The sequence below is a fragment of the Rhodococcus sp. 14C212 genome (assembly GCF_011058195.1).
Lineage (GTDB): Bacteria > Actinomycetota > Actinomycetes > Mycobacteriales > Mycobacteriaceae > Rhodococcus > Rhodococcus aetherivorans.
In genome coordinates this window covers 1-57,289 of record NZ_JAALEH010000004.1, presented here as the reverse complement: position 1 = coordinate 57,289, position 57,289 = coordinate 1, and the positions used below count along the sequence as shown (strand labels likewise).

Here is a 57,289-nt window from a genome sequence, read left to right as displayed (position 1 = left end):
CCAACGGCATGTTCGAAATCGTCCAGCGCGTCGCGACCCGCGCCCCCTCGATCATCCCGCGGCTCAACGCGTTCGCCGCCCGGACGCTGTCGCCGCGGGAGTTCGTCGACCGCAGCTATCGCGTCTTCGCCTCCCCGCGCCGGGTCCGGTTCCGGGAGATGGAGTACGCCGTACCCGTCGACTCCGTGACCGACGTGCTCACCGAGATCGATGCGTGGCTCTCCCGCAACAACTTCCGTGTCGCCTTTCCCGTGGAGGTACGCTTCGCCGCCGCCGACGACGTGTGGCTGTCGACGGCACACGGCCGCGACAGCGCGTACCTCGCCGTGCACCAGTACCACCGGCGCGAGCATCAGGCGTACTTCGATGCGGTCGAGGCGATCGCCCGCGCCGTGGACGGGCGGCCGCACTGGGGCAAGATGCACGGCCGCACCGCGGCCGACCTGCGCCCGACGTACCCGCGCTTCGACGACTTCCTCGCCGTCCGCGACCGCGTCGACCCCCAGCGCACCTTCGCCAACCCGTACCTGGACCGCGTGCTCGGCCCGTAGGCCGCGGGCTAGCCGAACGACGCCGCGATCGAATTGCGCGCCAACGTCTCCCGCTGCTCGGAGGTGAGCCCGAGCCGATCGCGCAGTGCCGCGAACGTGTCGTCGACGTACCCGCCGAAGTACGCCGGATCGTCGGAGTTGACGGTCACCAGCAGACCCGCCTCGAGCATGCGCGGCAGCGGATGCCGTTCGAGCGAATCCACCACGCGCAAACGGACGTTGGACAGCGGACAGACCGTGAGCGGAATCTGCTCGTCCACGAGGCGCGTGACCAGGAGGGGGTCCTCGAGGGAGCGGATGCCGTGGTCGATGCGCTCGGCCCCGAGCAGATCCAGTGCCTGCCACACGTATTCGGGCGGGCCCTCCTCGCCCGCATGGGCGACCGCGTGCAGGCCCTCGGCGCGGGCGCGGGCGAACACGTCCTCGAACAGCGACGGCGGATAGCCCACCTCCGCAGAGTCCAGGCCCAGCCCGATGATCGGAGCCGACAGGCGCAGCAGTTCCCCGAACACCTCCTCGGCCTCGTGCACGGGCCGGTCCCGCACGACGGAGGCGATCATCGCCGCATCGACGCCGAATTCTCGCCGGCCCGCCGCGACGGCGTCCGCGAGGCCCTCGACCACCTCTGTCAGCGGCACACCGCGGCTCGTGTGCGCCTGCGGGTCGAAGAAGAACTCGGCCCGCGTCACGCCGGCCCGCGCCGCCCGGCGCAGGTACGCCCGCGCGAGATCGGCGAAGTCCTCGGCCGTCTGCAGCACCCGCATGTTCGCGTAGTACAGGTCGAGGAAGGACTGCAGATCGGTGAACTCGTACCGGCTGCGCAGTTCGGCGAGGTCGGCGTACGGGAGCACGACGCGGTTGCGCTCTGCGAGAGCGAAGATCAGTTCCGGTTCGAGGGTGCCCTCGATGTGGACGTGCAGTTCGGCGAGCACGATCCTCCTTCGTCGACGCGTCCCTTCCGCGGCCGTGCGGAAGGGACGCGGGTCGTCAGCGTCCCTTCCAGACCGGGGAACGCTTCTCCGCGAACGCCGTCGCGCCCTCGCGGGCGTCCTCCGACACGAACACCGGGCCGACGATCTCGCGCTGCCTGTCGAAGGCCTCGTCCGCCGGCCAGTCGGCGGCCTTTGCGATGACCTCCTTGGTGGTCGCCACGGCGAGCGGGCCGTTGGCCGTGATCCGTTCGGCGAGGGCCAGGGCGCCCTCCAGCGCGCTGCCCGGCTCGGTGAGCACGTTGACGAAGCCGTAGCCGTGGGCCTCCTCGGCGGTGAACGCGTCGCCGGTGAGCGCCAGTTCCATCGCCTTCTGGTACGGAATCCGGGTGGGCAGGCGCAGCAGGCCGCCGCCCGCGGCGACGAGTCCGCGCTTGACCTCCGGGATGCCGAACCTGGCGTCCGCGGCGGCGACCACGAGATCCGTGGCGAGGACGAGTTCGGTGCCGCCGGCCAGCGCGAAGCCCTCGACGGCGGCGATGATCGGCTTGCGCGGCGGCGCCTCGGTGAAGCCGAGACCCTTGCCCGGCACCGCGACGTTCTCCCCGGCGACGAACGCCTTGAGGTCCATGCCGGCACAGAAGTTGCCACCCGCACCGGTGAGCACGCCCACGGACAGGTCGGGATCGGCGTCGAGTTCGTCGACGGCGGCGGCGAGACCGTGGCTGACGGCCGCGTTGACGGCATTGCGGGCCGCGGGCCGGTTGATGGTGATCACCAGGATTCGACCACGACGCTCGAGCAGGACCTCGTCGGACATGCGCGCACACCTTTCACAGGATTCGGTTGCCGACCGCGCGTACCGCGGTTCATTCGCTTATACCGCAACCGAACCCGGCGGCGGACCGGCCGTACCGCCGTGTCACGACACCCGGACGGCGACGGGCGTGACGAAGCCGTCCCCGTCGATGTGCACCTGGTCGCCGGTGTGGAACCAGCCGTCGTCGAAGGTCTCGGCGGTCGAATCCGGGTCGTTCCAGTAGCGGCGCGCGACGCTGGGACCGCGGCACAGCAGTTCGCCGACGCCTTGATCGGCGGCCGGACCGAGGAGGGCGACCTCCATGCCGCCGAACGGAACTCCGACGCTGCGCGGGTGCGCGGCCCGCTGGTCGGTGGGCAGCAGCAGCCCGATGCCACCAGTCTCGGCCACCCCCCACCCGCGTACGCACCGCGCCGCGGGGAACGACGCGCGCAGGTGCCGCCACGGCACCCGCACCCCCCGGGCCCCGGCGGCGACGACGGTGCCGCCGGCCGCCAGAGTGGGCAACAGTTGCACGGCGCTGCCCGCCGCCGTGGACAGCGGTGCGGTGAGCACCGTGCGCGCCCCCTCCGCGGTCAGGTCCATCGCGTGCACCACGGCCTCGATCGTGGAGAGGACGTTCTCGTTGGTCAGCTCCACCCCGTGCAGTCCTCCGCCGCGTTTGCGCACGTAGTACAGCACCGCGAGCTCGTCCGGCGCGGCGCCCTCGTCCAGGAACGCCACCCCGTCGGGCAGGTCTCCGTCGAGGGTCAGTACGGCGCCGCTGTCCTCGGCGATCCACCCGAGTTCCGGATCGCTGCAGGTCGGATCCGGCAGCACCGGCACCCCACCGGCGAGGACCACCCCGAGAAACGCGTACAGCCAGCGGAACCCGTTCGGATAGTGGACGACCACCCGGTCGGCCGGGCCCACGCCCTGATCGAGCAGGCCACCGGCCACGCGGGCCGCCGACGACCACATCTGCCCGTAGGTGAGTGCGTTGCCGGCCCGGTCGACGGCCGCGATGCGGGCCGAGTGCCGCAGCGCGCTGCGGTCGAGCAGCTCGGCCAGGCACGGCTCGAGGTCCTCGTACCGCAGAACACCGTCCAGTCGGCGACTGACACGCTCGTCACGGAACCACCCGGCTGCGCACGAAACCCGGACCACCGCCACCGACATCGTCACCTCCGCCTCGTCGTGTGCCTGCACTATATGGCGCGGGTCACAGTTGGGGGCGGGATCGGCTCACCTTCCGGTGTACGACGCCTTCCCCGGGCCGACGGTGAGGAAGCTGCGCACGGCACCCTTCAGGTCGTCGGTGTCGAACAACGCGCCGGAGACCTCCGGGGTCTCCGAGTCCGCGTGCGCGACGCCACCGGACCGCCACGCGCCGATGATCTGCTTGGTGGCGTCGTGGGCGCGGGTGGGGCCGTCGGCGAGCCGGTCCGCCAGGGCGCGCGCGGCGGAGTCCACGTCGTCGTGGACCGCGTTGACCACGCCCCACGACCGCAGCGTCTCGGCATCGTAGAGGTCGCCGGTCATCACCAGTTCGCGAGCGCGGCCGGAACCGGCACGCTCGGCCAGCCGCTGTGGCCCGCCCATCGAGGGAGTCAGGCCGACGACGGTCTCCACCAGTCCGAACTTCGCGCCCGGCGCCGCGAGGACGATGTCGCAGGCGAGGGAGATCTCGAACGCCGCGGTGAGGGTGAGCCCGTGCGCAGCGAAGACCACGGGGCACGGCAGGGCCTCGAGCGGATGAATGATCTGCGCGAACAGGTCCTGCCACAGCTGCGCGCCCTGCCCGGCGTCGAGGCCGTCGAACAGGTGGACGTCCACTCCGCCGGAGACGACCTTGCCCTCCGCGCGGATCAGTACCGCGCGCGGAGGCGCCGCCACCAGCGCGGCGGTGTCGGCGATCACGGCGTCGAACAGGGCCTGGTCGAACAGGTTCAGCTTGCCGTGCGCGACGGTCAGCACGGCGACCTCGGCACCGGCCGCGGTGGTGTGGCGCTCGAGGCGGGTGGGATGTGTGGTCTGCGTCATGCGCGCCACACTAGGCGAGCGTGCGGCGCTCCTCGAGGGGTGGCCTCGGCGCCGGCTCGATGCGCGCGGGCTGCACGAAGAACAGCGCCGCGGCGAAGCCGACGAGCAGGACCGCGGCGGGCAGCAGCGTCGACTCGGCCATGGCGGTGGCGAACGGCGCGCGCACCGGCTCGGGCAGGGCCGTCGTCCCACCACCCTCGTTCGCACCGCCTCCGGACAACCCCTGCACCGCGAGGCGGGACGTGATGAGCGCACCCACGGCGGCGCTGCCCAGGACGGCACCGACCTGCCGGGTGGTGTTGTAGACCCCCGACCCGGCCCCCACCTGATGCGGCGGCAGGCCGTGCGTCGCGGTGGCCGCCAGCGGCGACCAGATGCCGGCCATCGCGGCGCCCATGAGGGCGATCGGCAGCAGTAGCTGCCACACCGGCGAGTCGGGCGTCATCACCGCGGCCAGCCACGTCAGCGACACGGCGAGCAGCGCGAATCCGGTGCCGGCGATGTAGCGCGGATGGGTCCGGTCCACGAGCCGCCCGATCATCGGTGCGAGCAGGCCGGTGAGGACCGCCATCGGGGCCATCAGCAACGCCGACTCCGTGGGTGTCCAGCCGCGCACACCCTGGGCGTAGAACATCAGCGGCAGCACCATCGCGGTGACCGAGAAGCCCATCGTGGCGATGCCGATGTTGGCCAGCGAGAAGTTGCGGTCGCGGAACAGGCCGAGCGGAACGAGCGGCTCCCCGCGTCCCCGGGACTGGTACCACACGAACACCGCCAGCAGCGCCACCCCGGCGGCGATCAGCACCCACACGGGAGTGGACCAGTCGTAGGAGTTGCCCTCCTGGATCCCGAACACGAGACAGAACATGCCCGCGCCGCTGAGCAGCACTCCGAGGAGGTCGAACCGGTGCGGGTGGGTGGGCAGCGCCGGGACCAGCCGCGCGGCGAGGACGAAACCCACGATCCCGACCGGCACGTTCACGAAGAAGATCCATTCCCAGCCGAGGCTGTCGACGAGGAGACCGCCGGCCAGCGGGCCCACGAGGGTCGCGACACCCGCCACCGCGCCCCACAGGCCCATCGCGGTGCCTCGCCGGTCGGGCGGGAAGGTGCGGGTGATGATCGCCATCGTCTGCGGGGTCATCAGCGCCGCGCCGAGGCCCTGGAACACCCGGGCGACGACGAGGGCGGCGACGGTGCCGGACAACCCGCACCACAGCGACGCCGCAGTGAACAGCACCAGCCCCGCCAGGTAGACGCGCTTCGGGCCGAACCGGTCGCCGAGGCGGCCGGTGACCAGCAGCGGCACCGCGTACGCCAGCAGGTAGGCGCTGGTGACCCACACGACGTTGTTGATGTCGGTATCCAGCGCCCGCATGATTGCCGGGTTGGCGACCGCCACGATGGTGCTGTCCACCAGGATCATGAAGAACCCGAGGCACAGCGCCCACAACGCCGGCCACGGATTTGTCTCGGTCTCCACCCGCACGTCCTCCGCTCGTAGGCGTCTACGGTAGCGCCGTGGACGGACATCTCCTGGACATCGTGCGGCTGGCCTGGTGCCGCGAACTCGGGCTCGACGACGGAGCGCTCGCCGCCCCGGGGCGGGTGACACGGGTGGACGACGCGTCCGCGCTGGTCCGGGTGTTGCGCCTCGGTGAGACCACCGCGGTGGTGGGTCCGGGCTGGGCGGTCGAGGCCGTCGCGGCGGTGCCCGATGCGGAGCTGGACGCGTCGGCGTTGCTCGACCTGACGCGCGGCCGCGCGGTGCGCAGCCACGCGCTGAACTACTGCCCCGACTGGGTCGACGCGACGCGGGTCCGCGATCCGCTGATCTCCCACGAGGTCGACGATCTGGCGGAGCTGTTGCGGCGCTGCCCGCCCGACGACGCGACCGAGGCGGGACTCGAGAACGTGAACGGGGAGGCCTCGTCGTTCGTGCTGCTCGACGACGACCACCGGCCGCTGTCGGGGGCTGTGTACAGGGAGGTGCAGTCGATCCTGGCGGACGTGACCGCGCTGACCGTTCCGGAGCACCGCCGGATCGGTCTGGCGGCGACCGTCGCGACGCTCGCGACGCACGACGCGCTCGACGCCGGGCTGATCCCGCAGTGGCGGGCCCGGCGCGACAACACCGCGGGCCGCGGCTTGGCCGCGGTGCTGGGATACGCCGAACTGGGAACCCATACCTCGGTGGCCGTACCGGCTAGCGTCTGAACGGGCCGCACCGAGCGAAGGGAGCCCTGTGAACGAGCACTCCGGAGGCGACGCGGACGGGTACGTCACGCCCGGCGCCGAGTACAGCCGCGACACGCACTACATCACCACGCGCATCACCGCCGACGGGCGCGACGGCTATCCGGTGGAGGCGGGCCGGTACCGGCTGATCGCCGCCCGCGCCTGCCCGTGGGCGAACCGCACGCTCATCGTGCGCCGGCTGCTGGGGCTCGAGGACGCGCTGTCGCTGGGGTTGTGCGGGCCCACGCACGACGAGCGCAGCTGGACCTTCGATCTCGACCCGGGCGGGGTGGATCCGGTGCTGCGAATCCCGCGGTTGCAGGACGCGTACTTCGCCCGGGACCCCGAGTACCCGCGGGGCATCACGGTCCCGGCCGTCGTGGAGGTGCCCACCGGCCGGGTGGTCACCAACGATTACGCCCAGATCACCCTGGACTTCTCCACGGAGTGGACGGCGCTGCACCGCGACGGCGCCCCCGACCTCTACCCGGAGCCGTTGCGCGACGAGATCGACGAGGTGGCCCAGCTCGTCTACCAGGACGTCAACAACGGCGTGTACCGGTGCGGGTTCGCCGGGTCGCAGCGCGCGTACGACCGCGCCTTCGACCGGCTGTTCGCGCGGCTGGACTGGCTCGAGGAACGGCTGAGCACCCGCCGGTACCTGGTGGGCGAGACGATCACCGAGACGGACGTGCGGCTGTTCACCACGCTGGCCCGCTTCGACGCCGTCTACCACGGGCACTTCAAGTGCAACCGGGGTCTGCTGTCGTCGATGCCGGCGCTGTGGGGGTACGCCCGGGACCTGTTCCAGACGCCCGGCTTCGGCGACACGATCGACTTCGCGCAGATCAAGGACCACTACTACATCGTGCACACCGACATCAATCCGACGCAGATCGTGCCGAAGGGCCCCGACCTGAGCGGATGGCTGACACCGCACGGCCGGGAAGAGCTGGGCGGCAAGCCGTTCGGCGACGGCACGCCACCGCCCCCGCCGCGGGCGCAGGAGGCGGTGCCGGCCGGTCACGGCGCGTGACTCACGCGCCCGGATAGGTTCCGAAGCTCCAGTACACCCCCTGCGGGTCCCGGCAGGTGAAGTCGTGCGAGCCGTAGTCGGTGTCGTGCAGGCCGACGACGACCGTGGCGCCCTCGACCACGGCGCGTTCGTGCAGCGCGTCGACGGCGGCGGCATCGGGGGCGACGAGATAGATGCAGCCGGTGCCGGCGGGCGTCTCGATCGGGCCGCCCCGACCGGCCGAGCCGAGCATGACGCCGCCGCCGTGCGGCCATCTCAGCTCGGCGTGGTCGACGCGCTCGCCGTCGCCGTAGACGGCGTTCTCGGTGAAGCCGAACGCGTCGACGAGGAAGCGGATCGCCGCCCGGGCATCGGTGTAGGAGAGGCAGGGCCACACGGTTGTGGTGAGTGCTGTCGTGGTCATGTCTGCCAGTGTTCGTCGACGGCCGGGTCCCCGTCTTGGACGATTGGGAACTGCTCGTCGCGCAGCCAGCGTGACGGCGGAACTCCGGCAATCGCGCGCCATTCCCGCGCGAGGTGGGCCTGATCGTAGAACCCGGACCGGGCGGCCACGTCGGCGAGCACGTGGGGTCCGGGGCGGCGCAGCAGCCGGCGGGACCGGTCGAACCGGACCACCCGCGCCGCCTCCTTGGGCCCGACCCCGAACTCGGCGGTGAATCGCGCGTTCAGATGCCTTCGGCTCCAACCGATCTCATCCGCCAGATCGGTGACCCGCAGACCGGGGGCACAGGGGTCCTGCAGCCTGCGCCACGCGTGGCGCAGGTGCGGATCGATCTCGCCGCGCTCGGTGGCGAGCCGTCGGCCGAGCACCTCGTCGAGGACCCGGAACCGGCTCTCCCACCCCTCGGTGGCGGCGATCCGTTCCCCGAGTTCGCGGGCGGCGGCACCGAGCACGTCCTCGAGGTCGACGACCCAGGCGCCGAGCGCACCGGCGGGCACGCCCAGCAGCACGCGGGCTCCCGCCGGGGTGAGCGCGAGCTGAATGCCGTGCTGGTTGCCGTCGTGGGCGATGGTGACGGCGGTGGTGGCCAGCCCGCTCGCGAGCGCACCGAACCGGCCGGGACCCTGGCCCGGCGCGGCGGCCCGCGCGAGTTCGAGGGGGGCGCCGATCGTGAGCACGACGGTCAGGTCCGGCGACGGCAGGCCGAGGTGGGTGCCGGGTGCGAATCCCGTCAGCCGGTACCCGTCGTAACCGCGCACGTAGGGACGCAGCGACGGCGCGGGCCGCCGCCGGGCACCGTCCGAGATGCCGCTCACGGTCCCAGGGTAAACACGGATAGACGACACGCCCACGGGGTACACAGGGTGAGCGGCCGTGGAACGCACGGCGGTGCATGCAGGCCCGGGAGGGCCGGGAGGATCGAGGACGGAACGATGACCGACAGGGTGGGACGCGTGGAGAAGTATCTCGTCACGCTCCTGGACAACGGCAGCAGGCTGCAGGCGCCCGCGGTGGCGCGCTACGTCGAACTGACGCGGCGCGCGCATCCCGGCGAGACCCCGGAGCAGATCATCGGGCGCCTGGAGAAGATCTTCCTCAACGGAGTGACCGGCAGCGGCACGGCGGCGGGCGCCGCCGCGACCGTTCCCGGCATCGGCACGCTCGCATCGATCGCCGCGGTCGGCGCCGAAACCGCGTTCTTCCTCGAGGCGGCCGCGCTCCTGACGCTTGCGGTGGCGGCGGTGCACGGGATCGAACCGCACGAGCACGAGCAGCGCCGCGCCCTGGTGCTCGCCGTGGCACTGGGCGAGGCAGGGATGGAGATCGTCGAGCGGGCCACTGGCACGACCGCGAAGACGTGGACGTCGGCGATCACCGGCAAGATCCCCGGCGCCCAGCTGAGGTCCGTGAACAAGTCGCTCGCGCGGACGTTCGTCCGCAAGTACCTCGCCAAGCGCAGCGCCCTCGTGTTCGGCAAGCTGGTGCCGGCCGGGATCGGTGCCGCGATCGGCGGCGCGGGCAACCGCGCGCTGGGCAAGCGGGTCATCGCGAACGCGCGCGACGCGTTCGGCCCGCCGCCGGCGCAGTGGCCGGCGAAGCGTCCGCCGCTCGCCGGACCGGCCACCGGGCCGGACGGCGATCCGAACTGGCAGGCGCTGTCCTCTCCCCTGACCGGCTGGTGAGATGTCCGCCGGCACGGTGTTCGTGCGCTAGAGCGGATCCGGCCCGCGCACGGTCGTCCTCCTGCACGGATACTCCGACCACGGGGGCACCTGGTGCAAGGTGGCCCCGGCCCTGGCCGAGCGCCACCGGGTCCTGACCGTCGACCTGCCGGGGTTCGGCCGGAGTGCGGGGCACTGGCGGGCGCCCGTACTGGACCACTACGTCGACACCGTCGCCGACGTGATCGCCGACTGCCGGGATCCGGTTGCGCTGATCGGCAATTCGCTGGGAGCGGTGACGTCGCTGGCGTTCGCGTCGACGTATCCGCACCGGGTGGACGGCGTCGTACTCGCCGACATGCCGGGGATGGCCGGCATACCGCGCAGTTGGCTGGGCGGAGCGCGGCTGCCGCTGGACATGGTGTCGCGCGCGCTGTCCCGGCCCGTGCCCCCGGCGCTCGTGCAGATCGCCGTCGCCACCCTCTACACCCGCGCGGCGCTGCACCGCCCGGACCGCCTGGGCGTCGATACGCGCACCGCGTTCGCGGCGAACTACGCGACGCGGCGCAGCATCGAGACCCTGCTGGCCGTCGGCCGGGCCGTGATCCCCGAACTGAGCCGGCTGCCGATTCCCGAGATGGTGAACTCCCTGACCGTGCCGGCACTGCTCGTGTGGGGCGAGCGGGATCTGATCACCCCGGCGCGCGCCGCGGGCCGGGTGAACACCGGGGCCCGGCGACGGGTCGCGATCATTCCGGACGCCGGGCACTGCCCGCAGCTCGACGCCCCGAGCGAATTCCTCGGACTGGTGCTGCCGTTCCTCGACCGGTCCTTCTCCCGGCCCGCCACGCCGGGCACGTAGGCTCGCGGGGTCCGAGCAGGGGCCCACACCAGGGAGGGTATCGATGACAGCGCCGTTCCCGACGGGGCCGGTCGCCGGCGCCGGGTACGCGAACGCGGCCGCGCCGCCGGCGGGCATCGCCGTGCAGGGGCTGAGCAAGACCTTTCGCAACGTGCCGGCGGTGTCCGACCTGTCGTTCTCCGTCCCGCCGGGATCGATCACGGGCTTCCTCGGACCGAACGGCTCCGGGAAGACGACGACCCTGCGGATGCTGCTCGGCCTCGTGCGCCCGACGGCCGGGGTCGCACTCGTCGACGGGATGCCCTTCACCTCGCTGCCGCAGCCGGCGCGGGTGGTCGGCGCGGTGCTGGACGCGCAGAGCTTCCATCCCAAGCACACCGCCGGAACCCATCTCGAGGTGTACGCCGCCGCGATCGGCGCGCCGGCGAACCGGGTGCGGCGCGTTCTCGACCTGGTCGGGCTCGGCGCGGCCGCCCGACGGCGGATCGGCGAGTTCTCTCTCGGCATGCGGCAGCGGCTGGCCCTGGCCACCGCGCTGCTCGGCGAACCGCGCTACCTCGTGCTCGACGAACCGGCGAACGGCCTGGACCCCGAAGGCATGGCCTGGCTGCGCGACTTCCTGCTCGGCTACGCGCGTTCGGGGGGCACCGTGCTGATCTCGAGCCACATCCTGCGGGAGGTCGAGCAGACGGCCGACCATCTGGTGATCATCAGCCGCGGCATGCTCGTGCACCAGGGCACGACGGCGGACCTGCGGCACGCGCACCGCGCGCGGGTCCTCGTCGCCGCTTCCGACCCGGCCCGCCTGGCGACGGCGCTGGCCGCGGCGGGCCACACCGACGCGCAGGTGCAGCCGGACGGCCGGCTTGCGATCGTGGGGGTGGAGCCCGAGCGCGTCGTCGCGCTCGCCACCGGGCACGGCGTGACCGTGTTCGGGACGAGCGTCGAACACGCCGACCTCGAACAGGTGTTCCTGGCGATGACGGCTGGACAGTACGCGGGGGCCGCGCCGGGGTGGGGCATGCAGGGGTCGACGCCCCCGCAGCAGCCGCCGTATCCGGGACAGTTCCCGCCGCCCGGGCCGTTCCCGCCCGGGCAACCGCATCCGCCGACCGGCTGGGAGGGACCCCGATGACCGCGTTGCTGACGGCCGAGTTCCGCAAGGTCCTGGGCCTGCGCTACTGGTGGATCCTCGGCATCGCCCCGGTGGTGGTGGGCCTGTTCTCCGGTGCGCTGACCCTGCCGATCCTCGGCACGCTCGAGAGCCTCGTCGGCGAGAGCTTCGCCGAGACCGCCGCCGCCGCGATCGGGGTGAGCGTCGCGCTCGCGCTGGTGTTCCTGTTCGCGGCGCTGTTCGGGGTGGTCAACACGGGCAGCGAGTTCCAGCACCGCACCATCGTCACCAGCTTCCTGACCACCCGCGGCCGCGACGGGGTGATCGCCGCCAAGCTGACGACGGCGGTCGCGTTCGGGCTGCTGTACTGCGTGGTGGTCGAGGCCGTGTCGATGCTGACCATCCTGATGTTCGGCGGTGGTCTCGCCGGCGACGGCTCGGGTGCGGGCAGTGTCGCCGCGGTCCTCGGCGCCGGCCTGTTCGCCGCGATGCTCTGGGCCCTCATGGGCGCCGGGCTCGGCCTGCTCACCGGGTCGACGGCCGGCAGCGTCCTGGCGATCACCGCCTGGATCCCGTTCGGGGAGCTGATCGTCTCGCTGATCCTCGACGGCCTCGGGGCGGGCGCCCTCGCCCGGCTGCTGCCCGGGCAGCTCACCTGGTACACGGTCTTCACGGTCATCGACCTGCCCGAGGAGGTCGACCCGGCCGTGACGTGGCCGGCGGCGCCGCTGGGGCTGCTCGGCTGGACCGCGCTGATCTGCGGCCTGGGCTGGTGGCGCACCCGCACCCGCGACATCGTCTGAGCCGAGTCGACTTCGGCCGACGTGCGGGCACTACCGCGGTCGCGGGACGATCAGGACCGGGACTTCGGCCAACTCGAGAACCTTGCGGGTGACCGTGCCGACGTAGGGGCGCCCGGCTCCCCGTACGTCGGATCGGCCGATGACAATGAGGTCGCCTCCCCACTCACTTGTCTCCTCGAGCAGAAGTGCGGCTGGATCACCGTTGAGGCTGGTTGCCTCGGCTCGGACGCCCGCGCGCTCGGCCTGGGCACCGACATGGCGAAGTAGTGATGCCGCAGCCTTGCTGCGTCTGGTCGCCAGCTCGCTGTCGCGGCCCATCCTGGACAGAGCTCGGACGAGTTCGCCGTTGCTGATGACGTGGACGAAGCGAATGCGCGCGCCGGTCCGCGACGCGAGGTCGATTGCGCTGCGCACTGCGGCCAATGCTGCAGGTGAGTCATCGACCGCGACGAGGATCTTGTCGAACACGGAGTCCGTCATGGCTGTCCCTTGCCGGGATGGTCCCGCTCGGTTCCGGTCCGATTGTTCGCCGCCCAACGCAATCGCACACCGTCGGTGTGTTCCTCCTCGTCGAGTTTGAACTGCAGTTCGGCGATGGCCTGCTGCAATCGCGGTATCCACCGATCCTCGATGGCCCGGAGCCGACGTAGGGTGGCGGTCTCCTGGGTCTCGACAATGCGGACGGCCGCCTCGACGCCGGCCTGCTGGGCGGCGGCCTGCAACGCACGCCGATAGCAGTCCCGCGCCGCGAGGAGCGCCGCGTTATCCGCCGGCGGCGCGTCCGGCGGGGTGTCGGGCACGGTGCAGATCACTTGGGCCGGGTAGCGCACGCCGATCGACTGCTCCCAGATGATCTGGACCTCTGCAGGTGTGCGTGCGGCGGCGAGCCGGACCGACCGTTCCCCCCCGAGAAGAACGCCGCGCAACAGCCAGGTATCCGCCTCGCGGCTTGCGGCCTCCCAGGCTGCGGCCATCCGGTCCTGTTGCAACGTGAGATGTTCACGCTCCGCCCGGAGAATGCGCAACTTGTGGTCGAGCAGATCTGCACCCCGTTGCGCGGTGGAGAGCCGATGCTGGAGCCACAGGCGGCCGGCACGGCCGCGAGGGGTGTGCAGGACACGGGCCACGACGCTCACCGCCCCGCAACAGGTGCGGCGTACCGCGCATCGAGCAGGGGGTTCGGCAGCATCGTGAGCTCCCGGCGCGGGAGCCCCCGCAACGCCTCCCAGGCGCGGTCGAGAGTCTCGTCGAGCGACCGTGCCTCGTCACGGCGCTGGTTGAGCAGACGCTGCTCCACCGCGTGCTCGAAGGCCAGATACGAGCGGTCGATGGCGCTCAGCGCATCCTCGCCCACCAGCTCTGCCAGCTCACGTGCCTGGCGGGCCCGCGCCAGCGAGGCCGAGATCTGAGCGGCCACGTCGAGGTGGTCGTCCCGGGTCCTTCCCGGCCCGGCGCCTTTACGCATCAGCCTCGACAGGGAACTCAGCGGTTCCACCGGGGGGTAGATGCCGGCGTCGTACATGGTGGCGGAAAGCACGATCTGGCCTTCGGTGATGTATCCGGTGAGGTCCGGAACCGGGTGGGTGATATCCCCGGCGGGCATCGTCAACACCGGCAGCACGGTGACCGAGCCGGGTACGCCGCGGATGCGGCCGCACCGTTCGTACAGTGAGGCGAGGTCGCTGAAGAGGTAGCCCGGATACGCACGGCGGCCGGGTATTTCGCCCCTCGAGGCCGAAACCTCCCGCAGTGCCTCCGCGTAGGCCGTCATATCTGCCATGACCACGAGCACGTGCCGACCCATCTCGAAAGCGAGATACTCGGCGACCGTGAGCGCGATCCGGGGTGTCAGAACCCGTTCGACGACCGGGTCGTCGGCTGTGTTCAGCAACATCACCAGCTCTCCGGCGGCGGAGCGCGCCTCGAGGGCGTCTCGTACGGCGGCCGTGTCGAGGTGGGTCAGGCCCATGCCCGCGAAGACGACCGAGAACGGTGCACCACCCGCGGCGGCCTGAGCGGCCACCTGAGTCGCGAGTTCGAGGTGCGGCAACCCGGCAACCGAGAACAGCGGCAGCTTCTGCCCCCGCACCACGGTGGTCAGCGCATCGATGGCCGAGACACCGGTAATGACCGGCTCGGCGGGCGGCTCGCGATGCGTGGGGTTGAGCGGGAAACCCGAGACCGGGGCGCGACGTGTCCCGAAGATCGGTGCCCCACCGTCGACCGGTTCCCCCCGACCGTTGCAGACCCGTCCGAGCCAGCCCGGTCCTACCGGGATGTGCAGGGTCTCCCCGGCGAAGCGGACACGCGTGTCGCCGGGCCGGATACCTTCGGTTCCCTCGAGTATCTGGACGACCGCGAGGTCGCGGTCGACCTCGAGGACGAGCCCGTGACGTACCTCGCCCGAGCCCAGTTCGATGCGCGCAGACTCGTCCCAACCCACACCCGACACTGTGCGGACAACCAGCAGAGGTCCCCGCAACTCGGCCACATCGGTGTATTCGAGCGCACCGAACACGGCGGCCGGTGCGAGGGGCCTGACGTTCATCCCAGCTCCCCGAGTCGAGCCAGCATGGCGTCGAGATGCTCCTGGACACCCTGGACGTCGTCGGGGCCCGTTTCCTGTGCTGCACGTAGCAGGGGCCCGAAGTCCGTCTCCTCGATGGTCGTGGCGGGAACACCCGAATCGACCATGGCATCGCACCGGTCGACGACCGTGAGCACGGCATCGAGCAACGCCGCACCCTTCGCAGCCGAGCAGAAGGCATCATTGGGGCTCAGCGCACTCTGTTGCAGCACCCCCTCGCGCAGCAGCCGCCCGGCCAGCATGACCACGCGCTCCGAACCCGGCATCGCTCCGATGCCGACCAGGTCGGCGAGGGCGTTCAGCCGATCGGCGTCCGAAAGCAACGCGCTGACGCGCTCACGGTGGCGCGCCCATGACGGATCCCCGTTCCGCGCGTGCGACGACCCCAGCGCGCCGGCATCACGGGAGAAGGATCCGGACCATGCCACCGCCGGGTAGTGCCGCGCGTATGCCAGGTCCCGGTCGAGCATCCAGACCGAACGGACGAACCGCTGCGTGTGCGCGGTCACCGGCTCGGTCATGTCCCCGCCCTGGGGCGAGACCGCACCGATGATCGTGACCGAGCCGGTGCGTCCGCCGAGAGTGACGACATGCCCGGCGCGTTCGTAGAAGGCCGCCATCGCGGACGCGAGACCGGCGGGATAACCCTCCTCGACAGGCAAGGCTCCGGTTCGTGAAGCGAACTCACGCAGCGCCTCTGCCCACCGCGTCGTCGAGTCCGCGATCAGCACGACGTGATATCCCATGTCCCGGAAGTACTCGGCGACGGTGACGCCGGTGTAGATGCTGGCCTCACGCGCCATCATGGGCATGTTCGAGGTGTTCGCGATGACCACCGTGCGGAAACTGAGCCGGTCCCCGGTGCGGGGATCCTCGAGGGCGCCGAGTTCCTCGACGACGTCGGCCATCTCGTTGCCGCGCTCGCCGCAGCCGACGTAGACGATCACGTCGGCATCGCACCACTTGGCGATCTGCTGCAGCAGCATCGTCTTCCCGGTACCGAACCCGCCCGGCACGGCGGCGCTGCTGCCGCGGGCGACCGGGTACAGCAGGTCGAGGACCCGCTGCCCGGTGTGCAGTCCCTCCGCGGCATCGAGGCGCCGGCGGTAGGGCCGAGGCCGTCGGACCGGCCACGTCGTGGTGAGCGGGACGTCGACTCCGGCGATAGTCGCGACGACCGCGTCTGCTGTATAGGTGCCGGCCTCGGCCGCGAAGTCCACCACCCCGGCAGCGTCGGCAGGCACCAGGATCCTCGAGGGGAGATGCGTGTCGTGGCCGGCCGTTCCGAGCTCGTCGCCCGGCGACACGGTGGCACCCTCGGCCACCGACGGCGTGAAGTGCCAGCGCTGGTCGGTGGCGTCATCTCGTGCGGAGCCCGGAAGCAGCCAGGTGCCCGCCCGGGAGAGTGACCGCAGCAGACCGTCGAACACCGAGCCGAGAAGCCCGGGGCCCAGTCTCGCCGAGAGCGGCGCGCCCCGGGAAACGACGGGGGCGCCCGGGGCGAGACCACCTGTGTCCTCGTATGCCTGGACGGTGATCCGCCGACCCGTGATCGCCACGACCTCTCCGGGCAGCTTGTTCCTACCGAGCAGGACCACGTCGTACATCGCCACGCCCGGGAGCCCTTCCAGCTCGACCAGCGAACCCGATACCCGGAACACCGTCGCGCTCACGACGACCACAGCTTCTCGATATCGGGACCGATCAGATCGATCATGTGGTCGGCAAGTTCCGCAAGGCTGTAGAGGGCTCGCCGACCGTTCGCCTCGGCGAGCACACCGCCTTCAGCGGGCTCGCTCACCACGGCGTTCGCTCCGAGCACCGTGCGGGCGTGGTCGGCGAGACGGTCGCGCCACGGTCCGTAAGCGGGGTCGTCGCGAAGCGCGGCCAGAGCCTGCATCACCCGGGCACGCAGTTCGTCGTAGGCCTCACGTTGCGCGGCCAAGACGAGAGCCCGGCACCGGCGTCGAACCCGCGCACGCTCCGCGGCAAGGACCGCGGCGGCGTCGGACTCCCCCTGGGCCCGGGCTTCGGCGCGGATGGCGTCGGCTTCGCTCTGCGCCCGCGCAAGGATCGCCGCGGCATCGGCGTCGGCGTCGGCGAGTGTCCGGTCGGCGTCCGCCCGCGCCCGGGTCAGCAGTGCCTCTCGGACAGGGGCGAGCGGGTCGGCGAGGCCGGGCGTCGCGGCAGCGATCACGAGGGCATCACCACCGTGAGAGGGAGCAGCTTCGCAGTCCGGGCGGCGCCGAGGGCGCGGGCCGCCCGAGGAGTGAGGACGACGACCTCGACGTCGTCGGGCAGGCCGCTCCAGGCAACCCGAACCGTGTTCTCGTCCTCGGCCAGCAGGACCAGGGCGCCGGCGAGCGCGTAACCGGTCACCGCGGTGTGCTCACCGATCACGGCGACGCGTCCCATGGCGTCACGCTCGGCCGATGAGGATGATGGCGACGATCAGGCCGTAGATCGCGATGCCCTCGGCCAGTCCGACGATGACCATGGCGCGACCGAACAGTTCGGGCCGCTCGCTCATCGCGGCCAGCGCGGCGGACCCGGTGTAGGCGACGGCGATCGCAGCACCGATGGACGAGCCCGCCACCGCGATCGCCGCGCCGAGAAGCGCCGCCCATGACGCGGATCCGGATCCGCTCTCCTGTGCCACGCTCACCGCGGTGCTCGCCTCGGCTGCTCCGGTGCCGGCGGTGGCGGTCGCGACGAGCACCACGAACGCGGCAACGAACACCGCGGCATCGAGGCCGAGGAGGATTCTCAGGGCCGTTCGCCCGCGGCGCCTCAGCTGGTGAATCGCGGCGAACGCGGCGACGAGGACGGGTAGTGCGAGGAACCAGGTCGTCATGGCCTTCTCCCGAGGGTGGCGCCGGGTGGTACCGAGCTGTCGATGGGCTGGGAGTCTGCGGTGTGGTCTGTCGGCGCATGCCAGGGCCGGAAGGGTCGGCCCTCGCCGACGAAGACCCGGGAGAACAGTTCGTAGTACTCGAGACGCAGAGCCTGCACCCCGGCGACGAGTGCCTCGAGGCCGAAAGCGAGCGCGTTCCCGACGAGGAAGACGGCCACAGCCGCGACCATGAGGAAGCCACCCGATCTCCAGAGGCCGGTTGTTCCGTCCCACACGACCTTTCCGAGAGCGGCATGAGTGAGACCGAACGCCGCCAGGCGTGTGAAGGAGACCAGATTCGTGCCGACTCTCATCACGGCGTCGAAGACCTCGACGGACGCTTGGGTGATGCCTGCGGCGCCGCCACCGGAGGTGGCCAGGAAACCGATGTACACCAGGGCGACCCCAGCTGCCATGACGAGGGCGCCGACCACAACGAGCCAGTCGAGTGGGCCGGTCACCCCGAGGACGATCAGGCCGAGCCCGGCGAGAAGTGCCGCCCCGGCGATGCCGGAGGGGGCACTCAGCGCGACGGGCCAGCCTCCCTCGCGCCACCGGTTCACCGTGCCGAGGACCTGGGCACCGGCAAGTAGCACCGCGCCCAGTCCCAAGGCGACGGCCAGCAACGTCACAGGTTCCTCGAGTGGGGCCAGCCACAGCACAGGAACAACTCCGGTGGGCCCGAAGAACTCCCCGTAGAGCAGCCCGAACCCGATCGCGGCAAGACCGGACCCGACAACGAAGGGCCATACCTTGTGGAATCGGGCGAGCCGGCGTGGTCTGCCGGCTCGCATCAGGAGCCCGAGGACGACGAGCAGGGCACCGTGTCCCGCGTCCCCGAACATCATTCCGAACATCAGCACGTACACAATGCCGACAAGCATGCTGGGGTCGACGTCGGCGTACGGCACAGTGCCGTACGTCTCGACCAGTGGCGTGAACGACTGCCGCACGTTCTTTCCGCGGCGCAGCAATGTCGGGGGGTCCACGCCTCGTGGTGACGGGATCGGCACGACGCCGGCTCCGACGTCGGCCAGGCGTTTGGCCAGGCCGGGTAGCTCCGATGCCGGAACCCAGCCGGCGAGAGCGGCGATCTCGCCACGGACGACAGCGTCGTCGGCATAGGAGTCGAGTTCGGCCTCGCCCGCGAGCAGGTCGGCGCGACCCTCGCGTTCGAGGTTGTCGAGGTCGGGTGCGCCGGCACACAGGCGGGGCCCTGCTGCTCGGTCCTCGTCCGCGCCGAGGAGCCGGCGCCCGGCCGCACTTCCGGCACCACCTCCCGAGGTCGTGCGATCGATCTCGACGATGCCGGCGTCCGCGACTCGCACCAGCATGGTGCGCAGCATCACCGTCGGGGCGACAAGGGCCACCCGCTGCATCCGCACCGGTGCCGATACTTCACGCCACACCATCGAAGCCCTCCAGAGCCGATCCGGTGCCACCGCGAGCGGCCACCTCGAGCGCCGCGCGGACCCGCCATGCGTCCGCCGCCAACACTGCGAGGGCACCGACCACCGGTCCTCGGTCGTAGGTGGAACCGCGTAACAGTGCAAACCCGTCCTGCTCGACCCTGTGCCACCACGCCCCTTCTCCGCGCCGGAGGTCCTGGACCCGGTCGACGCCGTCGAACACCCACCTGGCGCCGCCCGGAAGATCTGCCCGCAGCCTCGCCAGGTGAACCGGGCGGCCGGACAATGCGCCGACGAAGGCCGGTCCGAGCACGTAGGAGGCACGCAGAGCCAGCGGCTCTGTCAGTCCTCGTTCCTCGAGGACGACCTCCTGGATCAGGAGCAGCGCCGCGCCGGCCCGCGCCCACCCGGCAGCTTCGGGGATTCCCCCGATCACCGAATCGGCCCACGCCAGCCGAAGACCGAGGTGGATCTCGCGCAGGGTCCGGCAACCACGCACGCGCCAGGGGGACGTTTCGAGCACCTCCGCCGCGGCGGCGGGCGTAGTCGTCGATGACAGACGCGACCACGCGGTGTCGAGCATCCCGAGACCGTAGGGCGGATCTGCCGGCTCACGTCGCGGCACGGACAGGTGGTGCGGGGTCGAAGGGTCCTCCTGCAGAGCCGAGAGGTGCTCGTCGAGATTGGCCACCTCGAAACCCGCTGCGAAGAGGCGTGCGACGTGCACGCCCTCGCGAGGAAGCCACCCCGCCAGAACCCGCATGTTCCACAGCAACGACGCACCGAGGGCGTGCTGGGCCTCGCCGAGACTCTGACCGGATTGCACGTCGTGTCCGTACGGAGTCGAAGCCAGTGCGGCGAGCGCCGGGCCGAGTCCTGCCGTGGTTGCCACAGCGCGCGCCCCGGCCGCACCGACCCGTCGCCTGGCCAGTGCCTTGGCGCGGACCACGCCCGCGACCCAGGACGTGCTCATGAACTGCCTTCCCCTGGCGCGTTCACGGCCGCCCTGATCGCGGACACCACACGGTCGACATACAACGGCATCCTCTTCGCGGCGCGGCTGCGCACCGCAGCAACGTCGACGTCGGCGGCGGCCAGGCTGGCGGCGCCTTCCTCCTCGACCTGCCGGGTGATACGAAGGGCGGCGTCTGCACGTTCCGCGGCCGCCTGCCGGTGCGCGGCGGCGACAAGGGCATTGGCGCGTTCCGTCGCCTGCTGTCGCCGTTGCTCGGCATCGCGCTGTGCCTGAGCACGGATCCGCGAGACTTCCTCCTGCACCGGGGCGAGCTGCGCAAGCACCGGCTCGAGCTCGGCGGACATCTCGGCAACCCGGTCCGCCGGTACACCCGTCGCCGTGGCGGCCCCAGGTGTACCGGCGGATCGGAAGCGCTGCAGTATGTCTCGGGACCTGGGCATATAGCCTCCGTGGCGGGCCTAGGCCCATGCTAGACGCGTTACTCGACGCCCACACCGCGATCGCAGCGGCGGTTCTCGCGGCGAAGGGGAGGTTGCTGCGGCATCGATCGAGTGGCGAGCGCAACAACCACCCTCTCGCCGCGCAGTCCTCCCGTGTCCCCGGCCGGCGCTAATGTCGGAAGACGATGGCACACGACGCGCGTTCCCCCGGTTGGATCCGTCGGCTGGGCGCGGAGGCCTGGCAGCATCGCCGCGTCGCGCTCGGCGCGCTGACCGTCACCGTCGTCGCCGCCCTGATCGACATCACGTTCCCGTTGCTCACCAAGCTGGCGCTCGACAGTGCCACCCATCCCGAGGGCCACGACCTGCAGCTGATCGGGCTGGCGGCGGCGGCGATCGCGGTGGGCGCGCTCGTGCGGTTCGGGTGTCAGTACGGCCGGCGGATGCTCGCCGGCCGGCTCTCGCTGGACGTGCAGCACGACCTGCGGCTCGGGCTGCTCGCCTCGCTGCAACGGCTCGACGGGCGCGGCCAGGACCAGATCCGCACCGGGCAGGTGGTGTCGCGCTCGATCACCGACCTGCAACTCGTCCAGGGCCTGCTCGCGATGGTTCCCATGTCGGCCGGGGCGCTGCTGCAGTTCACGCTGGCGCTGGTGATCATGGCGGTGCTCTCGCCGCTGCTGACCCTGGTCGCCCTCGTCACCGTGCCGGTGATCGCCGGCGTCGTCGCCGTCGTCCGGCCCAAGCTGTTCGCGGCGACGTGGTCGGCGCAGCAACGCGCGGCCGACCTGGCGCAGCACGTGGAGGAGACCGTCACGGGGGTGCGGGTGGTCAAGGGGTTCGGGCAGGAGGCCCGCGCCGTGGACCAGCTCGAACAGCACGGCCGCGCCCTCTATGCCGAGCGCATGCGCGCCGCCCGGATCAATGCCGCGTTCGCCGCCCCGATGAGTGCCATCCCGCAACTCGGGCTCGTCGCCGTGATCGCGCTCGGCGGCTGGCTGGCCCTGCAGGGCACCGTCACCGTCGGCACGTTCCTCGCGTTCGCCGCCTACCTGGCGACGATGACCGCGACGACGCGCACGTTGTCCTCGGTGGTGATCATGGCGCAGCTCTCCCGCGCCGCGGTCGAGCGGGTGTACGAGGTGATCGACACCGAGCCCGACGTCGCCGACCCGTCGCACCCGGTGCCGCTGCCCGACGGGCCGCTGGGGCTGGTCCTCGACGCGGTGACGTTCGGTTTCGAGTCCGGCCGGCCCGTGCTCGCCGGGCTCGACCTCGAACTGGCGCCGGGCGAGACCGTCGCCGTGGTGGGCTCCGCAGGCTCCGGCAAGACGGCGATGTCGCTGCTGCTGCCCCGGTTCTACGCCCCCGAGGCCGGCGCCGTGTACGTCACCACCGCCGACGGCGACAGAATCGACGTCGCCGACCTGCGCGCCGAGCAACTGCGCGAGGCGGTGAGCCTGGTGTTCGACGAGCCGTTCCTGTTCTCGGACACGATCGCGGCGAACATCGCGCTGGGCCGGCCCGAGGCGAGCGCCGAGGAGATCCGCGCCGCCGCGCGGGCGGCGTGCGCCGACGAGTTCGTCGAGGCGCTCCCCGACGGGTACGACACCGTCGTGGGAGAGCGCGGTCTGACGCTGTCGGGTGGGCAGCGGCAGCGCGTCGCGCTCGCCCGCGCACTGCTGCTCGACCCCCGGGTGCTGATCCTCGACGACGCAACCTCCGCGGTGGACGCGGAGACGGAGGCCGCGATCTTCGCGGCCCTGCGGGCGCGCCCGAAGCGCACCACGCTGATCCTCGCGCACCGGCGGTCCACGCTGTCGCTCGCCGACCGGGTCGCGGTGCTCGACGGCGGTCGCGTGGTCGACTCCGGAACCGTCCACGAACTCGAGGCGCGCAACGCCCTGTTCCGGGCCCTGCTCAGCGGCGACGAGGACGAGGCGCCCGAGCCGGACCGCACCGACGAGCACGCCGTCGACGCGTTGTGGCCGGAGGCGGCGCCCGGCTCCGATCCGGCCGTGGTGCGGGCGGCCGCACCGCAGGCGGGGCCGGGCGGGGGCGGCCGCGGCGGCGGTCCGATGACCGGCGCCCTCGGGTCGATCGCCCCCACGCCGGCGCTGCGCCGGGCGGTCGAGGCGTTGCCCCCGGCCACCGAGCAACCGGGGCTGGACACGGCACCGCTGCGGCGCCCCGACCCCGAGTTCCGCCTCTCCCGGACACTGCGGCCGGTGCGGTGGCTGCTGGCGGCGGTGGTGCTGTGCCTGGCGGTCGAGTCGCTGACGTCGATCGCGTTCCCGTCGATCGTGCGGTACGCCGTCGACCGCGGCGTCACGCCGGGCGAACCCGCGCCGCTGTGGGCGGCCACCGCCGTGGGCGCCGCGCTGGCGCTCCTGGCCTGGCTGGTGGTCGCGCTGCTCACCGTGCTCACCGCCCGCGCCGGCGAGCGGGTGCTGTTCGGGTTGCGGGTGCGCAGCTACGCGCACCTGCAGCGGCTGGGTCTGGACTACTACGAGCGGGAGCTGTCCGGCCGCATCATGACGCGGATGACCACGGACGTCGATGCGCTCTCGTCGTTCATCCAGACCGGGTTGTCCACTGCGGTGGTGAGCGTGCTGACGCTGGCCGGGATCTCGGTTGCCCTGCTCGCCACCGATCTCACCCTGGGACTGGTGGCGCTGGCGGTGGTGCCGCCGCTGCTCGCGGCGACGCTGTGGTTCCGGCGGGTGTCGTCCACGGCCTACTCGGTCTCCCGCGAACGCATCTCCCTGGTCAACGCGGACTTCCAGGAGAACATCACCGGGCTGCGGGCGGCCCAGGCGTACCGCCGGGAGGAGTTCGCGGCCCGCCGGTTCGCCGAGCGCGCCGATGCGTACCGGCGCAGCCGGATGCGCTCCCAGCGGGCCATCTCGCTGTACTTCCCGTTCATTGCGCTGCTGTCCGACCTCGCGCTGGCCGCGGTGGTGTTCGTCGGGGCCCGGGAGGTGGCGTCCGGGGCGACGACCGCGGGCGTGCTCGTCGCCTTCGTGCTGTACCTCGGCCTGCTGTTCGGTCCCATCCAGCAGTTGTCGCAGGTGTTCGACGGTTACCAGCAGGCCCGGGTGGGGCTGCGCCGGATCGGCGACCTGCTGCGCACCGAGAGTTCCCTCGAGACGGGCGGCACCGGCACGGTGCCCGTCCCGGGACACCTGCGCGGCGACGTGCGCCTCGCCGACGTCGGGTTCCGCTACGCGGGGGCCGAGACCGACGCGCTCACCGGCGTGGACCTGCACTTCCCCGCCGGCTCCACGGTGTCGCTCGTCGGCCGCACCGGCGCCGGCAAGTCCACGATCGTCAAGCTGCTGGCCCGGTTCTACGATCCGACGTCCGGCTCGGTGCGGGTCGACGACGTCGACCTGCGCGGGTATCGCCTGCCCGAGTACCGGGCCCGGCTCGGCGTCGTCCCGCAGGAGGCGCACCTGTTCACCGGCACCGTCGCGAGCAACATCGCCTACGGGCGGCCCGGCGCGGACCGCGCGGCCATCGAGGCTGCCGCACGCGCGGTGGGGGCCCTCGACATGATCGCCGGTCTGCCCGGCGGCATGCTGCATCCCGTCGGCGAGCGCGGGCAGGGCCTGTCCGCCGGGCAGCGTCAGCTCGTGGCGCTGGCCCGGGCCGAACTCGTCGATCCGGACCTGCTGCTGCTCGACGAGGCCACCGCGACGCTCGATCCGGGCACGGAACGCGCGGTGCTCGCGGCGGGCGAGTCGGTGACCCGCAGCCGCACCGCCGTGGTGGTGGCCCACCGGTTGGCCACGGCGGCTCGCTCCGACCTGGTTGTCGTGGTCGACGGCGGGCGCATCGTGGAGACCGGATCGCACGACGCACTGCGGCACGCCGGAGGCGTGTACACGACCCTCTGTGATGCGGCCCGGATGCGGGCAGGGAATAATCGGCTGTCGAGAACCGTCGTCGATGGGGATCCCATCGAATCAGAGATTGTGAGGTAGGTCTCGACCGTGGCAGAGCTTTTTTGTTCGTCACAGGCGCGGGCTAGCCTCATATACATAGGCACTCCGATCGGGTACCGAAGAAAGAAACGAGGCGAACAACTGCCGTGAGCAGCAGCTCTACTTCCCAGTTCGGGCAGAACCAGTGGTTGGTTGACGAGATGTACCAGCGGTTCCAGGACGATCCGTCGTCCGTGGACGCCAGCTGGCACGAATTCCTGACGGACTACTCCCCGGAGGCAGCGGTCGCGGGTGGCGCGAACGGTGCCACGCAGACCCAGCGTCCGGCGCAGAGTTCCGCCCCGACCTCCACCGAATCCGCCCCCGCCTCGAAGGCCGCCCCGGCCGAGGCTCCGCCGAAGGCCGCTACTGCCCCGGCGACGCCCGCTCCGGCACCCAAGGCGGCTCCCGCTCCGGAACCGGCCAAGCCGGCCGCCGCCGCCAAGCCGGCCCCCGCCAAGCCGGCCGCCGCTGCCAAGCCGGCCCCCGCGAAGCCCGCCGCGTCGGCCACCCAGGAAGAGTCCAAGGTTCTCCGTGGCGCTGCCGCTGCCGTCGCGAAGAACATGAACGCCTCGCTCTCGATCCCGACCGCCACCAGTGTGCGCGCCATCCCTGCGAAGCTGATGGTCGACAACCGGATCGTCGTCAACAACCACCTCGCCCGTACCCGCGGCGGCAAGGTGTCGTTCACCCACCTGCTCGGCTACGCCATCGTGCAGGCGGTGAAGGCGTTCCCGAACATGAACCGCCACTTCGCCGAGATCGACGGCAAGCCGAACGCGGTCACCCCCGCGCACATCAACCTCGGCCTGGCCATCGACCTGGCCGGCAAGGACGGCAGCCGTTCGCTCGTCGTCGCCGCGATCAAGAACTGCGAGTCGATGAACTTCGCGCAGTTCTACTCCGCGTACGAGGACATCGTCCGTCGTGCGCGCGACGGCAAGCTCACCGCCGAGGACTTCTCCGGCGTCACCATCTCGCTGACCAACCCGGGCGGGATCGGCACCGTGCACTCGGTGCCGCGGCTCATGCCGGGTCAGGGCGCCATCATCGGCGCCGGTGCGATGGAGTACCCCGCCGAGTTCCAGGGCGCCTCGGACGAGCGCATCGCCGAACTCGGCGTCGGCAAGCTGATGACGCTGACCTCGACGTACGATCACCGCATCATCCAGGGCGCGGAGTCCGGCGACTTCCTGCGGACCATCCACAACCTGCTGATCAGCGACGATTTCTACGACGAGATCTTCCATACGCTGCACATCCCCTACGAGCCGGTCCGCTGGCGCAAGGACGTGCCGGAAGGCGCGGTCGACAAGAGCACCCGCGTCCTCGAGCTGATCGCCGCCTACCGCAGCCGCGGCCACCTGATGGCCGACACGGACCCGCTGCAGTTCGTCAAGGACAAGTTCCGGTCGCACCCGGACCTCGACGTCACCACGCACGACCTGACCCTGTGGGACCTCGACCGCGAGTTCAACGTCGGCGGCTTCCACGGTCAGCAGCGCATGAAGCTGCGCGACGTGCTGTCGGTGCTGCGGGACGCCTACTGCCGCCACGTCGGCGTGGAATACACCCACATCCTCGACCCCGAGCAGCAGCAGTGGCTGCAGGACCGCGTCGAGGCGCACCACGTCAAGCCGACCGTGGCGCAGCAGAAGTACATCCTCAGCCGCCTCAACGCCGCCGAGGCGTTCGAGACCTTCCTGCAGACCAAGTACGTCGGCCAGAAGCGGTTCTCCCTCGAGGGCGCCGAGTCGGTCATCCCGATGATGGACGCGATCATCGATCAGGCCGCCGAGCACGAGCTCGACGAGGTCGCCATCGCCATGCCGCACCGCGGCCGCCTGAACGTGCTGGCCAACATCGTCGGCAAGCCGTACTCGAAGATCTTCACCGAGTTCGAGGGCAACCTGAACCCGGCCGCGGCCCACGGCTCCGGCGACGTCAAGTACCACCTCGGCGCCGAGGGCAACTACATCCAGATGTTCGGCGACAACGACATCAACGTCTCGCTCACGGCGAACCCGTCGCACCTCGAGGCCGTCAACCCGGTCCTCGAAGGCCTCGTGCGCGCCAAGCAGGACATCCTCGACAAGGGCGAGGGCGGCTTCACCGTCATGCCGCTGCTGCTGCACGGCGACGCCGCGTTCGCCGGCCAGGGCGTCGTGGCCGAGACCCTCAACCTCGCGCTGCTGCGCGGCTACCGCACCGGCGGCACCGTGCACATCGTCGTCAACAACCAGGTCGGCTTCACCACGGCCCCCGAGCACTCGCGGTCGTCGGAGTACTGCACCGACGTCGCGAAGATGATCGGCGCGCCGATCTTCCACGTCAACGGCGACGACCCGGAGGCGTGCGTGTGGGTGGCCCGGCTGGCCGTGGACTTCCGGGAGAAGTTCAACAAGGACGTCGTCATCGACATGATCTGCTACCGCCGTCGCGGACACAACGAGGGCGACGACCCGTCGATGACGCAGCCGGCGATGTACGACGTGATCGACACCAAGCGCAGCGTCCGCAAGAGCTACACCGAGTCCCTCATCGGTCGTGGCGACATCTCGCTCAAAGAGGCCGAGGACGCGCTGCGCGACTACCAGGGCCAGCTCGAGCGGGTCTTCAACGAGGTCCGCGAACTCGAGAAGTACAAGCCGGAACCGTCGGAGTCGGTCGAGCTCGACCAGACGCCGCCGGCGAAGCTGACCACCGCGGTCGACAAGTCGGTGCTCGAGCGGATCGGCGACGCGTTCGTGAACGTCCCCGAGGGCTTCTCCGTGCATCCGCGCGTCAAGCCGGTCATCGAGAAGCGCCGGGAAATGTCCCGTGAGGGCCACATCGACTGGGCGTACGCCGAGCTGCTGGCGTTCGGTTCGCTGGTCGAGCAGGGTGCCCTGGTGCGCCTGGCCGGTCAGGACTCACGCCGCGGCACCTTCACCCAGCGCCATGCGGTGCTCATCGACCGCAAGTCCGGTGCCGAGTACACCCCGCTGCAGCAGGTGGCGACCGAGGGCGGCAAGGGCGGGAAGTTCATGGTGTACGACTCGGCGCTGACCGAGTTCGCGGGCCTGGGCTTCGAGTACGGCTACTCCGTGGGCAACCCCGAGGCGCTGGTGCTGTGGGAGGCGCAGTTCGGTGACTTCGTCAACGGCGCGCAGTCCATCATCGACGAGTTCATCTCCTCCGGCGAGGCCAAGTGGGGTCAGCTCTCCGACGTGGTGCTGCTGCTGCCGCACGGCCACGAGGGCCAGGGCCCGGACCACACCTCGGGCCGCATCGAGCGGTTCCTGCAGCTGTGCGCCGAGGGTTCGATGACGGTGGCCATGCCGTCGACACCGGCAAGCTACTTCCACCTGTTGCGCCGCCATCACCTCGACGGCATCCGCCGCCCGCTGGTGGTGTTCACGCCGAAGTCGATGCTGCGCAACAAGGCCGCGGTCAGCGACCTCGAGGACTTCACCAGCGGCAAGTTCCGCTCGGTGTTCGAGGAGCCGCAGTACGAGAACGAGGGCGGCGACCGCGACAAGGTCACCCGCGTCCTGCTGACCTCCGGCAAGCTCTACTGGGAGCTGAAGGCGAAGAAGGACAAGGAGAAGCGGGACGACATCGCGATCCTGCGGATCGAGCAGCTGTACCCGGTGCCGCGTCGCCGCATCGCCGAGGCGCTCGACCGGTACCCGAACGCGCACGAGTTCTTCTGGGTGCAGGAGGAGCCGGCCAACCAGGGAGCGTGGCCGTTCCTGGGTCTGGCGCTGCCGGAGATGCTGCCCGAGAAGCTGTCGGGCATCAAGCGGGCGTCGCGGCGCGCGATGTCGGCTCCGTCCTCCGGCTCGAGCAAGGTTCACGCGGTCGAGCAGCAGGAGATCCTGGAGAAGGCGTTCGGCCGGTAGTCAGCGGCGGTAGCCCCGCGGTTCTCACGCGAGCCGGGTCGTGCCTGCCCTTCGGGGCGGCCGGCCCGGCTCGCGCCGTTTCCGGCCTCCCCGGGACGTGGCCGAATGTCACACGCGTTCAATCAGATCGAACCGCTGTGACATCCGGTGCGCCCGCGGCGAGGGCGAGCGCAGGCAGGGCGGCGACGGCGAGGTCGACGAATTCCTCGCGGGTGAGCTGCGCGTCCCGTAGCCAGGCGATCGTCGTGTCCTCGACGAACGCGATCCAGCCGCGCACGGCCAGGGCGACGGCGGGCCCGGCGTCGATGCCGATGCGGGGCAGGTACGCGACGGTGCGGTCGACCATGGCGGTGCGGGTGTCCTCGAAGACCTGCCGCATGTCCGGGTCCCCGCTCGCGGTGCCGCGCAGCATCGACAGGTAGGTGTCGCGGTGGTCGGTGACGTAGTCGACGTACGCGACGATCGTGCCGCGCAGCATCTCCAGCGGTTCGAGGCTGTCGTCGGGCGCGGTGCGCTCGAGCATGTCCCGGCTGGTGTGCCGGACGAGCTCGACGTGGAAGTCGTGCTTGGACGCGAAGTAGTGGAACAGCAGCCCGCGCGACACCCCCGCCTGATCGGCGATGTCCTCGACGGAGATCTGCTCGAGCGGCCGTTCGGCGAGCAACTGCACGCCGAGGTCGACGAGCTGCGCCCGCCGCTCGGCGGGACTCAGCCTGGTGCGCTTGACGCTGTTGCCCTTCACAGGTGCCATGCAAACATTATTGTTGAATCGCAGTCAACAAGCTATTGACCGGCACTCAGTATGGCCCTACGCTTATTTACATGAGTCTTCCGGTTACAGACACCATCGCCACCGATGCGCACCCGCGTCAGGTCGACACGCTGATCATCGGCAGCGGGTTCGCCGGACTCGGCGCCGCCGTCCGGCTGACCCGCGCCGGCAAGGACTTCGTGGTCCTCGAGCGCGGATCGGAGGTCGGCGGCACCTGGCGCGACAACTCGTACCCGGGCGCCGCGTGCGACGTCCCGTCCAACCTGTACTCCTACTCGTTCGCCCTCAACCCGGGCTGGACACGGTCCTTCTCCCCCCAGCCCGAGATCCAGGCCTACATCGCCTCGGTCGCCGACAGGTACGACGTACGCCGGCGCACCGTGTTCGGCTGCGACGTGCAGACCGTCCGCTGGAACACCGCCACCCACCGCTGGGACGTGCGGACCACCAAGGGTGCGTTCGACGCCCGGATCGTCGTCTCCGCCGTCGGGGCGCTGTGCGAGCCGTCGCTGCCCGACATCGAGGGCATCGAAGGGTACCGGGGCGAGATCTTTCATTCCGCCCGGTGGAACCACGACGCGGACCTGACCGGCAAGCGCGTCGCCGTGATCGGCACCGGAGCCTCCGCGATCCAGATCGTGCCCGCCATCGCCGGCAAGGTCGCCCACCTCGACGTCTACCAGCGCACCGCGCCCTGGGTGCTGCCTCGCGCCGACCGCGAATACACCCCCGTCGAGCGGCTCGCGTTCCGCCGCGTACCCGGGTTCCAGCGCCTGTCCCGCGCCCTGCAGTACCTCACCCGCGAGACGCAGGTCGTCGGCCTGGCCAAGGCACCGGTGTTCATGAAGCCGCTCGAGTTCGCCGCCCGCACGCACATCCGCCGCCAGATCACCGACCCCGAGCTCCGCCGCAAGGTCACCCCGAACTTCCGGATCGGCTGCAAGCGGATGCTCATCTCGAACAACTACTATCCCGCGCTGGCCCGGCCGAACGTCGACCTGATCACCGACGGCATCGCCGGGGTCACCGCGGACGGCATCGTCACCCGCGACGGCACCACCCGTCAGGTCGACGCCATCGTCGTCGCCACCGGCTTCCACGTCACCGACTCGCCCACCTTCACCGGCATCTTCGGCAAGGACGGCCGCAGCCTGGCCGACGTCTTCGACGCTACCGGCATGCAGGGATACAAGGGCGCCGCCGTCGCCGGCTTCCCCAACATGTTCTTCCTCGTGGGACCGAACACCGGCCTCGGCCACACCTCGATGGTGTACATGATCGAATCCCAGCTGAACTACCTGGTGGACGCGATCGAGACGATCGACCGCCACCGGATCGGCACCATCGAGGTGCGCCCGGAGGTGCAGGGTGAGTACAACCGCAACCTGCAGGACGCCCTGAAGCGCAGCGTGTGGAGCAACGGCGGCTGCGCCAGCTGGTACCTCGACAAGCACGGCAACAACACCACCCTGTGGCCGAGCTTCACGTTCGAATTCCGCCGTATCACCAGGCATTTCGACCTGGACGCCTACCGCAGCGTCGCCGCGGCGGACCTCCCCCCGGTCCCGGCGCCGACGCCGGCGACCGTCCGTGACACCGATGAGACCGACAGCCGGAAGGTGGCAGCGCAGTGAGCGAGTTCGCAGGAAAGGTCGCCGTGATCACCGGCGCCGGATCGGGCATCGGCCGTGCCCTGGCGCTCGAGCTCGCCCGGCGCGGCGCCCGGCTGGCCCTGTCCGACGTCGACACCGTCGGGCTGGACGAGACCGTGCGCCGGGCCCGCGACCTCGGCGCCGAGGTCAAGGCCGACCATCTCGACGTGACACAGCGCGAGGCGGTGCTCGACTACGCCGCCGCCGTCGCCGTCCACTTCGGCCAGGTCAACCAGGTCTACAACAACGCCGGCATCGCCTTCCACGGCGAGTTCGAACGCTCCGAGTTCAAGGACATCGAGCGGATCATGGACGTCGACTTCTGGGGCGTGGTCAACGGCACCAAGGCGTTCCTGCCCCACGTCGTCGCGTCCGGGGACGGCCACATCGTCAACGTCTCGAGCCTCTTCGGACTGCTGGCCATCCCCGGTCAGAGCGCCTACAACTCCGCGAAATTCGCCGTCCGCGGCTTCACCGAGGCGCTGCGCCAGGAGATGCTGATCGCCCGGCACCCCGTCAAGGTCACCTGCGTGCACCCCGGCGGCATCAAGACCGCGATCGCACGCAACGCCGCCGTCCCGGCCGGCGACGACCAGGAGTCCTTCGCCCAGTTCTTCGACCGCAAGCTGGCCCGCACCAGCCCGGAGGACGCGGCCCGCACCATCGTCGAGGGCGTGCGCAAGGGCAGGGCCCGGGTACTCATCGGCGCCGACGCGAAGTTCCTCGACGTCTGGGTGCGCGTGGTGGGCCCGTCCTACCAGCGTGTCGTCGCATTCGTCAGTGGCCGCTTCGTGCCTAGGGGCTAGGGTCGCGGACATGCCCCAGCTCCCCCTGCCCCTCGTGCGGGCCGCGGTGCGGCCGGCCTACCGGCTCGCCCTCAACGCGCGGCTGCCGTACCCCGTCCAGCGCCGGCTGCTCGCGCTCGTCGCGCCGATCCAGACCCTGCCCGAGGGCACGGTGGTGCAGCAGGTCACGCTCGCGGGCCGGCCCGCCGAACGCGTCACCGTCGGCGCCACCGAACGTCCCACCGCGGTGCTGTACCTGCACGGGGGCGCGTACACGGTGGGTTCGCCCGCCACGCACCGGTCCTTGGCCGCACACCTGGCCGCAGCGGCGGGTTCGGCGGTGTACGTGCTCGACTACCGGCTGGCCCCGGAGCACCCGTACCCCGCCGCGCTGGACGACGCGGTCGGTGCCTACCTCGAGCTGGTGACCGAGCACGGCGTGACCCCGCAGACCGCCCCGATCGTCGGCGACTCGGCCGGTGGCGGCCTCACGGTCGCGACGGCGCGCCGGCTGATCGACCGGCACGGGGTGCGGCCCGCCGCCCTCGGGCTGATCGCGCCCTGGGTCGATCCCGCCTCGCGGGACTTCCCCCGCGACCGGGACACGGTCCTCAACGCCGCCTGGATCTCGGCGTCGGCGCGGGCGTATCTCGGCGACCGCGACGCCTCCGACTCCGGCTACGCGCCGCTGCGCGGAGATCTGACCGGCCTGCCGCCGACGCTGATCCACGTCGGCACCAGCGAGATGCTGTACCCGCAGGTCACCGGGTTCGCCCGGAAGCTGCGCGAGGCGGGGGTGGACGTGACGGTCACCGAGCAGCGCGAACTGTGGCACGTGGCCCATCTGCAGGCCGCTCTGGTGGGCGAGGCTGCCGACGCGGTGGCACAGCTCGGCGCCTTCGTGCGTTCACACGTGCTCGGTGAGCCACGCCTGCGCGACGACGGCTGAGTCCTCGCCGCCGCCGACCCGTTCGAGCATCTCGGCGAGGTCGGCGGTGGTCAGCTCCCCCGCGACGAGGCTCAGGGCCTCGAGCTGACGTTCCTCGAGGCCCTGCTTGCGGAACACCGGGACGACGTTCTGCGCGGTGAACACCGGTGGCTCCGTGCCGGTTCCGTCCTCCGGGGCGGTTCCGGGCGCGCGGTCCGGCGCATCCTTCAGCGCGACGCCCGTCGCGTCGCGTGCGGCGGCCGAAGCGGTCGTCAGCGCAGCCACGCCCTCACCGTCCGCGGCCGCGTGCCGCGCCGCGTCGCCGTCGCCGGTTTCGACACGGCCGGGGACGCAACCCCTTTCGGCCATGTCCCGCAGGCCGTCGTTCTCCTCGAATCCGCCGGTGACCGTCACGGTCAGTTCGCCGCACCGGCCGACGAGCCCGGCCAGCTCGGTGGTACCGAGCCGGGCGGCGGTGGCGTCGGAGACGAACAGCACCGAACGGTCCTGCGCGGCAGCGTAGTCCGTGACCGCCATGTCGTCGGGCAGGGATCGGGCGAGTGCCTCGAACACGTCCTCGGCGTCCGTGTCCGTCGCAGCCGGAGCGAAGTACCGCAACAGCCGTCCGGTGTAGTCCGGCACGAGGGTCACCTCGGCCGCGTCCAGCGCGGCGAGGTAGTCGGCGCGGCCGCCGAGCCCGGTGCGCAGTTCCGTGCGGGTCCCGCTACCGGCCAGGGCGCCCGCGTAGATCCGGGCGAGCAGTTCGCTCGCGGCGTCGTCTCCGGCGCCGACGACCACCGTGGCGGCGTCCGCCGACTCGTCGAGGACCGACGGCCCGCACCCGGTCAGCACCGCGACGGCGACCACCGGTCCGGCCACCGTCCGAATGAATCCCTCGCCCCGCAGTCCCCGGCTCCTCGCGTTCCACACGATGCCCATCCTCGCGCATCCCCGGAAAGCCGAACGCCCCGGTGCGGAACCTGGGTGCGGGCTCCGGCCGGGGCGTGCGGTCGATCGCGTCAGTCGGTGACGCCCTCGGCCCGTGCCGCGGCCGCGACGGCCTCGGCGACGGCGGGCGCCACCCGCGGATCGAGAGGGCTCGGGACGATCTTGTCCACGGCCAACTCGTCACCGACGACCGAGAGGATGGCCTCGGCGGCGGCGAGCTTCATGCCCTCGGTGATGCGCCGGGCACCCGCGTCGAGCGCGCCCTTGAACACACCGGGGAAGGCCAGCACGTTGTTGATCTGGTTCGGGAAGTCGCTGCGGCCGGTCGCGACGATCGCGGCGTGGCGGGCGGCGACCTCCGGGTGGATCTCCGGGTCCGGGTTCGACAGCGCGAACACGATCGCGCCCTCGGCCATCTCCGCGACGATCTCCTCGGGCACCGTGCCGGCCGAGACGCCGATGAACACGTCCGCGCCGTCGAGGGCCTCGATCAGCCCGCCGTGCCGGCCGGCCGGGTTGGTCCGCGCGGCCAGGTCGACCTTGACCTCGTTCAGGTCGGTACGCTCGCGCGAGACGATGCCCTTCGAGTCCAGCACGGTCACGTCCGCCGCGCCGGCGGCGAGCAGGATGTTCGCCACCGCGACCCCGGCGGCGCCGGCGCCGGAGATGACGATGCGCAGCCCGGACAGCTCGCGTCCCTGCACCTTGGCGGCGCCCTTGAGCGCGGCGAGCGCCACGATGGCGGTGCCGTGCTGGTCGTCGTGCATGACCGGGCAGTCCAGCGCCTCGATGACGCGCCGTTCGATCTCGAAGCAGCGCGGGGCGGAGATGTCCTCGAGGTTGACCGCGCCGAAGCTCGGGCGCAGCCGGATCAGGGTCTCGACGATCTCGTCGGGATCCTTGGTGTCGAGTACCAGCGGGATCGAGTTCAGGCCCGCGAACTTCTTGAACAGGGCGGACTTGCCCTCCATCACCGGCAGCGACGCGCGCGGGCCGATGTCACCGAGACCGAGCACCGCCGAACCGTCGGAGACGACCACCACGAGGCGGTTGGTCCAGGTGTAGCGGTCGGCGAGGGTCTCGTCGGCCGCGATCGCGCGGGAGACCTGCGCGACGCCGGGCGTGTAGGCGATCGACAGATCCCGCTGCGTCTCGAGGGGTGCGGTGAGTTCGACGGACAGCTTGCCGTCGATATGGCTGCTGAAGATTTCCTCGTCGGTCAATTCGACCTTCCGGGGGGTAGGTGCATCAGACACGATTGACACGATGACACTCCTGCTCGAGCCGGAACCACTCGGGTTCCGGTTACTGCGAAGTAGCTGCGCGACGGACATCGGGTGCAGCGCTTCGCCAAGGACATTTCGGTGAAGCTTCCGGGCGCGATCACGGTTACCGCTGTACAACGCTGTACGACTTCCGGAGCGTGATGGCGCCGAGGCGGGTGAGCCCTGGCGACGAGCCCTCTACAGGGTCTGCCATCTTCGTCCGGCTTCGGGGCGGTGGCACCGACGCCGGATTGAGGAAAAGTTTGCCACCTTCACAAGCCAACAATCAAATCGGTATTTCTTGCGAATGTCTCACGTTTTTCCCCGCTCACCTGTGAGTTTGGACAGTCGAGCCGGAATGTCGACCGCGCGATCGGGGCCGTTCCGAGGCAAAAGCCCGAGATGCCGAGCGGTTACCTACCGGTAACGGACGGGGCGCGAAACGTCAGCCCCACCACTGGGTGAACATCAGGACCGCGCCCGTGAGATAGACCACACCAGCCGCCACGGCGGCGGCGAGCCCGCGCCGGCGGTCCGCGAACATCTGCGCGGCCGACGCGACGACCACCGCGACGACGTGCGCGGACAGCGACGCCGAACCCGGTCCCGGGAAGTCCCGCTTGTCGCCCAGGTACTGCGCCGCCCACACCACCACCGTCAGGACGATCACCGCGCCGCACACCACGCCCGACAGAGCCCGCAGTCCCCGCACGACGAGCCCGTCCCGCCCCGGCGCCCCGCGACGGGACAGCGCTGCCGTGGGGGCGCTGTAGGGGTCGCGGCCGGTGTCGTCCGCGTAGTAGTCGTCGTACCCGTCGGCGCGGTCGTGGCGTCGCGCAGGGCGGCCCCAGTCGGTCATCCCTCGAGCACCTCGATCCCGGTGGCACGGGCCGTCAGGGCCTCGAGCGCCTCGGGGTCCGTCGTGTACCGGCCGAGGGGGACGGCCTTGTTGCCGCCGTGGTAGTCGGAGGACCCCGTCACGAACAGGTCGAGCTTTGCCGCCATGTCCCGCATGAGCCGCGCGTCGGCCGGATCGTGGTCCGGATGGTCCGCCTCGAGGCCACCGAGGCCCAGTTCGGCGAGCTCCTCGATGTGGTCGAGCGCGAGCAGCCGCCCGCGCGAGCGGGCACGGGCATGTGCCACGACGGTGACGCCGCCGGCCGCGGCGACCATGCGCACGGCGTCCGACAGCGGCGTGTCCGCCTTGGTGACGTAGTAGCGGCCCCGCGACGAGAGCAGGTCGGCGAAGGCGGCCTCGATGCTCGGGACGACACCCGCCTCCACCAGCGCACGCGCGAGGTGGGGCCGGCCGGCCACCGGGCCGGCGGCGGTGACGATCCGTTCGGGGTCGACGGGCAGCCCGTCGTCGGCCATTCGCTCCGCCATCGCCCGGATGCGGGCCACCCGCTCCGCCCGCAGGCGCTCCCGCTCGACCGCGAACGCCTCGTCCCGCGGGTCGAACAGGTACGCGAGCAGGTGCACCGCCACGGGCCGGCCGTCCTCACCGCGTCCGGTGCACGACATCTCCATGCCGCGGATCAGCCGCAGCCCGCCGGGCAGGGCGTCGGCCGCCGCATCCCAGCCGGCGGTGGTGTCGTGGTCGGTCAGGGCGACGACGTCGAGCCCGGCCTCGGCGGCGGCGCGAACGAGCCCCGCCGGGGTGTCGGTCCCGTCGGAGGCGAGCGAGTGGGCATGCAGGTCGATACGCACCCCACCAGTGTGTCAGGTGCCGTCGCGCGGCCCCGGCGGACGGCCCGGGGCGGGTTAGCATGACGCTGTGACCGCCCGGACGGCCCGGTGCGGGCCGGAGCGTGCCGCGCGGAAGGGAACCGATGCCGAACCTGCCCTCGCACTCGTCGCGACGGACCGGCGCCGCGGCGCCCGCCCTGCGGATCCCCGCCGAGCGGGCGGTGGTGGACTGCGCCGTCTACGTCGACGGCGTGCGGCTGCCGGGCCGTTACGCCCACGGCGCGGCGCTCGCGGAGGTGCGCCGGCGCGGCGCCGGCTTCGTGTGGCTCGGCCTGCACGAGCCCGACGAACAGCAGATGACGAGCGTGGGCCGCACGTTCGGCCTGCACGAGCTGACGGTCGAGGACGCGGTGCACGCGCATCAGCGGCCCAAGCTCGAGCGCTACGACGACGTGACGTTCCTGGTGCTGCGGACCGTGAACTACGTCGAGCACGAGTCGGTGACCACGACCAAGGAGATCGTCGAGACCGGCGAGATCATGCTCTTCTGCGGCCGGGACTTCGTGGTGAGCGTCCGCCACGGCGACCACTCGGCGCTGGCGGACGTGCGGCATCGGCTCGAGTCCGCCCCGGAGCGGCTGGCGCTGGGTCCGTCGTCGGTGCTGCACGCCGTCGCCGACCACGTCGTGGACACGTACCTCGCCGTGGTCGACGCCGTGCAGCCGGACATCGACGACCTCGAGGAACTGGTGTTCACGCCCGACACCCGCATCGCGGTGGAGCAGATCTATCTGCTCAAGCGGGAGATCGTGGAGCTGCGACGGGCGGTGCTCCCCCTCGCGACGCCGCTGCGCCAGCTGACCCGCGGCGCGGGCAATCCGGTGCCGAAGGAGGTGCGGCGCTACTTCCGGGACGTCGCCGATCATCACACCAAGGTGGCCGAGCGCATCGCGGACTACGACGAGACGCTGAGCACTCTCGTCGATGCCGCGATCGCGAAGGTGACGGTTCAGCAGAACACCGACATGCGCCGGATCTCGGCGTGGGTGGCGATCGCGGCCGTTCCCACGATGATCGCCGGGATCTACGGGATGAACTTCGACAACATGCCCGAATTGCACTGGGAGCACGGGTACTTCGTGGTCATCGGGGCCATCGTCGCGATCACCGTCGGCCTGTTCGTCACGTTCCGCCGCAACAAATGGCTCTGATCACCGCGGCGCGGGAGCGTCTCGCGCCGGTCTCCCCCGGCGGGCGCACGCGCGGCCCGGCGGTGCTCGCGGCGGCACTCGTCCTGATCGCCCTGCAGCTGACGGTGCGTTCGCTGCTCGCCTTCCGCGGGGAGTTCTACTGGGACGACCTGATTCTGGTCGGACGCTCGGGCATGTACCCGCTGCTGTCGTCCGAACTCCTCGGCTACGACCACGACGGCCATCTCATGCCGGGTGCGTTCCTGGTGGCCGGCGTGGTCACGACCCTCGCGCCGCTGCAGTGGTGGCCCGCAGCGCTGACGCTGGTGGCCGGCCAGGCGCTGGTGTCGCTGGCCGTGCTGCGCGTGCTGTGGTTGCTGCTGGGGCCGCGGCCGGGGCTGCTCGGGCCGCTGCTGTTCTACCTGTTCACTCCGCTGACGCTGCCGGCATTCGCGTGGTGGGCGGCGGGACTGAATTCGCTGCCGCTGCAGGCGGCCCTGGCGTGGGTGGCCGGCGACGCGGTCCGGCTGGTGCGCACCGGCCGGATCCGCTACGCGCTGAGCGGGACGGCGGTCACCGTCGTCGCGCTGCTGTTCTTCGAGAAGTCGGTGCTGGTGCCGGCGGTGGCCTTCGCGACCGTCGCGCTGATGTACCGGCTGGACGGCCGCCGCCGGCCGGTGCGCACCGCGGCGGTGGGCGGGGCGCCGCTGTGGCTCGGCTCGGCGCTGGTCCTCGCGGCGTGGGCGGCCGCCTACCTGTCCCTGGTCGAGTCCCGGTTCGGGGCGCCCACGGCCGACATGGTGGGCGGGCTGACGCACCACGGCGTCTCGTTCGGGGTGCTGCCGACCCTGCTGGGCGGGCCGTGGCGGTGGGACCGCTGGAATCCGGGCCCGCCGTGGGCTGATCCGCCGGCATGGCTGGTCGTGGCGGCGTGGGCGGCGGCGCTCGCCGTCCTGGTGTGGTCGCTGCGGCGGAACCGGCGCACGGGCTGGGTGTGGGCCGCGGCGGCCGCCTACGTGGCGGCCTCGACGGCCGCGATGATCAGCACCCGCTTCGGCCCGGACACGACGTACGAACTGGCGCAGACCCTGCGCTACCACACCGACACGGCCGTCGTCGTCGCGATCGCCGCGGCGCTGATCCTGCGCGCCCCGGCGCGCGGCGACGGGCCACCCGCCCAACCGGCACGGCGGATCGTCGCGGCCGGGTGCGCGGTCGCCTTCGCGGCGAGCAGCCTGTGGTCGACGGCGACGTTCGCCCGCACCTGGGCCGACAACCCCACCGGCGCGTACCTGGCCGCCGCGAAGTCCGCGCTCACCGCGCGGCCGGACGTGCCGATCCTCGATCACCCCGTCTCGGTGTGGGTGCTCCTGCCGGTCACCCACCCCCACAATCTGCTCAGCCGCGTGTTCTCGCCGCTGCCGGGACGCGCCGAGATCGGCGCCGTCACCCCCGAACTACAGGTGCTCGACGACGACGGACGGCTGGTGCCGGCGGGGCTCGTCGCGGTGCGGCACGTGCTGCCCGGACCGGTGCCCGACTGCGGGCATCTGCTCACGGCGTCGACGACGACCGTGCTTCCCGCCGACACCGCGCTGGTGGGCGGGGAATGGACGGTGCAGCTGAACTACCGTGCCTCCGCGGACGGCGAGATCGAGGTGGGCTTCCCCGCCGCGCCGCGGGTGCGGGTGCCGGTCACCGCGGGACTGGGCACGGTGTACGCCCGGGTCCCGGGTGCGGGCACCGGGCTGCAGGCGCGCTCCGCGTCGGCCGGGCTCGACGTCTGCCTCGCCGGTGGCCCGATCGGGGTCGTCGTACCCCGCTGACGGCGCGATTCACATGCGGGCCGGGGCGCGGTTCGGGTCCCGCACGTCGATGCCGGCCTCCGACCACGCGTCGCGCAGCGCATCGCCGCCGCGCAACCGCTTCCACGCGGCCTCGGTGCCGGTCAGCGGTATCACCTCGAAGAACCGCACCGGGTCGGCGGGCTCGGGCAGCACCAGGTCGGGGACGTCGCTCGGCTCGAGCATCACCGCGGTGAAGGTGGCGCCCTGCCACAGCGGCTCCCCCAGGTCGAGCAGCGCGTCGTCGGTGAGGACGACGCCCTCCACCGCGGGCAGGGCCGCGAGCGTCGCGAGCGTGCGGACCAGTCCCGGGAGACTGCCGCTGAGGCCGCGCACGCTGAGGATCAGCTCGGCGCGCGGCCCGCGGGTCGGATCGGCGACCGTCGCGGTGGGGTCGCCCATCGGATGCCGCGAACACCCCAGGGTCGCGAACCGCACCAGGTCCGGCTGTTCCACGCGGAAGCGCAGCACCTCGACGGGTTCGAGGCCGAGGAACGTCACGGACGCCGTCTCCGGCTCGGTGCCCCCGAGGCGGGCGCTGAGATGGGCACGGACGGCGGGCAGCACGGCGTCGATCACCCCTGCAATGTAGACCCGAGGCGGGTCCCGCGCCGCCGGTGCGGCCTGCGCCGATCCGGCCGACCGGGACCCCGTCCGCCGGTACCGTCGTGTCATGGTGCGAGACACCGGCTTCCCCGGCGCCGACGCCGGCGACGACTTCTCCCGGCAGCGGCGGCGCGCCGAGTACGCGCGGCTGATCGCGTGGCTGCGCCGCGAACCCGAGGACGTCAACACCGTGCTGCCGTTCGACGCCGTGGTGCGGGCCCTCGGCCGGGTCGGGGAACGGCGCCTGGGACTGCAGAGCATCGACGTGGCCTCGATCGTCGGCAGCGTGGACCGCACCGAGGACTTCGACCGGCGGTTCCGGCCCACGTCGGCGCGGCTGCGGCAGCGGTGGGAGAAGCTGGCCACGGCCCGCCGCCGGGGCGAGTCGGTGCCGCCGATCACGGTGTACCGCGTCGGGACGATGCACTTCGTGGTGGACGGGCACCACCGCGTCTCCATCGCCTACGCCCGCGGTGACGCGACCATCGACGCCTACGTGACCGAGATCGTCACCCGGATCTCGCCGGAGGGCGTGACCCAGCACTCGGACCTGATGCGCAAGGACCACTACCGGATGTTCCTCAGCCGGGTGCCGCTCACCGGCAGCCGGCGTGATGCGGTGACCGTCCGGGACCCGTGGGACTACGCGGAACTGGCCGAGTGCATCGAGGCGTGGGGCTTCCGGCTCATGCAGGAGCGCGGCGAGTTCCTCACCCGCGATGTGGTGGCGCAGCGGTGGTTCGACGAGGAGTTCGTACCGGTGGTCGACATGGTGCGGGCGGCGGGGATGCTGCGCACCCGCACCGACGCCGAGGCGTATCTGTGGCTGGCCGGCGAACGGTACCGGCTGGTGCGGCGGCACGTGTGGAACGAGGAGATCATCGAGCGGCTGCGGCGGCGGGCCCCGCGGTGAGCGCACGCCGGCCGGTTTGAGCCCGAGGCGCCGGAGGTATCCCCGGGCAGCCACCGAGGGCGCCACCGAGCGCCCGGTGGCTCGGGCCGGTCGAGAAGCGTGCCGGCGCCGGTCCGCGCCGGGGTTGGGGACCCCATGCGCTCCGTACCCTGGTCGGGAGGACCGGGCCCACGACAGGAGGACACGCTTGACGGCGACCGTGCAGGACGCAGCCGACACGACCGGACCGCAGGACGTCCGGGCCGAGCTCCGGGCGGCCGCGCGCCGTGTGTTCGGCTGGGAGGAACTGCGTCCCGGCCAGCTCGACGCGATGGAGCCGCTGGTGCGGGGCCGGGACGTGCTCGCGGTGATGGCCACCGGCTCGGGCAAGTCGGCGATCTACCAGGTGCCGGCGTTGCTGATCGAGGGCACGACCCTGGTGATCTCCCCGCTCATCGCGCTGCAGAACGATCAGATCGCAGGTCTCGACGCCACCTCGGCGCCGGACGCGGTCGCGATCAATTCGCGGCAGCGGGCCTCGGAGACCGCCGCCGCGTGGGAGACGATCCGTGAGCGCACCGTGGAGTACGTCTTCCTGGCGCCGGAGCAGCTCGCCAACGACGAGGTGGTGGCTCGTCTCGCCGACGCGCACGTCTCCCTGGTGGTGGTCGACGAGGCGCACTGTGTGTCCGCGTGGGGCCACGACTTCCGGCCCGACTACCTGCGCCTGGCCGACGCGCTCGACCGGCTCGGCCGGCCCCCGGTGGTGGCGCTCACGGCCACCGCGTCGCCACCGGTGCGGCAGGAGATCGTCGAGGAGCTGCGCCTGCGCGACCCGGTGGTGATCGCCAGCGGATTCGATCGGCCCAACATCGACCTGGCTGTCGAGCGGTACACGACCGACGTCGAGAAACGCCGGGCGGTGATCGAGACGGTCGCCGGACTCGAGACGCCCGGGCTGCTGTACACCGCGACGCGCAAGGACGCCGAGTTCTACGCGGCCGAACTGGCCGAACGGGGGCTGGGGGCGGCGGCGTACCACGCCGGCCTGCCGTCGGCCACGCGCGAGCGCGTCCACCACGGGTTCCTCGACGGCGAGTACGAGGTGGTGGTGGCGACCTCCGCGTTCGGCATGGGCATCGACAAGCCCGACGTGCGGTTCGTCGCGCACGCCTCCGCGCCGGATTCCGTGGACAGCTACTACCAGCAGATCGGCCGGGCCGGGCGTGACGGACTGGAGGCGAAGGCACTGCTGTTCTACCGGCCCGAGGACCTCTCGCTCGCGAAGTTCTTCACGACACACCGTCCGGACGAGGAACTGCTCGGCCGTGCGTTCACCGCGCTGCTGCGCGCGAAGACCCCGAAGCGGCTGAAAGACCTACGCGCCGAACTGGATACCCGCGGCCGGACCCTGACCAACGCGGTCAACCTGCTCGAACGGGCCGGGGTGGTCTCGCCGGGACGCAAGGGGTTCATGGCACGCACCGTCGAGGTGGAGATCGCCGTCCGGCGCGCGGCGGAGGTGGCAGCGGTGGGCGAACGGATGGACCGCTCCCGCGTGGAGATGATGCGTGGCTACGCCGAAACCCGCGGCTGCCGAAGGCAGTTCCTGCTCGGGTACTTCGGTGAGTCGCTGCCCGAACCGTGTGGCCACTGCGACTGTTGCCGCGACGGGATCCCCGAGAGCCGGCCCGAACCGGCGAATCATGTTCGTCACGAATCGATTCCGCTGCACACCCGGGTCGTGCACGCGCAGTGGGGCGCCGGCGAGGTGATGAGCGCGGAGGTGGACCGGATCACCGTGCTGTTCGACGGGTACGGCTACCGCACCCTCTCGCTCGAGGCGGTCGAGGAGCACGATCTGCTGCGCCGCGAGGACTCGGAGCCCGAGCCGGAACCCGACATCGCCTGAATCCCGCTCCGTGCTGCCGGGAGAACATCCGCGCGGCGCGAGAAGGACGACGTCCCCGGGGACAGGGGCACACGCCGACGGGCCGGGGCACCGCCGGTCAACCGCTGCGACCCGTCGTGCCAGTGTCCGGGTTCGTGGGCGCGTCCGGCCGCCGGGCGGGGAACCGCAGCGCGAGCGCCGCCCCGATCTCGAGGTGACGCAGGAGGAAGGCGTGCTCGTCGAGCCGTTTGCGCCGCAACCAACCGGTGACTTCGTCGTTGCACTTGCTCGCGTTGCAGGAGCCACAGGCAGGCACGACATTGGCGAGCGTGTACCGCCCGCCACGGGAGAGCGCCAACACGCAGTCGCGCTGCAGCGGCCGGTCGATCGCGCCGCAATACGCGCAGCCACCCCATGCCGCCTCGAGCGCGGCCCACTGTTCGGCACTGAGGTCGTGCTCGACGAGATCCATTCTGCGCCGACGTCTGCGGGCGCTCCTGGCTCTGCGACTCCGGTCGACCGCCATCGCGCCAGCGTATTCCCGTCCGCGTCACGCGTCGAGTTCGTCGGCGCGGGTCGCCCGCGCCCGACGTTCACCCGACGCTCTGCTGCGCCTTCGCGTAGGCGAACTGCAGGAAGTCCGCGCCGGCCAGGGCGGCGAACAGCCCGGCGACGAGCCGCGTCGGACGCGGCGCGAAGACCATCCCGATCGTGAAGAGGGTCGCCACCCACACGTCGAAGCAGAACGGGCAGGTGAGCAGCTCCCCCAGGCTGTGCCGCAGAGTGTTCGTTCCGCGCACCTCCTCCGTCACCTCGGCGGGGCCGCCCTGCCCCGTGTACCGGGTGAAGGGCGCCCGCAGGGGGCTGGTCACCGCGTCCTTCGTGACCGTCCGCGACAGCTTGTGCGTGCCCAGGGCGAGCACGATCAGGTCCTCACCGCTCAGCCGGTCGGGCAGCCGCCGGCCGGTCACCAACGCGCCGATCACGGCGACGGTAACGAGCGTGCTGTACCCGGCAAGGACCGTCGCGTACCCCCGCATCGGGAGGTCCTCCCCCGCCGCGTATTCGCGGGCGTGCATGCGGGCGGTCTCCGCGAGGTCGAGGGACGTGTCGGTCTGATTGCTCATCTGCTGCTCCTGCACGTAGTTCGGTCCGCCCGCCGGATACCCCGTCCCCGGGACGGCCACGCCTGCCGCCGTGCACCTACTGTTCGACGAACCGCACCTCGTGCACCCCGGCGGTCGCGGCAGCGAATCTCGTCAGCCGCAGACCTTCCTTCTCGGCCGCCGCGCGCCGGGTGGCCGTCAGGCGCTGCCACGGGGTCACCTCGAGCACTGCCGAGGTCTTCGTGACGGTGAGGTTCGCGGCCCCGGCGACCGTCCCGTCGACGAGGAGGGTCGAGCGCACGATGCCGTTCTGCGTCATGATCCGGCGACGGTACTCGTCGGGGACGATCCGGGTCCGGTCGGCGTGCGAGAGCAGCACGTTGTCGTAGGGCGCGAGGATCCGCACCGGTGCCGGCGTCGCCGGATCGGGTCGCGGCGCGTCGGGCAGGTCGAACACCTCGACGCCGTTCTCGTCACGGAACACCTCGAGCGACGGACGCAACCGTTCGAAGACCTCACCGAGCCGCGTCAACCCCGACCAGGTCTGCGCGTCGCGCACGCTCGCCGGCCCGAACGCGGCGAGGTATCGCCGGAGGACGATGTCCGGGTCCGGCCGTGCCGGGCCGCGACCGACCCACTCGTCGAGCGGCGTGAGTCTCGGCTGCCCGGAGCGCCCCCACAGTCCCCGCGGCGGCACCTGCACCAGCGGGAGCAGGTTCCGCAGCCCGTACGCGAGCGCGGCCGGGTCGCGGCCGGGGAATCGCTCGGCGAGCAGCGGGCGCAGCTCCTGCAGGCTGCGCGGGCCGTCGCGGAGCAGGTCACGGCCCGCGGCGGCGAGCTCGCGCAGATCCAGCCCCGCCAGCCCGGCGGCGTACTGGGTGTTGGTGGTCAGGTCCCGGTCCAGGAGCGGCTGGATCCAGTCCCGCAGGGCCACCGCGTCGGTCGCCGAGACGGCGAACACCGTGCCGCGCATGAGCACGATGCGCACCACGTCGCGTGATTCGAGGAGATCCGCGAGGGCCGTCGGCCGGAACCGCCGCAACCGGGCCCACAGCGCGAAGTAGGGCGGGGTCGGCGCCTGGGCCTGCAGGCCCAGCAGGTGCTCGACCAGGGCGATCGCGGGCAGGTCGCCGCGCCGCAGCAGATGCTGCCGGGCGAGGGTGGCGCGGCCGAGCGCGCGAGCGGTGAGGGTGCGCGGCGTCACGGGGACACCCTGCCACGAGGGTCCGACGGCGGCCTGGGTTTCGCCTGCGCCTGGACGGCGAGACCGAGCGTCCGGTAGATGTTTAGTTGAATTTAATTTCATGTTGCAGCGTCGAGGAGAGCCGATGTCCGATCCGAGAGGTGCGCGCCTGCTGGTTCCCGTGCTGTGCTTCATCATCACCACGATCGCCGTGATGCAGACGTCCGTGGTGCCGATCGTCGGCACCATCCGCGACCAGCTGGGCGTGAGCACGACCGCCGCCGGCTGGGTGCTGACCGCGAATCTGCTCGCCGCCGCCGTCACCACGCCGCTGCTGGGCCGGTTGGCCGACCTGCGCGGCAAACGCCCGGTTCTGCTCACCGTCCTCGTCGTGGTGCTCGTCGGCTCGCTGCTGTGCGCCGCCACGGACTCGTTCGCGCTCCTGCTTCTCGGCCGGGTACTGCAGGGCGTGTCGTTCGCGTTGTTCCCCGTCGGCATCGCCGTGCTGCGCGCCGAACTGCCGCCGCAGCGGCTGATCGGCGCGATGGGCCTGTTCTCGGGCACGCTCGGCGTGGGCGGTGCGATCGGCATGGTGCTCACCGGGCTGATGGTCTCGGGCGGCGACTACCGCCGGGTGTTCTGGCTGGTGGCGGCGTTCAACGTCGTCGCGCTGCTGAGCGCATTCCTCGTCGTGCCGAAGCGACGGCGGGCCGAGGGAGGCCGGATCGACTGGCTCGGTGCGGCCCTGCTCGCCGTCGGCCTGGCGCTGGTGCTGCTGGCCCTGTCCGAGGGCGGAACGTGGGGGTGGGCGTCGCCGCCCACCGTCGCGAGCGCCGCGATCGGCCTGGCCGTGCTCGCGGGATGGTTCCTCTTCGAACGGCACGTCGACGAGCCGCTCGTGCCGCCACGGATGCTCACCCACCGGCCGGTGTTCGTGGTGCACGGCGCCGCGTTCCTCGTCGGCATGGCCATGTTCGTCAGCTTCCTCGCCACCGCGTACTTCGTGCAGACACCGCCCGCCGTCGCCGGATACGGGTTCGGTGCCACCGTGCTCGAGGCGACCGCGGTGTACATGCTCCCGGGCGCGCTCGTCGGTGTGGTCGCCGCGGCGCTGGCGGGCCGGCTCATCCACCGGTTCGACGCCCGATGGGTGCTGATCGGGGCCTGCGTCCTCGGGATCGCCGGCTTCGCCCTGGTGGCGGTCGTGCACGACCGGAGCTGGCAGCTGATCGTCTCCGGCATCCTCGTGACCACCTTCGTCAGCCTCGCCTATGCGGCGCTGCCGGCGCTCCTCGTCGCGGAGGTGCGCCCCGACCAGACCGGGGTCGCGAACAGCATCAATTCGATCGCCCGCACGGCGGGCAGCTCGCTCAGCAGCGCGGTGGTGACGACATTGCTCGCCACGCTGACAGTCGCCGGCACCGGCGTCGTCCGCGAGAGCGCGTTCGTCGCGGCGTTCGTGCTGGGCGCCGCGGCTGCGGCCGTGGCCGCCGTGCTCGTTCTCGTCGGTGGGCAACCGGCGACGCGTCCGCTCAGCGACCGCGAGGAGGACGAGGTGGAGGCGACGGCCCTCGCCGCGGAGTGGGGTTCGGTGTCCGGTCTCGCCGCCACGCCCGTCGCCGCGGACGAACAGGCCGACGCCGCCGCGGCGCACCGGGGCTGATCGGGCGACGTCAGTCCTGCTCCCGCAGCGCGCGCACCGCCTCCTCCGCCTGCCGCGCCGCGTCCTCGGCCTTCGCGGCGTCCTCGTCGGCCGACCCGGCGGTGCGTCGCGCGAACTCGCGCCGCTGTTCCACCCGGCTCAGCTCCTCGCGCAACCGCGCGACGTGCTCGTCGAGTTCCTCGACCGCCGCGCGTGCCCGTGCCGCCACCGAGCGCGCCTCGTCGGCGGTGTTCCGCGCCGCCTCCGCCTCGGCGACGGCGGTCTCCAGGGCGGCGGCGCGCCGGGTGCGCTCGGCCTCCTCCGCCTCGGTGTCCGTCCGTGCCGGCGGGGGCGGGACGACCGACAGCCCCACCGGGCCGAAGCCGCTGTAGTCCAGGGGCGCCTCGAGCCGGCCTCCGCGCACCTGCTCGGCCAGCTCGGCGTCGGCGAGAGCGGCGTGCAGGGTCTGGCCGACCTCGCGCAGGGCCGCCTCCGACGCCCGCCGGCCGTGCTCGGCGGCGAGGCGGGCCGCGGTCTTCTCGAGCGCACCGATCACCCGCCGTCGCTGCGTGGACAGCCGCCGCAGCTCGGGCCCGGAGAGCTGGCGCTGCGCGGAGCGCAGGGCGTCGCCGAGTCCGAGCAGGGCTGTGACCTCCTCGGACTTCTCGCGGGCGAGCATGTTCACCAACCAGGCCGACACGGTCGGCTTGCGCAGCCGGCCGACGGCCGCCGCGAGCTCGCGGTCTCCGGCCCGACGGGCGCGGGCGACGTGCTCGCTGCGGGCCGCGGTGAACTCGCCCGGATCGAGCCCGTACAGCTCGTCGGCGATGTCGTCGAGGTCCACCGGCCTACTATGCACCGCTCGGTCAGAGGGTGAGGTTCTCGCCCGTCGCCTGGTCGAAGAGGGCAATCTTCGCCGGATCGAACCACAGCTGCACGGGCCGGCCCTTCGCGACGTCCGACTCGGCGGGCAGCCGCGCGACCATCGACCCGCCGGCGAGGTCGGCGACGCCCACGTCGGCCGCCAGGTCGTCGAGGTCGCTCGAATGCAGATCCGGGGACTCGACGGTGAAGTACGCGTACTTGTCCGACCCCATCGATTCGAGCACGTCGACGTCCACGGTGAAGGTCGCGCCCTGCTCGCGCTGAGCGGTGTCCAGGAGCGTGGCGTCCTCGAAGTGTTCGGGCCGCACGCCGACGACGACGTCGCGTCCCGGATTGTGCTTCTGCACGGCCGCCCATCGCTCGGCCGGCAACGTGAAGTCGCCGATCGCGGTGCGCACGCCGTTCGACTCGAGCTGGCCGGCAAGGAAGTTCATCGACGGCGAGCCGATGAAGCCGGCCACGAACAGGTTCTTCGGCCGGTCGTAGAGCTCCTGGGGCGCACCGATCTGCTGCACCAGCCCGCCGCGGAGGACGACCACCCGGTCGCCGAGGGTCATCGCCTCGGTCTGGTCGTGGGTGACGTACACCGTAGTGGTGCCCAGCCGTTTCTGGAGGCGGGCGATCTCGGTGCGCATCTGCACCCGCAGCTTCGCGTCGAGGTTGGACAGCGGCTCGTCCATGAGGAACGCCTTGGGGTTGCGCACGATCGCGCGGCCCATCGCCACCCGCTGCCGCTGCCCGCCGGACAGGTTCGACGGCTTGCGGTCGAGATGGTCCGTCAGGTCGAGGACCTTGGCGGCCTCGGCGACCTTCCGCTCGATCTCGTCCTTGGGCGTCTTGGCGAGGGTGAGCGGGAAGGCGATGTTCTCCCGCACCGTCATGTGCGGGTACAGCGCGTACGACTGGAACACCATCGCGATGTCCCGGTCCTTGGGCGCCTTCTCGTTGACCCGCTCGCCGCCGATGCGCAACTCGCCGGAGGAGATGTCCTCGAGCCCGGCGATCATGTTCAGCGTGGTCGACTTCCCGCAGCCCGAGGGACCGACCAGGATGATGAACTCGCCGTCGGCGATCGTCATGTCCACGTCGCTGACCGCTCTCGCCCCGTCGGGGTAGAGCTTGGTCACCTTGTCCAGCACGATTTCTGCCATCTGGGTCATCCCTTCACTGCGCCGGACGTCAGGCCGGCCACGATGCGACGTTGGAAGATGAGCACGAACACGATGATCGGGATGGTGATGACCACCGCGGCCGCCGCGATCGAGCCGGTGGGCTCCTCGAACTGCGAGGCTCCGGTGAAGTTGGCGATCGCCGCGGGCGCGGTGATGGACCGCTCGGTGGACGTCAGCGAGATCGCGAACAACAGGTCGTTCCAGCAGAAGATGAACACCAGGATCGCGGCGGTGACGATGCCCGGCGCCGCCAGCGGCGCCACCACCTTCCGGAAGGCCTGCCCGGGCGTGGCGCCGTCCATCTTGGCGGCCTTCTCGAGCTCCCACGGGATCTCCTTGAAGAACGCCGAGAGGGTGTAGATCGCCAGGGGCAGGGAGAAGGTGATGTACGGGATGATCAGGCCCGCCCAGGTGTCGAACAGCCCGAGCTTGCGGATGATGTCGAAGAGCGGGCTGACGAGGGAGATCTGCGGGAACATCGCGATCAGCAGCGCCACGCCGACGAGGATCTTCTTGCCCGGGAAGTCGAGCCGCGCGATGGCGTAAGCCGACATCGTGCCGATGACCACCGCGACCACCGTCGCGATCAGCCCGATACCGATGGAATTGATCAGCGCGCTGGTGAACGCGTCGGTGCGGAAGATCCCGCGGTAGTTGTCCAGCGTCCACTCCCGGGGAATGAACCGGCCGTCCTTGATGGTGCCGGCCGGCTTGAACGACAGGCTGGCGATCCACACGACGGGGATCAGCGCGTACAGCAGGACGAGCAGGTTCACCACCGACCAGCTCAGCTTGCGCCGCGGGGTCTCGGTCGTCGTCATGTCACCGTTTCCCTTCCGGATCGGAGCCCGGTGCGGACGCCCCGAACAGCTTGATGAACACGAACGCGATGATGGCCACGCACAGGAAGATCAGGACGCTGATCGCCGATCCGATCCCGAGGTTGAACGCCTTGAACAGGTTGTCGTATCCGAGGATCGACACCGAGCCCGTGCCGTTGGATCCGCGCGTGAGGACGTAGATGTTGTCGAAGATGCGGAAGGCGTCGAGGGTGCGGAACAGCAGGGCCACCAGGATCGCCGGCTTCATCAGCGGCACGATGATCCTGGTCAGCCGCGTCCACGCTCCGGCGCCGTCGACCTGGGCGGCGCGGAGCAGGTCGTCGGGGACGAGGGCCAGCCCGGCGAGCAGCAGCAGCGCCATGAACGGGGTGGTCTTCCACACCTCGGCGAGCACGATGATCGCCAGCGACGGAAGCTGCTGCGTCAGTGGGGCACTGCCGTCGGGCAGGAGGTTCGCAAGGTAACCGGTGCCCGGGGTCCACGCGTAGTACCAGCTGTAGGCCGCGGCGACGGTGACGATGCCGTACGGGATCAGCACCACGGTGCGGACGGTGCCCTTGCCGACGATGGTGCGGTGCATGATCAGCGCCAGAGTCAGGCCCAGGACGAACTCGATCGCCACCGACACGACGGTGATCCCGGCGGTCACGGCGAACGCCTGCCACCAGAACGTGTCGGTGAGGACCGACACGTAGTTGGCCAGTCCGACGAACTCGCGTTCGTCGGGGAATCGCAGGTCGTACCGTTGCAGGCTCAGCCAGACCGCGTATCCCACCGGGTAGGCCGTGACGGCGAGCATCAGCAGGGCCGCGGGAGCGACGAGCCACAGCCCGAGCCGCCGTTCGGCCTTCTTCCCTTCGGAGAGAAGGGGTTTCTCGCGCCGGGACGGTGCGGGCCGGGCACCCTCGGACGGCGGGACGGGTCTGGTTGCGGGCGTGGTGGTCACGGGATCAGCCCTTCCGAATTGACCGCCTTGCGAACCTGTTCCGCGAGTTCGTCGACCGTGCGCGGCGGATCGATGCGGTCGACCGGGTTGAGGGTGGCGGTGATGAGCGTCGAAATGCTCTGGTAGGCAGGCGAGACCGGGCGCACCGCCGCGTTCTCGAGGCTCTCGCGCACCTCCCGCCACACCGGGTACGCCTGCTGGAACTCCGGGTCGTCGTAGAGCGAGGCGAGGGTGGGCGGAACGCCGCCGTCGACGGCGTTGTTGCGCTGGTTCTCCTCGTTGCGCAGGCACTGCATCGCCTCGAACGCCAGGTCGGGGTTCCGGGTGGTGCGGGCGACGGCGATGTTGAACCCGCCGATGGTGACCCGCGCGGGTGTGCCGGCGATCACCGCCGGGTAGGGCGCGGGGAGGAAGTTCTGCTCGCCGTTCACCGTCAGCACCGTGTTCCCGGTGTTCTCGTCGGTCACGTTGCCGTTGTCGTCGATGGAGGGCAGGAATCCCTTCTCGGCGTTCTCCAGGATGCCGGGGTAGACGAACGGCCAGTTCACCTGGAAGGCGGCCTTGCCGCTCTCCATGCCCAGGCGGGCGGCGGCCTCGTCGGACTGGTTCAGTGACGGATCCGCACCGGGCGCCGTCGCCACGCGCTTCATGATGTCGAGGGCCGTCACGGCGGCGTCACCGTCGGCCACGGTGACGGTGGTGCCGTCCTCGGCGACGACGGATCCGCCCGCGCTGGCGAGCAGGGTGTTGAACCACACCATCAGGCCCTCGTACTGGCGGGCCTGCACCCCGATCCAGCTGGGCCGGCCCTCGGCCGCGAGCCCGCTCGCGATGGCGATCATCTCGTCCCACGTCTGCGGCGGGCGGCCACCGGGCATCAGGTCCTTGCGGTACCAGAGCAACTGGGTGTTGGTGTTCAGCGGAGCCGCGTACAGGGTGTCCTGCCACGTCGCGGAGGCCAGCGGCCCGGCGAGGGTGCCCTCGGACACCGCGGCCGCGACGTCCGGCGGCAGCGGCAGCGCCCATCCCGCCTCGGCGAACTCGGCCGTCCACACGACGTCGAGCGTCATCAGGTCCAGCGTGTCGTCCTCGCCGGTGAGCCGCCGCGCGAGCTGCAGCCGCTGGTCGTCGGCGCCCTTCGGCAGGGTGCGCTGCTCGATCGTGTACCTGCCTCCGGCGGCGGCCGTGCAGTTCGCCGCCGCGGCGGCGTACTGTTCCGCCCCGTCGGCGGCGGTGTAGAAACTCAATACCGTCCCGCTGGACTCGCTGCCGCACGCCGCGACCGACGACAGCGCGAGCACCGCCGCGGCACCCACCAGTCCGACCCTCACCGCCCGTCTCCGCACCGCAGCCTCCGCCCGTCGTCCAGCGCGACGGTGACTTCCGTCACACTTGGTGCGAACGTAACGCACCGGGCGCCGGCGCGCGACCCAACTGCCGCCCGGAGCGGAACTGTGATCGAACGGTTTACAACGCGAGCTTGGCGAGCAGGTCCCGGGCCCGTTCGGCGTTGCGCGGCGCGCACAGCACGTCGTAGCGGCCGGCCACCAGTTGCATCGTCGACGAGAAGTCACGCTGGCCGCGTGTCGCGGCGTACGGGATCGTCGTGGAGATCAGGCCGAAGACGATGCCGCCGACCATGCCGACGAGCAGGGGGCCCAGGAAGTCGGTCGAGAAGATCCCGAGCAGCAGGCCGAAGAACAGACCGAGCCAGGCGCCGGAGGCGATGCCGCCCCCGATCACCTTCGCCCACGTCAACCGGCCGGTGACCCGCTCGACCTGCATGAGGTCGACGCCCACGATGGTGACGTCCTCGACCGGGAAGGACTGGTCCGAGAGATGGTCGACGGCCCGCTGCGCCTCGGCGTAGGTCGTGTACGAACCGACCGGCCAGCCGCTCGGCGGAGTCGGCAGGCCCGGCGTGGCGCGTCCCGGCTGTCCGAGGGGGTTGGTCATCTTCGGCTCCTTCTCGTGACTGCGCGCCCCGCTCCGGCGCACCTGTCCATTCTGCCCGTATGCGCCTTCGGCGCCGGTGCGTCCTTTGGGTTGTTCCCGCCGCCCGAAGGACGCACCGGCGGCGCAGCCGCCTACTGCGGCGGCTCGAACTTCGTGGTGCGGGTCATCCCGGCCGCCCGGCCCTTCGCGGAGATCACCAGCGCCATCTTGCGGCTGGCCTCGTCGATCATCTCGTCCCCGAGCATCGCGGCGCCGCGCGCGCCGCCGGCCGCGGAGGTGTGCCACTCGTAGGCGTCGAGGATCATCTCGGCCTTGTCGTAGTCCTCCTGCCGCGGGCTGAAGACCTCGTTCGCGGCATCGATCTGGCTGGGGTGCAGCACCCACTTTCCGTCGAAGCCGAGCGCCGCGGTCCGCTGCGCCGAGCGCCGGAACGCCTCGACGTCGCGGATCTGCAGGTACGGCCCGTCGATCGCCTGCAGGCCGTGGGCCCGGGCCGCCATGAGGATGGTCATGAGGATGTGGTGGTAGGCGTCGCCGCGGTCGTAGCCGTCGGGCTGCTCACCGACGACGAGGGTGCGCATGTTGATACTCGCCATGAAGTCGGCCGGGCCGAACACCAGGGTCCGGACGCGCGGGCTCGCCGTGGCGATCGCATTGATGTTGGTCAACCCGAGTGCGTCCTCGATCTGCGGTTCGATGCCGATGCGGCCCACCTCGAGTCCGTGGGCCTTCTCCACCTGGGTCAGCAGCAGATCGAGCGCCTGCACGTGGCTCGCGTCGGGGACCTTCGGCAGCAGGATCGCGTCGAGGTGCGCGCCGGCGCCGCCCACCACGGTGGCGACGTCGAGGTAGGTGGCGTCGGTCGTCCAGTCGTTGACCCGCACCACCTTCAGCTGCTCGCCCCATCCGTCCTCGTTCAGGGCCTCGACGATCGTCGTGCGGGCCTGCTCCTTCGCCAGCGGGGAGACGGCGTCCTCGAGATCGAGGAACACCTCGTCGGCGGCGAGGCCCTTGGCCTTGTCGATCATCTTGCGGCTGCTGCCGGGAACGGCGAGCACGGACCTCCGGGGCCTGAAGTCGAACGACATGGGCTGGGCAGACCTCCGTGTTCCGAAATCGACGATCGCACGTTCTAGCCTGACCATCATGGCAGCAGTGAGCAAGGTATTCGCGGCGAGGCTCGCCGGTCTGGTGGTCCTGGGGCCCGACGGCGAGTCGATCGGCCGGGTGCGCGACGTCGTGCTCACCATCCGGATCGGCCGACAGCAGCCCCGGGTGCTCGGCCTGGTCGTCGAACTGCCGACGCGCAAGCGAATATTCGTGCCGATGCTGCGGGTGACGGCGATCGAGCCGGGCGCCGTCACCCTGAACACCGGCAACGTGAGCCTGCGCCGGTTCACGCAGCGGCCGACCGAGGTGCTGGCGCTCGCGCAGGTGCTCGATTCGAAGGTCCGGGTCGACGATCCCGAGCTGGGCGAGCTCGCGGGCGTGGACGTGGTCGTCGTCGACCTCGGCATCGAACTGACCCGCACCCGGGACTGGGTGGTCTCGCGGGTGGCCGTGCGCGCACACCGCGGCCGGCTCGGCAGGCGGTCCGCGATCCACGTCGTGGACTGGCAGCACGTGCACGGACTGACCTACACCAACCTCGGGATGCCCGGCCAGGGCGTCTCGCAGCTGCTGCTGCAGTTCGAGGACATGCGCGCCGCCGACGTCGCGAACGCACTGCGCGAGCTGCCGGAGAAGCGCCGGCACGAGGTGGCACTCGCGCTGGACGACGAGCGGCTCGCCGACGTCGTGCAGGAGCTGCCCACCGACGACCAGACCGATCTGCTGATGCACCTCGAGGTGGAACGCGCCGCGGACCTGCTCGAGGCGATGGATCCCGACGACGCCGCCGATCTGCTCGGTGAGCTGCCCGACTCCGAGGCCGAATCGCTGCTCCGCCTGATGGATCCGGAGGATTCCGAGCCGGTACGGCGGTTGCTCGAGCACTCCCCCGACACCGCCGGCGGCCTGATGACCCCCGAGCCGGTGGTGCTCACGCCGGCGACGACGGTGGCCGAGGCGCTGGCCCGGGTCCGCGACCCGGACCTCACACCGGCGCTCGCGTCGATGGCGTTCGTCGTGCGGCCGCCCACGGCGACCCCGACGGGCAAGTATCTCGGCTGCGTGCACCTGCAGCAGCTGCTCCGGGAGCCGCCTGCCGGCCTGGTGGGCGGGATCGTGGACAACGACCTGCCGCGGCTGGACCCGGACGACTCGCTCACCGCGGTCACCCGGTACTTCGCGACGTACAACCTGGTGTGCGGGCCCGTGCTCGACGACGAGGGGCACCTGCTCGGTGCCGTGACGGTCGACGACGTGCTCGACCACCTGCTGCCCGAGGACTGGCGCGAGGAGGAGGCCGACGATGAGTGACCGTTCCGCCCTGGCCCGGCAGCGCCTCGACACCCCCCGCACCGGCCGCTTCCGGGTCAACTTCGACGTCGAGGCCGTCGGACGCGTCAGCGAGTCGATCGCCCGGTTCCTCGGCACCGGACGCTATCTGGCCATCCAGACCGTCGTGGTGATCGTGTGGATCCTGCTCAACGTCTTCGCCGTGGCGCTGCAGTGGGACCCGTACCCGTTCATCCTGCTGAACCTCGCGTTCTCCACGCAGGCCGCGTACGCCGCGCCGTTGATCCTGCTCGCCCAGAACCGGCAGGAGAACCGGGACCGGGTCTCGCTCGAGGTGGACCGGTCCCGCGCCGCCCAGACCAAGGCGGACACCGAGTTCCTCGCGCGTGAGCTGGCGGCGCTGCGGCTGGCCGTCGGCGAGGTGGCCACCCGCGACTATCTGCGTCGCGAACTCGACGATCTGCGCGCACTGCTGATCGAGCCGGAGGAGGAGAACACGGCGCCGACGGCCGGTAAACCGCGCCCTCCCCGCCGCTGAGACGTGACTGGCTGTAACGTTCATCACAGCCCGTCGATGGTGTCGGTGGGGTAACGGTCCGCGACGAGTAGGTCTGTGGGGTGATGGCGTGCGCTGGCAGGGTCTGATCGCGGTGCCGGTGGTGCTCGGCGCGGGGTTCGCGGCGGTCGCGTCGTCGCCGGCGACGGTGGCCGCGACGGAGCACACGGAGCCGGTCGCCGTGACGGCGGCGGACGGTAGCACCGGGGTCGGGGTGCTGCCGGCGGATCCGGCGACGGCGCGGCCCGTACGCGGAGCCGGGAGCACGGCTCCCGATCCCGCCGCGGACCTACCGCCCGCGGTTACGGTCGCGCCCGGACAGCCGTCGCCCGTGCTGGCCGGCGAGGGCCCCCTGGCGATCCCCGAACTGGTGCTCTACGCGTACCGGGCGGCCGAGATGCAGCTCGCGATCAGCGAGCCAGGGTGCGTGCTGCCGTGGCACCTGCTCGCGGCGATCGGACGGATCACCTCGCAGCACGCCGATTCCGGACGTACCGACGTGCTCGGCACGCTCACCACCGCGCGCGTGACGCCGGGGACCGGCAGGCTCGGGCCGATGCAGCTGCCCCCGGCGGTGTGGTCGCAGTTCTCGACGGACGGCAATGCGGATGGCGCCGCCGACCCGCAGAACGTCTTCGACGCCGCCCTGGCGGCCGGCACCTGGCTGTGCTCGGACGACGCCCGCCTCGCCGAGCCCGACGCCCGCGCCCGGGCAGCGGCCCGCTTCGACCCGTCGCCCGAGTTCGTCTCCAACGTGCAGGCCTGGTCGGCCGCCTACGAGAAGGGCGCCGCGGTCTCGCCGGGGATCGTCGTCCCACCCCCGATGCCGCCGGCCGTTCCGGCCCGGCCGAACACCGTCGACGTCGCCGAGACCGTCCCGGCTCCCGCGGTCGAGCCGGACCCCGCCCCCGCGCCGGTCGGGGCGACACCGCCGGCCGCGCCGGCTGTCGAGCCACCGCCGGCCGCGCCGGTGCTGCCGCCGCTGCCGTGCCTCGTCCCGGCACTGTGCCCGGCGCCGGCCGTGCCCTGATCCGGTCACGACTCGATCTCCCCGTAACCCCTCCCCGCTCCCGTATGCCCAGCTCAGCGCGTTACATCACGGTAGGGTAACGGAAACGCATCGCTTCATGTATGGTCGATACCGCCATGTAACGAAAGCGTCTCGGGGTAGGCGCCCAGGAGGTATCGAGTGGGCCGGCACAGGAAGCCTTCGGAGTCCAAGCTCCGCCGCAATTCGGTCATCGCCCTCACCGGACTGGTTCCGGTCGGCGTGGTCGCCGCCGCCACCAGCGCCGGTGCGAGCCCGAAGACCCTGTTCGGCGTCCAGGACACCGAAGCGGTGGCCGAGCCCGTGGCCGCCGCGGCCGAGACCAACTACATCGCCGACGGGGTCTCCCGCGACGTCGCCGCCGCAGCCGCCCTGATGACCGCCCCGGAGCCTACCGCGGCACCCGCGGCGGCCCCCGCGCCCGCTCCGGAGCCCGCC

General features: G+C 71.5%; 53 protein-coding genes and 1 pseudogene (1 of these 54 cut by a window edge). 21 read left to right on the top strand and 33 right to left on the bottom strand.

Annotated features, from left to right (window positions below):
• Positions 1-551, top strand: the 3' end of a protein-coding gene (locus tag G6038_RS03340) for a D-arabinono-1,4-lactone oxidase (protein WP_165035909.1). 775 nt of this gene lie to the left of the window's left edge; 551 of the gene's 1,326 nt are visible here — the last part of the coding sequence; its start codon lies off the left edge, out of view; the stop codon is at positions 549-551.
• Positions 552-559: 8 nt separating this feature from the next.
• On the opposite strand, the gene G6038_RS03335 is transcribed toward G6038_RS03340, so the two are convergent.
• The 5 genes from G6038_RS03335 to G6038_RS03315 all read right to left on the bottom strand — a co-directional run bounded on the left by G6038_RS03335 (position 560) and on the right by G6038_RS03315 (position 5,805).
• Positions 560-1,483 carry an adenosine deaminase gene (locus tag G6038_RS03335; protein WP_165035908.1) on the bottom strand — a complete coding sequence of 308 codons (924 nt, stop codon included), beginning with the start codon at positions 1,481-1,483 and terminating at the stop codon, positions 560-562.
• 55 nt (positions 1,484-1,538) lie between these two features.
• Positions 1,539-2,300, bottom strand: a complete 762-nt coding sequence (locus G6038_RS03330; RefSeq protein WP_165035907.1) for a crotonase/enoyl-CoA hydratase family protein — start codon at positions 2,298-2,300, stop codon at positions 1,539-1,541.
• A 102-nt stretch (positions 2,301-2,402) separates the two neighbouring features.
• Positions 2,403-3,458, bottom strand: a complete 1,056-nt coding sequence (locus G6038_RS03325) for an AMP-binding protein (RefSeq protein WP_165035998.1) — start codon at positions 3,456-3,458, stop codon at positions 2,403-2,405.
• Positions 3,459-3,524: 66 nt separating this feature from the next.
• A complete protein-coding gene (locus tag G6038_RS03320; protein ID WP_165035906.1) occupies positions 3,525-4,322 on the bottom strand; it encodes an enoyl-CoA hydratase/isomerase family protein in 798 nt (265 codons plus the stop codon).
• A gap of 10 nt (positions 4,323-4,332) precedes the next feature.
• Entirely contained in the window at positions 4,333-5,805 is a 1,473-nt protein-coding gene (locus tag G6038_RS03315) for a DHA2 family efflux MFS transporter permease subunit (RefSeq protein WP_165035905.1), read from the bottom strand.
• A gap of 38 nt (positions 5,806-5,843) precedes the next feature.
• On the opposite strand from G6038_RS03315, the gene G6038_RS03310 reads away from it, so the two are divergent.
• Together G6038_RS03310 and G6038_RS03305 are read left to right on the top strand one after the other, a co-directional pair.
• A complete protein-coding gene (locus G6038_RS03310; protein WP_165035904.1) occupies positions 5,844-6,539 on the top strand; it encodes a GNAT family N-acetyltransferase in 696 nt (231 codons plus the stop codon).
• Between the two features lie 28 nt (positions 6,540-6,567).
• Positions 6,568-7,596: a glutathione S-transferase C-terminal domain-containing protein gene (locus tag G6038_RS03305; protein WP_165035903.1), complete on the top strand. Its 1,029-nt coding sequence runs from the start codon at positions 6,568-6,570 to the stop codon at positions 7,594-7,596.
• A gap of 1 nt (position 7,597) precedes the next feature.
• Here the strand turns inward: G6038_RS03305 and G6038_RS03300 are convergent, their stop codons facing one another.
• Positions 7,598-7,999 (bottom strand): VOC family protein, encoded by a 402-nt coding sequence (locus G6038_RS03300; protein WP_206024208.1) that lies wholly within the window; start codon positions 7,997-7,999, stop codon positions 7,598-7,600.
• Complete coding sequence (locus G6038_RS03295) at positions 7,996-8,853, bottom strand: helix-turn-helix domain-containing protein (RefSeq protein WP_165035902.1); 858 nt, start codon at positions 8,851-8,853, stop codon at positions 7,996-7,998. Before G6038_RS03295 ends, G6038_RS03300 begins: the two co-directional genes overlap by 4 nt.
• Positions 8,854-8,970: 117 nt before the next feature.
• Here G6038_RS03295 and G6038_RS03290 point away from each other — a divergent pair, with 117 nt between their 5' ends.
• The 4 genes from G6038_RS03290 (at position 8,971) to G6038_RS03275 (ending at position 12,478) form a co-directional block, all read left to right on the top strand.
• Positions 8,971-9,720 (top strand): hypothetical protein, encoded by a 750-nt coding sequence (locus G6038_RS03290; RefSeq protein ID WP_206024207.1) that lies wholly within the window; start codon positions 8,971-8,973, stop codon positions 9,718-9,720.
• A gap of 61 nt (positions 9,721-9,781) precedes the next feature.
• Positions 9,782-10,561, top strand: a complete 780-nt coding sequence (locus tag G6038_RS03285; RefSeq protein WP_240918283.1) for an alpha/beta hydrolase — start codon at positions 9,782-9,784, stop codon at positions 10,559-10,561.
• 43 nt (positions 10,562-10,604) lie between these two features.
• On the top strand, positions 10,605-11,696 hold the full coding sequence (locus G6038_RS03280) for an ABC transporter ATP-binding protein (protein ID WP_165035901.1): 1,092 nt from the start codon (positions 10,605-10,607) through the stop codon (positions 11,694-11,696).
• On the top strand, positions 11,693-12,478 hold the full coding sequence (locus tag G6038_RS03275) for an ABC transporter permease (RefSeq protein WP_165035900.1): 786 nt from the start codon (positions 11,693-11,695) through the stop codon (positions 12,476-12,478). Before G6038_RS03280 ends, G6038_RS03275 begins: the two co-directional genes overlap by 4 nt.
• Positions 12,479-12,508: 30 nt before the next feature.
• Here G6038_RS03275 and G6038_RS03270 read toward each other — a convergent pair whose 3' ends face one another.
• Genes G6038_RS03270 through G6038_RS03225 form a run of 10 tightly spaced genes read right to left on the bottom strand, consistent with a single transcriptional unit; the run spans position 12,509 to position 20,687 of the window.
• The gene (locus G6038_RS03270) at positions 12,509-12,958 is read right to left on the bottom strand and encodes a universal stress protein (RefSeq protein ID WP_165035899.1); all 450 of its coding nucleotides are present in this window, start codon (positions 12,956-12,958) and stop codon (positions 12,509-12,511) included.
• Positions 12,955-13,605, bottom strand: coding sequence for a V-type ATP synthase subunit D (locus tag G6038_RS03265; protein WP_165035898.1), 651 nt, complete (start codon positions 13,603-13,605; stop codon positions 12,955-12,957). The genes G6038_RS03270 and G6038_RS03265 overlap by 4 nt, the downstream gene beginning before the upstream one ends.
• A gap of 5 nt (positions 13,606-13,610) precedes the next feature.
• A complete protein-coding gene (locus G6038_RS03260) occupies positions 13,611-15,026 on the bottom strand; it encodes a V-type ATP synthase subunit B (RefSeq protein ID WP_165035897.1) in 1,416 nt (471 codons plus the stop codon).
• On the bottom strand, positions 15,023-16,747 hold the full coding sequence (locus G6038_RS03255) for a V-type ATP synthase subunit A (protein ID WP_165035896.1): 1,725 nt from the start codon (positions 16,745-16,747) through the stop codon (positions 15,023-15,025). The genes G6038_RS03260 and G6038_RS03255 overlap by 4 nt, the downstream gene beginning before the upstream one ends.
• Positions 16,735-17,262 (bottom strand): hypothetical protein, encoded by a 528-nt coding sequence (locus tag G6038_RS03250; protein ID WP_165035895.1) that lies wholly within the window; start codon positions 17,260-17,262, stop codon positions 16,735-16,737. The genes G6038_RS03255 and G6038_RS03250 overlap by 13 nt, the downstream gene beginning before the upstream one ends.
• Positions 17,259-17,480 carry a hypothetical protein gene (locus G6038_RS03245; protein ID WP_165035894.1) on the bottom strand — a complete coding sequence of 74 codons (222 nt, stop codon included), beginning with the start codon at positions 17,478-17,480 and terminating at the stop codon, positions 17,259-17,261. Before G6038_RS03245 ends, G6038_RS03250 begins: the two co-directional genes overlap by 4 nt.
• Before the next feature lie 4 nt (positions 17,481-17,484).
• Complete coding sequence (locus G6038_RS03240; RefSeq protein WP_165035893.1) at positions 17,485-17,919, bottom strand: ATP synthase subunit C; 435 nt, start codon at positions 17,917-17,919, stop codon at positions 17,485-17,487.
• Entirely contained in the window at positions 17,916-19,370 is a 1,455-nt protein-coding gene (locus G6038_RS03235; RefSeq protein WP_240918276.1) for a V-type ATPase 116kDa subunit family protein, read from the bottom strand. The genes G6038_RS03240 and G6038_RS03235 overlap by 4 nt, the downstream gene beginning before the upstream one ends.
• Positions 19,357-20,340 (bottom strand): hypothetical protein, encoded by a 984-nt coding sequence (locus G6038_RS03230; protein WP_165035892.1) that lies wholly within the window; start codon positions 20,338-20,340, stop codon positions 19,357-19,359. Before G6038_RS03230 ends, G6038_RS03235 begins: the two co-directional genes overlap by 14 nt.
• Positions 20,337-20,687, bottom strand: coding sequence for a hypothetical protein (locus G6038_RS03225; RefSeq protein ID WP_165035891.1), 351 nt, complete (start codon positions 20,685-20,687; stop codon positions 20,337-20,339). Before G6038_RS03225 ends, G6038_RS03230 begins: the two co-directional genes overlap by 4 nt.
• 281 nt (positions 20,688-20,968) lie before the next feature.
• Between G6038_RS03225 and G6038_RS03220 the strand changes: the two genes are divergently transcribed.
• Positions 20,969-24,769, top strand: a complete 3,801-nt coding sequence (locus G6038_RS03220; protein ID WP_165035890.1) for an ABC transporter ATP-binding protein — start codon at positions 20,969-20,971, stop codon at positions 24,767-24,769.
• 107 nt (positions 24,770-24,876) lie between these two features.
• Complete coding sequence (locus G6038_RS03215) at positions 24,877-28,653, top strand: multifunctional oxoglutarate decarboxylase/oxoglutarate dehydrogenase thiamine pyrophosphate-binding subunit/dihydrolipoyllysine-residue succinyltransferase subunit (protein WP_165035889.1); 3,777 nt, start codon at positions 24,877-24,879, stop codon at positions 28,651-28,653.
• Between the two features lie 118 nt (positions 28,654-28,771).
• On the opposite strand, the gene G6038_RS03210 is transcribed toward G6038_RS03215, so the two are convergent.
• A complete protein-coding gene (locus G6038_RS03210; RefSeq protein WP_165035888.1) occupies positions 28,772-29,404 on the bottom strand; it encodes a TetR/AcrR family transcriptional regulator in 633 nt (210 codons plus the stop codon).
• Between the two features lie 71 nt (positions 29,405-29,475).
• Here G6038_RS03210 and G6038_RS03205 point away from each other — a divergent pair, with 71 nt between their 5' ends.
• Genes G6038_RS03205 through G6038_RS03195 form a run of 3 tightly spaced genes read left to right on the top strand, consistent with a single transcriptional unit; the run spans position 29,476 to position 32,811 of the window.
• Positions 29,476-31,059 (top strand): NAD(P)/FAD-dependent oxidoreductase, encoded by a 1,584-nt coding sequence (locus G6038_RS03205; protein ID WP_165035887.1) that lies wholly within the window; start codon positions 29,476-29,478, stop codon positions 31,057-31,059.
• Positions 31,056-31,883 (top strand): SDR family NAD(P)-dependent oxidoreductase, encoded by an 828-nt coding sequence (locus G6038_RS03200; protein WP_165035886.1) that lies wholly within the window; start codon positions 31,056-31,058, stop codon positions 31,881-31,883. The genes G6038_RS03205 and G6038_RS03200 overlap by 4 nt, the downstream gene beginning before the upstream one ends.
• A gap of 10 nt (positions 31,884-31,893) precedes the next feature.
• The gene (locus G6038_RS03195; RefSeq protein WP_165035885.1) at positions 31,894-32,811 is read left to right on the top strand and encodes an alpha/beta hydrolase; all 918 of its coding nucleotides are present in this window, start codon (positions 31,894-31,896) and stop codon (positions 32,809-32,811) included.
• On the opposite strand, the gene G6038_RS03190 is transcribed toward G6038_RS03195, so the two are convergent.
• The 4 genes from G6038_RS03190 to G6038_RS03175 all read right to left on the bottom strand — a co-directional run bounded on the left by G6038_RS03190 (position 32,770) and on the right by G6038_RS03175 (position 36,713).
• Positions 32,770-33,729, bottom strand: coding sequence for a glycine betaine ABC transporter substrate-binding protein (locus tag G6038_RS03190; protein ID WP_165035884.1), 960 nt, complete (start codon positions 33,727-33,729; stop codon positions 32,770-32,772). The two genes, G6038_RS03195 and G6038_RS03190, sit on opposite strands and share 42 nt — an antisense overlap.
• Before the next feature lie 80 nt (positions 33,730-33,809).
• Positions 33,810-35,003 (bottom strand): NADP-dependent malic enzyme, encoded by a 1,194-nt coding sequence (locus G6038_RS03185; protein WP_165035883.1) that lies wholly within the window; start codon positions 35,001-35,003, stop codon positions 33,810-33,812.
• Positions 35,004-35,448: 445 nt separating this feature from the next.
• On the bottom strand, positions 35,449-35,862 hold the full coding sequence (locus tag G6038_RS03180; protein ID WP_165035882.1) for a hypothetical protein: 414 nt from the start codon (positions 35,860-35,862) through the stop codon (positions 35,449-35,451).
• On the bottom strand, positions 35,859-36,713 hold the full coding sequence (locus tag G6038_RS03175) for a PHP domain-containing protein (RefSeq protein ID WP_165035881.1): 855 nt from the start codon (positions 36,711-36,713) through the stop codon (positions 35,859-35,861). Before G6038_RS03175 ends, G6038_RS03180 begins: the two co-directional genes overlap by 4 nt.
• Before the next feature lie 122 nt (positions 36,714-36,835).
• On the opposite strand from G6038_RS03175, the gene corA reads away from it, so the two are divergent.
• Together corA and G6038_RS03165 are read left to right on the top strand one after the other, a co-directional pair.
• Positions 36,836-37,903 carry a magnesium/cobalt transporter CorA gene (gene corA, locus G6038_RS03170; RefSeq protein WP_165035880.1) on the top strand — a complete coding sequence of 356 codons (1,068 nt, stop codon included), beginning with the start codon at positions 36,836-36,838 and terminating at the stop codon, positions 37,901-37,903.
• Entirely contained in the window at positions 37,894-39,708 is a 1,815-nt protein-coding gene (locus G6038_RS03165; RefSeq protein ID WP_165035879.1) for a hypothetical protein, read from the top strand. Before corA ends, G6038_RS03165 begins: the two co-directional genes overlap by 10 nt.
• A 9-nt stretch (positions 39,709-39,717) precedes the next feature.
• Here the strand turns inward: G6038_RS03165 and G6038_RS03160 are convergent, their stop codons facing one another.
• The gene (locus tag G6038_RS03160) at positions 39,718-40,305 is read right to left on the bottom strand and encodes a suppressor of fused domain protein (RefSeq protein WP_165035878.1); all 588 of its coding nucleotides are present in this window, start codon (positions 40,303-40,305) and stop codon (positions 39,718-39,720) included.
• Positions 40,306-40,399: 94 nt separating this feature from the next.
• Between G6038_RS03160 and G6038_RS03155 the strand changes: the two genes are divergently transcribed.
• Positions 40,400-41,245 (top strand): ParB N-terminal domain-containing protein, encoded by an 846-nt coding sequence (locus G6038_RS03155; protein ID WP_165035877.1) that lies wholly within the window; start codon positions 40,400-40,402, stop codon positions 41,243-41,245.
• A gap of 187 nt (positions 41,246-41,432) precedes the next feature.
• A complete protein-coding gene (locus tag G6038_RS03150) occupies positions 41,433-43,136 on the top strand; it encodes an ATP-dependent DNA helicase RecQ (RefSeq protein WP_165035876.1) in 1,704 nt (567 codons plus the stop codon).
• A 97-nt stretch (positions 43,137-43,233) separates the two neighbouring features.
• On the opposite strand, the gene G6038_RS03145 is transcribed toward G6038_RS03150, so the two are convergent.
• The 3 genes from G6038_RS03145 to G6038_RS03135 form a co-directional block, all read right to left on the bottom strand.
• Positions 43,234-43,587 (bottom strand): HNH endonuclease signature motif containing protein, encoded by a 354-nt coding sequence (locus tag G6038_RS03145; RefSeq protein WP_206024206.1) that lies wholly within the window; start codon positions 43,585-43,587, stop codon positions 43,234-43,236.
• Positions 43,588-43,708: 121 nt separating this feature from the next.
• Complete coding sequence (locus G6038_RS03140) at positions 43,709-44,194, bottom strand: DUF1360 domain-containing protein (protein WP_240918279.1); 486 nt, start codon at positions 44,192-44,194, stop codon at positions 43,709-43,711.
• Between the two features lie 124 nt (positions 44,195-44,318).
• Entirely contained in the window at positions 44,319-45,425 is a 1,107-nt protein-coding gene (locus G6038_RS03135; RefSeq protein ID WP_165035873.1) for a winged helix DNA-binding domain-containing protein, read from the bottom strand.
• Between the two features lie 124 nt (positions 45,426-45,549).
• Here G6038_RS03135 and G6038_RS03130 point away from each other — a divergent pair, with 124 nt between their 5' ends.
• A complete protein-coding gene (locus G6038_RS03130; RefSeq protein ID WP_165035872.1) occupies positions 45,550-47,067 on the top strand; it encodes an MFS transporter in 1,518 nt (505 codons plus the stop codon).
• 10 nt (positions 47,068-47,077) lie between these two features.
• Here the strand turns inward: G6038_RS03130 and G6038_RS03125 are convergent, their stop codons facing one another.
• The 7 genes from G6038_RS03125 to G6038_RS03095 all read right to left on the bottom strand — a co-directional run bounded on the left by G6038_RS03125 (position 47,078) and on the right by G6038_RS03095 (position 53,935).
• Positions 47,078-47,890: a hypothetical protein gene (locus G6038_RS03125; protein WP_165035871.1), complete on the bottom strand. Its 813-nt coding sequence runs from the start codon at positions 47,888-47,890 to the stop codon at positions 47,078-47,080.
• Positions 47,891-47,912: 22 nt separating this feature from the next.
• Positions 47,913-49,082 carry a sn-glycerol-3-phosphate ABC transporter ATP-binding protein UgpC gene (gene ugpC, locus G6038_RS03120; protein ID WP_165035870.1) on the bottom strand — a complete coding sequence of 390 codons (1,170 nt, stop codon included), beginning with the start codon at positions 49,080-49,082 and terminating at the stop codon, positions 47,913-47,915.
• 5 nt (positions 49,083-49,087) lie between these two features.
• The gene (locus G6038_RS03115; RefSeq protein WP_165035869.1) at positions 49,088-49,924 is read right to left on the bottom strand and encodes a carbohydrate ABC transporter permease; all 837 of its coding nucleotides are present in this window, start codon (positions 49,922-49,924) and stop codon (positions 49,088-49,090) included.
• Position 49,925: 1 nt separating this feature from the next.
• Complete coding sequence (locus G6038_RS03110) at positions 49,926-50,891, bottom strand: sugar ABC transporter permease (RefSeq protein WP_165035868.1); 966 nt, start codon at positions 50,889-50,891, stop codon at positions 49,926-49,928.
• Positions 50,888-52,222, bottom strand: a complete 1,335-nt coding sequence (locus tag G6038_RS03105; RefSeq protein WP_165035867.1) for an ABC transporter substrate-binding protein — start codon at positions 52,220-52,222, stop codon at positions 50,888-50,890. The genes G6038_RS03110 and G6038_RS03105 overlap by 4 nt, the downstream gene beginning before the upstream one ends.
• Before the next feature lie 136 nt (positions 52,223-52,358).
• Positions 52,359-52,847: a general stress protein gene (locus G6038_RS03100; RefSeq protein WP_003936099.1), complete on the bottom strand. Its 489-nt coding sequence runs from the start codon at positions 52,845-52,847 to the stop codon at positions 52,359-52,361.
• 131 nt (positions 52,848-52,978) lie between these two features.
• Positions 52,979-53,935 (bottom strand): CoA ester lyase, encoded by a 957-nt coding sequence (locus G6038_RS03095; RefSeq protein WP_029542478.1) that lies wholly within the window; start codon positions 53,933-53,935, stop codon positions 52,979-52,981.
• A 58-nt stretch (positions 53,936-53,993) separates the two neighbouring features.
• Here G6038_RS03095 and G6038_RS03090 point away from each other — a divergent pair, with 58 nt between their 5' ends.
• From G6038_RS03090 to G6038_RS03075, 4 genes and pseudogenes are all read left to right on the top strand, one after another.
• On the top strand, positions 53,994-55,268 hold the full coding sequence (locus tag G6038_RS03090) for a CBS domain-containing protein (RefSeq protein WP_165035866.1): 1,275 nt from the start codon (positions 53,994-53,996) through the stop codon (positions 55,266-55,268).
• Positions 55,261-55,785 (top strand): DUF1003 domain-containing protein, encoded by a 525-nt coding sequence (locus G6038_RS03085; RefSeq protein WP_165035865.1) that lies wholly within the window; start codon positions 55,261-55,263, stop codon positions 55,783-55,785. Before G6038_RS03090 ends, G6038_RS03085 begins: the two co-directional genes overlap by 8 nt.
• 88 nt (positions 55,786-55,873) lie before the next feature.
• Positions 55,874-56,833, top strand: coding sequence for a hypothetical protein (locus G6038_RS03080; protein WP_165035864.1), 960 nt, complete (start codon positions 55,874-55,876; stop codon positions 56,831-56,833).
• A 159-nt stretch (positions 56,834-56,992) separates the two neighbouring features.
• Positions 56,993-57,289 (top strand): annotated as a pseudogene (locus G6038_RS03075) (murein transglycosylase); the annotation flags it as partial.

Bases quoted from the DNA above. Each gene is read 5' to 3' on its own strand.
- G6038_RS03275 (WP_165035900.1), top strand. From the start codon at position 11,693: ATGACCGCGTTGCTGACGGCCGAGTTCCGCAAGGTCCTGGGCCTGCGC.
- corA (WP_165035880.1), top strand. From the start codon at position 36,836: ATGCCGAACCTGCCCTCGCACTCGTCGCGACGGACCGGCGCCGCGGCG.
- G6038_RS03235 (WP_240918276.1), bottom strand. From the start codon at position 19,370: ATGGTGTGGCGTGAAGTATCGGCACCGGTGCGGATGCAGCGGGTGGCC.
- G6038_RS03245 (WP_165035894.1), bottom strand. From the start codon at position 17,480: ATGGGACGCGTCGCCGTGATCGGTGAGCACACCGCGGTGACCGGTTAC.
- G6038_RS03095 (WP_029542478.1), bottom strand. From the start codon at position 53,935: ATGTCGTTCGACTTCAGGCCCCGGAGGTCCGTGCTCGCCGTTCCCGGC.
- G6038_RS03090 (WP_165035866.1), top strand. From the start codon at position 53,994: ATGGCAGCAGTGAGCAAGGTATTCGCGGCGAGGCTCGCCGGTCTGGTG.
- G6038_RS03205 (WP_165035887.1), top strand. From the start codon at position 29,476: ATGAGTCTTCCGGTTACAGACACCATCGCCACCGATGCGCACCCGCGT.
- G6038_RS03085 (WP_165035865.1), top strand. From the start codon at position 55,261: ATGAGTGACCGTTCCGCCCTGGCCCGGCAGCGCCTCGACACCCCCCGC.
- G6038_RS03115 (WP_165035869.1), bottom strand. From the start codon at position 49,924: ATGACGACGACCGAGACCCCGCGGCGCAAGCTGAGCTGGTCGGTGGTG.
- G6038_RS03240 (WP_165035893.1), bottom strand. From the start codon at position 17,919: ATGACGACCTGGTTCCTCGCACTACCCGTCCTCGTCGCCGCGTTCGCC.
- G6038_RS03220 (WP_165035890.1), top strand. From the start codon at position 20,969: ATGGCACACGACGCGCGTTCCCCCGGTTGGATCCGTCGGCTGGGCGCG.
- G6038_RS03325 (WP_165035998.1), bottom strand. From the start codon at position 3,458: ATGTCGGTGGCGGTGGTCCGGGTTTCGTGCGCAGCCGGGTGGTTCCGT.
- G6038_RS03145 (WP_206024206.1), bottom strand. From the start codon at position 43,587: ATGGATCTCGTCGAGCACGACCTCAGTGCCGAACAGTGGGCCGCGCTC.
- G6038_RS03260 (WP_165035897.1), bottom strand. From the start codon at position 15,026: ATGAACGTCAGGCCCCTCGCACCGGCCGCCGTGTTCGGTGCGCTCGAA.
- G6038_RS03155 (WP_165035877.1), top strand. From the start codon at position 40,400: ATGGTGCGAGACACCGGCTTCCCCGGCGCCGACGCCGGCGACGACTTC.
- G6038_RS03130 (WP_165035872.1), top strand. From the start codon at position 45,550: ATGTCCGATCCGAGAGGTGCGCGCCTGCTGGTTCCCGTGCTGTGCTTC.
- G6038_RS03290 (WP_206024207.1), top strand. From the start codon at position 8,971: ATGACCGACAGGGTGGGACGCGTGGAGAAGTATCTCGTCACGCTCCTG.
- G6038_RS03140 (WP_240918279.1), bottom strand. From the start codon at position 44,194: ATGCACGCCCGCGAATACGCGGCGGGGGAGGACCTCCCGATGCGGGGG.
- G6038_RS03180 (WP_165035882.1), bottom strand. From the start codon at position 35,862: ATGACCGACTGGGGCCGCCCTGCGCGACGCCACGACCGCGCCGACGGG.
- G6038_RS03230 (WP_165035892.1), bottom strand. From the start codon at position 20,340: ATGAGCACGTCCTGGGTCGCGGGCGTGGTCCGCGCCAAGGCACTGGCC.
- G6038_RS03270 (WP_165035899.1), bottom strand. From the start codon at position 12,958: ATGACGGACTCCGTGTTCGACAAGATCCTCGTCGCGGTCGATGACTCA.
- G6038_RS03100 (WP_003936099.1), bottom strand. From the start codon at position 52,847: ATGACCAACCCCCTCGGACAGCCGGGACGCGCCACGCCGGGCCTGCCG.
- G6038_RS03280 (WP_165035901.1), top strand. From the start codon at position 10,605: ATGACAGCGCCGTTCCCGACGGGGCCGGTCGCCGGCGCCGGGTACGCG.
- G6038_RS03320 (WP_165035906.1), bottom strand. From the start codon at position 4,322: ATGACGCAGACCACACATCCCACCCGCCTCGAGCGCCACACCACCGCG.
- G6038_RS03225 (WP_165035891.1), bottom strand. From the start codon at position 20,687: ATGTCCGCCGAGCTCGAGCCGGTGCTTGCGCAGCTCGCCCCGGTGCAG.
- ugpC (WP_165035870.1), bottom strand. From the start codon at position 49,082: ATGGCAGAAATCGTGCTGGACAAGGTGACCAAGCTCTACCCCGACGGG.
- G6038_RS03330 (WP_165035907.1), bottom strand. From the start codon at position 2,300: ATGTCCGACGAGGTCCTGCTCGAGCGTCGTGGTCGAATCCTGGTGATC.
- G6038_RS03210 (WP_165035888.1), bottom strand. From the start codon at position 29,404: ATGGCACCTGTGAAGGGCAACAGCGTCAAGCGCACCAGGCTGAGTCCC.
- G6038_RS03190 (WP_165035884.1), bottom strand. From the start codon at position 33,729: ATGGGCATCGTGTGGAACGCGAGGAGCCGGGGACTGCGGGGCGAGGGA.
- G6038_RS03195 (WP_165035885.1), top strand. From the start codon at position 31,894: ATGCCCCAGCTCCCCCTGCCCCTCGTGCGGGCCGCGGTGCGGCCGGCC.
- G6038_RS03300 (WP_206024208.1), bottom strand. From the start codon at position 7,999: ATGACCACGACAGCACTCACCACAACCGTGTGGCCCTGCCTCTCCTAC.
- G6038_RS03165 (WP_165035879.1), top strand. From the start codon at position 37,894: ATGGCTCTGATCACCGCGGCGCGGGAGCGTCTCGCGCCGGTCTCCCCC.